We start from the raw sequence: 57,671 nt of genomic DNA on the forward strand, positions 1-57,671 counted from the left end.
ACCGCGCCCCACCGGGGGCGCGGCGGGCGCGCCCTCACCCCCACCTCCTGGGTGGGGGCGGTTCCCCCCCCCCCCCTCGCCTCGTGGGCCTGTGTCACCCCCTCCCCCCCCGCCCCCCCTTCGGCCCCTCGGCGCGAAATGTCCCTTACCTTGGAATGCGGCACGCGCGTCGAGCATCGCCGCGGTATCACCGGTCATCTTTGTCGACGCGCCGGTCAACAGACTGACGTAACCCTGCCGGGCTATGTCGAAGCTGTGCCCGGCTCCACAGCGCAGCACCCGATCCTGCGGCTCGAATCCGAGACCGCATTCGGGACAGGCCAAAAGACCGGCCACATCAGCAAGCGCCGAGCGATTAGCTGGTGACACTCTTCAATTCGTCACCAAGCGCTGCTGCCTCATCCGGCGTGAGCTCAACGACCAAACGCCCGCCACCCTCGAGTGGAACCCGCATGACGATTCCACGCCCTTCCTTGGTTGCCTCGAGGGGACCGTCCCCGGTGCGGGGCTTCATGGCCGCCATCCTCTGCTCCCTCCAGATCTGCGCGATATGCTGCGCACTTTCTTGGAACTCCAGTTGTCACCAACCAGTGAGCTCGCCGGCATTTGGCGAGCTACACCCGTCCTATTCTTCCCTATCGCCGTTGTGGACGGATACCTGAGTTCGAAATGTGACCGCTCGGCCTGTGTTGGACAGGTCACCATCGACCCAGCAATCGGCCAGGTGATCGTCGACCATTCCGGTCGCCTGCATCAGTGCGTAGGCGGTTGTCGGGCCGACGAAACGGAACCCGCGCCGCTTCAATTCTTTTGCCAGAGCTACGGATTCGGTGGTGATCGCGGGCACATCGGCGATCTGCCTCGGGCGCGGCCGCGGCGGCGGTGCGAACGACCAGATCAGCTCGTCGAGACCGATATCGAGGTCGAGGGCCACGCGCGCGTTAGCGATGGCGGCGACGATCTTGGACCGGTTGCGCACGATGCCGGGGTCGGCGAGCAATCGCGCCACATCGTCGTCGCCGAACTTCGCCACCTCGGCGATCTCGAACCCGGCGAACGCGGTGCGGAAGGCGGGGCGCTTACGCAGGATGGTGATCCACGACAGCCCCGATTGGAACGCCTCGAGGCAGACGCGTTCGAACATGGCGTCCGCACCGTGCAGCGGCCTGCCCCATTCGTGATCGTGGTAGTCACGATAGAGCTGGGAGGCCTCCGACCACGGGCAGCGGATCCGGCCGTCGCCCGCGGTGTCGCCGTCGGCGCTCACTTCGGTTCCCGCGTGAGCGGAGTCTGGCGCTGGGCGCCGCGCGCCTCGGCAAGTTGCAGCTGCAGTTCGTCGATCCTCGCGGCGAGCCGCGTCAGCGCCCAGTCGACCTCGCCCGCTTTGTAACCGCGCACCACTTGCTGAAAGCGCAGCGCACGCACATCCGCGCCGGAGATGCCCTCGACGGGCAGCACGGTCGCTGTCGTGCCCTCCGGTATCGGTCCGAGCTCCTCCGACCGGCCGAACACGGCACTGGCGACGAGAAACAACACCGCGGCGACCAAGCCGACGATCAGCACATACAACAGCAGCGTGAGCATGGCACCGAGCTTATTGGCACCTCCCGACACCGAGCACACCTCATCCCGCGGAAATCAGCCCTCGCGCTCGAGGACCGCGCCGGAAGCGAACACCGCGGCTTCGCGAGCGAGGGTAGTGAGATGGTGGCCGGAGGTGGGGTTGGGAACCACCATTGGACTACGCTCGGCGCCGGTTATCGGTGGCAGAAGGAGACCAGGGGCCTGGGCCGATCGGTGGTCGGGGGCGTGGGAGGACCTACAGGTGCCGGGTGGTATCGATACCGAGCGACATGCCGGCGAGGCCTCGTCGGCGGACGGCGAGTTTGTCGGCGATCTCCAGCAGGGCCTTGGCGGCGGGGCTGTCCTGCTGGCTCAGCACGATGGGTGTGCCTTCGTCGCCGGCCTCGCGCACCGCCTGTTCGATCGGAATCTGACCGAGCAGTGGGACATCGGCCCCGACGGCGCGGGTGAGCCGTTCGGAGACGACCTGGCCGCCGCCGGAGCCGTAGAGCTCCATTCGGCTGCCGTCGGGCAGGTCGAGCCAGGACATGTTCTCGATGACGCCCGCGATCCGCTGCCGGGTCTGCAGTGCGATGGCGCCCGCGCGCTCGGCGACCTCCGCGGCGGCGATCTGCGGGGTGGTGACGACCAGGATCTCGGCGCCGGGAATGAGTTGAGCGATGGAGATGGCGATATCGCCGGTGCCTGGCGGCAGGTCGAGCAGCAGCACGTCCAGGTCGCCCCAGAACACATCGGCGAGGAACTGCTGCAACGCGCGGTGCAGCATCGGGCCGCGCCACACCACAGGCGTGTTGCCCTGGGTGAATTGTGCGATCGAGATCATCTTCACACCGTGCGCCTGTGGCGGCATGATCATGCGCTCGACCTGGGTCGGGCGGGCGTCGGTGCCGAGCATGCGCGGGATGGAGTGGCCGTAGATGTCCGCGTCCAGCACGCCGACCGAGAGGCCGCGCGCCGCCATGGCGGCAGCGAGATTGACCGTGACGCTGGACTTTCCGACGCCGCCCTTGCCGGAGGCGACCGCGTACACACGGGTGAGCGAGCCGGGCTGGGCGAACGGGATCACCGGATCGGCCGAGTCGCCGCGCAGCTGCTTGCGCAGGCTGGTGCGCTGCTCGTCGCTCATCACATCGAGCTCGACCGTGATGGCGCCGACGCCGGCGACATCGGCCACCGCCTTGGTGACCCGCTGCGTGATCTCGGTGCGCAGCGGGCAACCCGCGGTCGTCAAGAAGATCTCGATGTGGACATTGCTGTCCGCGCCGATCGCAATGCTCTTCACCATGCCGAGTTCGGTGATCGGCTTGCGGATCTCCGGGTCGTCGACCTTTGCGAGGGCTCCCCGCACATCCGCTTCCGTTACCACTGACATGGCAGTAATTTTACGTTGCGTCAGATCCTCGGCAGCTGTCCGGGCTGTGGTGCGACGCCGCTGCTGTAGGAAGTCGCCCAGGCCATGACATTGGCGACGTAGGCCATCGAGTTGTTATAGCGCAGGATCGCCCGGGACTGCTGGGCGAGATCGTGCATGTTCAATCCGCCGTCGCAGAGGTATTTTCCCGCGGTCAGCGCCGCGTCGAAGAGGTTCTGCGGGTCGGCGACGCCGTCACCGTTGCCGTCGGCGCCGTAATGCTTCCACGTCTCGGGCAGAAATTGCATCGGCCCGATGGCGCGGTCGTAACCGGCCAGACCGTCCAGGGCGCCGCCGTCGGAATCGTGGATGACGTTGTTGCCCGACAGACTGCCGTCGAGCACCGGTCCGTAGACGGGTGTCAGCGGATTGCCGTCCGCATCGGCCTTGCCGCCGAAGGCATGGGTGGATTCGACGCGGCCGATTCCGGCGAGCAGATACCAGGGCATCCCGCAGACGGGGTTCTCGGCGGTGAGGGTGCGTTCGGCGGATTGATAGGCGGCGATCGCGACACCGGGGATACCCAGCGGGCCAGGCGGCATGGCGGCGGGCTGTCTACCATCCGGCAGCGCAACGGTTTTCACGATAGGAGGCGTGGCATGCGCCTGCTTGGCCAAGGCGTGAGCGACGAAGTCGGCCGTCGCTGGTGGTTCGGCGACGGCCGCGGATCTGGGAACGTGGTCGTCTTGTTCGTTCCCCGGCAGGTGTTGCAGGACCGATGCTGCGGCCTGCTCGGCGGTGCTCACTTCGGTCGTGGCACTCACTGCCACGAGCCCAGCGGGAACCAATCCGGTCAATGCGATAACGGAGCTGCGTCTTACGTTGACAGCCGGTGGTTTTCGGTGACGCCCCACTGTGCGGTGACCCTCCCATTGACTCGATGACGAGCCCTTCGTGATGGACGAAGTTGAGGGTACCGCATTCGAGATCTTTTTGTTACTACTTCGTGACCTGCTCTGGTGTTTGGTTTCAGCCCTGTGGCGGCAGCGGGATCACGACGCCGAACGGCAACGTGATGCCCGGCTGCGGAGTCGGCGTCGGGGCGGCGGCCGGGGCGGGTTCGGCGGGGCCCGGCTCCGGTGTCGTGGCGGCCTCCGGCTCCTCGGCCGACTGGATCGGCTGTGTTTCGCCAGGCGGTTGCGCGGGCGCTGGATTTTCCGGAGCGGCGCTCGGCATCGCGCACCAGGCGGGCAGCTGCGGCTGCCGTGGGTGCTCGGGGTCGACCGGTTTGCTCGCGGCGTCCGGTTCGCCTGTCGCGTTCGGTTCGCCTGCCGCGCCGTAGGTCTGCCTCGGCGCGACCGGCGCGGGCGTCGGCAGGCCAGGGATCAGCACCAGCATCGGCGCCCCGACCACCGGCGGGTCACACGGATTCGCAGGGTTGGGCGGCGTCGGGCAGAAGATGCCGCACGGGATCGGTGGCAGGCCGGGGATGTTGATCATCACCTGCGCAGGCACCGGCGGGTAGACGGTGGTCGTCGCGGCGGGCGGCGGCTCGGCGGCCGTGCTCGGCGCGACCGAGTTGGCGGCCAGCATGTCCGGGCTCGCCTGTTTGGGCGCGGTGCCCGGCGGAATCAGATCGGGGGAGATGGTCACCTGGCGCGGTGTGCCGCCGGTGCGGTAGGCCCCCGACCAGCTCAGCACATTGGCCGCGTAGGCCATCGAGTTGTTGTAGCGCAGCACCGAGCGCAGTTCCTGTGCGGGGTCGCGCAGGTTCACGCCGCCGGAGCAGAGGTACTTGCCCGCGGCGAGCGAGGCGTCGAAAACGTTGTGCGGGTCGGCGACCCCGTCACCGTTACCGTCGGCGGCGTACGCGCTCCAGGTGCTCGGCAGGAACTGCATCGGGCCGATGGCGCGCACCGCGGTGCCGTCGGTGGCCCGGATCACCTCGTTGCCGGGCAGGGTGCCGTCGAGCGCGGGCCCGAAGATGGGAGTGACGGTGGTGCCCGCGGCGTCGGTGCGCCCACCGCCCGCATGCCCGGATTCGATCCGGCCGATGCCTGCGAGCAGGTTCCAGGACACTCCACAGCCCGGCATCGAGGATTCCAGGGCCAGTTCGGCATTGCGATAGGCCGCGAGCACCATCTCCGGAATTCCGAGTGCGCCGCCGGTCACGGGCAGCACAATGTCGTGCAGTGGCACCGAGCCCGCGAACATCGGCAGCCCGTTCGCGGGCGGAGTCAATGCCCGAAGTTTGCGGGGCGCGTCCGGGGTGACCGGAAGGAGGCCAACTGACCGGGACAATGGCGCGTCCGCGGCGCGGCTCGACGAACCGCTGCCCGCCGCGAGCAAAGCCTCCGGCGCCGTGGGTGGTGTGGTCGATTGGGTTGTGTGTGTTGCCGATCCAGCAGAGACAAGACCTACGACGACGAGGGCCGACACGGTTATCGGAGCAGATATTCGCATTCGGCCACACCAATCCTCTACATCGTGAGAGCATGCTTGTCCGGTGGGGCGCGGCCGGGCGAAGGCCCGAATCGCGCATCCCGTGCCCGTCCGCTCGGGACAATCCGCTCCAGGTTACCCACCAGTCAGGTCAGTTGTTGAGCATTTCCGGTCAATCATGAGCTAGTGGCGGCCATTCCGGGCCCTGCGTCGGCTTTCGGCCGGAGCTCTTCTTGCGATTCGCCTTTGTGGATTTTTCAGCCTGCGTGACTCCGTCCGAAGACCCCGCGGCGGATTCGATGCGATCGAGCACTTCACGCATTTCATCCAACTCCCGGCGCAGATAATCGCGGGTGGCCACTTCGCCGATCGCGATGCGCAATGCCGCGAGTTCGCGGGCGAGGAATTCGGTGTCCGCTTTGGTCTGTGCGGCGCGAGTTCGGTCCTCCTCCAACGACACTCGGTCGCGGTTGTCCTGCCGGTTCTGGGCAAGCAGGATCAGCGGGGCCGCGTAGGCGGCCTGGGTGGAGAACGCCAGATTGAGCAGGATGAACGGATACGGATCCCAGCGCAGCGCGACCACGAACACGTTCAACGCGATCCAGAAGATCACAAGGATGGTCTGCATCGCCAGATATCGCCCGGTGCCAAGGAATCGGGCGACCCGCTCGCTGCTGCGCGCCAATGCCTCGGCGTCCCAATCGATGCGGAATCGGGAGTCGAGCGGCGTTTCGAGGCGTTGGCGCGCCGAACTCGGCCCGGCCCTGCCGCTCGTGGATTTGTCACTCATGTCCGGGTACTCCCACGTGCGATTCTTCTTGGTCTCGCCAATCTTCCGGCAGCAGGTGGTCGAGGACATCGTCGACGCTCACCGCGCCGAGCAAATGGTTCTGCGCGTCCACTACCGGCCCGCAGACCAGGTTGTAGGTGGCGAAGTAGCGGGTCACCGCGCCGAGCGGGACATCGGGCCGCAGTGGGGCCAGGTCGGTGTCCAGGATGCCGCCGACCAGATGCGCGGGCGGTTCGCGCAGCAGCTGCTGGATGTGCACACAACCCAGGTAGCGGCCGGTCGGGGTGGCGGTCGGCGGGCGGACCACGAACACCATCGAGGCGAGCGCGGGCGTCAGGTCCGGATTGCGGACCCGGGCAAGCGCTTCGGCGACCGTGGTCGCCGGAGTCAGGACGATCGGCTTCGGCGTCATCAGACCGCCCGCGGTGTCGGGGGAATGCTCCAGCAGCCTGCGCACTGGCTCGGACTCCTCCGGATCCATCAGCGCGAGCAGTGATTCGCGCTCCCCGGTGGACAACTCGCCAAGCAGGTCGGCGGCGTCGTCGGGATCCATGGCCTCCAGCACGTCGGCGGCTCTGCGCACCTCCAGGTGTCCGAGCAGTTCGACCTGGTCGTCGTCGGGCATTTCCTGCACGACATCGGCGAGCCGCTCGTCGTCGAGTGCCTCGGCGACCTCGATGCGCCGCTTCTCCGGCAGTTCCCGAAGCAGGTGCGCGACGTCGGCGGGTCGCATGCCCTCGAACTGGGTGAGCAATTGGGTGACGTCCTGGCCCGGCCTGCCGACCTCGTAGGGGGTCAGGCCGCTGACCTGCGTCCAATCCACCACGTGCACGGTGCGGCGGCGACCGATGCGCCGGTGCCCACGCACCGCGACCCTGGTCACCACCCAGTCCCGTGTCCTGGTCTGCTCGATCCCGAGATCGGCGACGAAGACGTCGACCTCGGCGAGGTCGGGCAGACCAGGATCGTGCACGCGCACCGCGGAATCCACGATCTGGGCGATCGCGAGCAGTTCGCCGGGTCGCTGCGCGAATCGGCGCAGGCTGACCGTGCCCGTATTGAGCGTCACCACACCCGGCTCGATCGCGGTCACCCGCAGCATCGGCACGAAAATCCGCCGCCGGGTCGGCAATTCGACGACGAGGCCATGGATGCGCGGCTGTTGGCCGTCGTACCGGATGGCCACGACGACGTCGCGGATGCGGCCGATAGACTCGCCGTCCGGGCCGAGCACCACCAGGCCGGCCAGCCTGGCGATGTACACCCTGGTTGCTGCCATGGTTGCCAGGCTAGATGTTCGCGGGCGGGTGCACCCGCCACGCCACGATCGACGGGAGTGATCATGAAGCCGCGCCGTTCGGTGCTCGCCTGCCCGGGCAGCAGCCCGAAAATGATCGAGAAGGCCAAGGGGCTGCCCGTGGACGAGGTGTTTCTCGATCTCGAGGACGCGGTCGCGCCGGTGGCCAAGGCCGCCGCCCGCGCGAACATCGTGGCGGCGCTGAACGAACCGGGCTGGGGCACGCAGCTGCGGGTGGTGCGGGTCAACGACTGGACCACCGAATGGACCTACGCCGACGTCATCACCGTCGTCGAGGGCGCGGGCGCGGCGCTGGATGCGATCCTGCTGCCGAAGGTCACCGACGCCGGTCAGGTCAGGGCCCTCGATCTGCTGCTCACCCAGCTGGAGAAGGCCTGCGGACTCGACGTCGGCCGCATCGGCATCGAACCGCAGCTCGAAAACGCGCTGGGGCTACGCAATATCGACGAGATCGCCACCGCGAGCCCGCGGGTACAGGCGCTGGTCTTCGGCCCCGCCGATTTCATGGCGAGCATCAACATGCGCACCCTCGTGGTCGGCGAACAGCCGGAGGGTTACGACACCGGTGACGCCTACCACCACATCCTGATGACCATCCTGCTCGCGGCCCGCGCGCACGGCCTGCAGGCGATCGATGGCCCGTACCTGCAGATCCGCGACGTCGATGGCTTCCGGAGGGCGGCGGCACGCACCGCGGCGCTCGGCTTCGACGGCAAGTGGGTGCTGCATCCCGGCCAAATCGACGCCGCCAACGAGATTTTCAGCCCGCGTCAGACCGATTACGACCGCGCCGAGCAGATTTTGGATGCCTACGCCTTCCATACCTCCGCGGCGGGTGGCGCACGCGGGGCGGTCATGCTCGGTGACGAGATGATCGATGAGGCGAGCGCGAAAATGGCGCAGGTGATCGCCGACAAGGGCCGGGCCGCCGGAATGCAGCGTTCGTCTCAATGACGGGCAGCGGGGCGTTTCACACCACCGAACGATCAGTCGGAATAGCACAATAGAGGCATGACGAATCCCATGGGGAACGCGAATCGCGCCAGGCAGGGTCTGCCGACGCCGCCGACCGGCTGGCCGGTGGGCTCGTACCCGACCTATGCCGAGGCGCAGAAGGCGGTCGATTTTCTGGCCGACGGGCAGTTCCCGGTACAGGACGTGACCATCGTCGGCGTCGATCTCATGCAGGTCGAGCGAGTTCTCTATCGATTGACCTGGGGCAAGGTCATCGGTGGCGGCGTCGTGTCCGGCGCGTGGCTCGGCCTGTTCCTCGGTCTGCTACTGAGCCTGTTCACCACAAGCGGCGCGCTCGGCCCGCTGATCGTCGGTCTGGTCGGCGGCATCATCTTCGGTGTCATCTCGACCTCGATCCCGTACGCGGCGACCAGAGGCCAGCGCGATTTCGCCTCCACCATGCAGTTGGTGGCCGGCCGCTACGACGTGCTGTGCGACCCCAAGTCGGCCGAGCAGGCGCGCGACATGCTGGCGCGGCTGGCGATCTGATCGCATGGAGGTAGTGGATAGGGTCCGCACCGAGGTGCTGGACCATTTCGGTGTGGACACCGCGGGTGTGGATTCGGCGTCGGTGACGTTCCTCGGCTTGGAGCCCATCGAAATACTGCGGATTCCCGGTGATGATCTGGTGCATTACGTGACGTTGGGCGGATCGCGCCATCCGATGGGTGATCCGTCCGACCTGCTCGCGGATCCGGTGCGCGGGCCGCGGGCCGAGCTGGTGCTCGCCTTGCGGGCCGGGTCGGGGACGAGTGCGGGCCTGGCCAAGACGCTCGGTGTGCTCGCCGCGACGCCCGTCGTGGAAGGTGTTGTGCTGCAGGCGGATGCGCTGCTCGACCTGGGTGAGCCGATGTGGCGGGATGCGCCGTTCACCGCGGTTCTGTTGGGCGAGAGCGACATTCCCGCGGTGGTGTTGCCCGAGCCCGCCGAGCCGGTCAGGTATCTGACGGTCGTTCCGGTGACCGCGACCGAGGCGGCGTGGGTGCGGGTGCGTGGTGCGCAGGCGTTGCGCGACGCGTGGGCCGAAGCCGGAATCGATGTGCACGATCCCGCGAGAGGCGCTGCCTCGCTGTAGCTCTGGTCAGAGCCAGTTGTTGCGGTGGAAGGTGACGTACAGACCGGCGCAGATGCCGAGGGTTATCACGAGCACCACCCAGAAGCCCCAGGTCGCCTCCAGCGCGGGCATATGGGTGAAGTTCATGCCATAGATGCCTGCGACCATCGTCGGCACCGCCGCGATGGCGACCCAGGCCGAAATCTTGCGCATATCCGTGTTCTGCTGCACGCCGATCTTGGCGAGGGCGGCGCTGACCAGTTCGCTCAAGGACTCGTCGAAGTCGGTGATGCGTTCGGAGACGGTGGTGTGGTGGTCGGCCACGTCGCGCAGATAGCGCCGAATCTCTTTGGGCAGTGGCAGGTCCGGCTTGTGGCCGAGTAACTGGAGCGGGATCTGCAGCGGATTGACCGCGCGCCGCAGTTCGACGACCTCGCGCTTGAGCTGGTAGATCGATTCGATGGTGATGGCATTGCGCGGAGTGAAGACTGCCTCCTCCATCTCCTCGATATCGTTCTCGACCGACAGGGCCACCTCGATGTAGGAATCCACCACATGGTCGGCGACCGCGTGCAGCACCGAACTCGGACCGAACATGAGCTGCTCGGGGTGGCTCTCCAGCTCCTTTCGGACACCGGCGAGTCCGGTGTGCTCGCCGTGCCGCACGGTCACCGCGAAATTGGGTCCGATGAAGACCATGATGTCGCCGGTCTCGACGATTTCACTGACGCTGTGCATTTCGTGCTCGACGTAGCTGACGGTGCGCAGGACGAGGAACAGGGTGTCGTCGTAGCGTTCCAATTTCGGTCGCTGATGCGCTTTGACCGCGTCTTCGACAGCCAACGGGTGCAGATCGAAGGTCTTGGCGATATCGGCCATCTGATACTCGTCCGGTTCGTGCAGCCCGACCCACACGAACCCCTTGCCGCGATTGCGGACCTCGGCCATCGCATCGGCGTGGCTGAACCGGCCGGGCAGCCGCCTGCCGTCGAGGTAGATCGCGCAGTCGACCACCGCGCGTGCGGTGGGAACGGGGATACGGGGCAGCGGTGTATGCGCCCGACCCTGGCCGCGGAAGGAGGGCAGCGGCGGAATGGATGGCACCGGTCGATGCTACGTCGCGTGCGGAGCCGCGACGAGCGCACTGTAAGACTGGAAGGCGTGCGCATCGACCTGCATACCCATTCGACCGCGTCCGACGGTACCGACAGCCCTGCCGAACTTGTTCGCAACGCCGCTGCCGCAGGCCTGGACGTCGTCGCGATCACCGACCACGACACCACCGCGGGGTGGTCCGAAGCGGTCGACGCGCTGCCGAAGGGCATGACGCTGGTGCGGGGCATGGAGATGTCGTGCATCGGTCTGGGCGAGGACGGCTGGCCCGTTCCTGTGCATCTGCTCGCGTACCTCTTCGACCCGGCCGATCGGTGTTTCGCCGACGAGCGGGAGCGGTTGCGTGCCGAACGCGTCGAGCGGCTGCGCGCGATGGCCGAGCGCATGCGGGCCGACGGCCTGCCCATCGATCCTGACGCGGTGCTGGCCTCTGCCGGTCCGTCGGCCGGACGGCCGCATCTGGCGCGGGCGCTGGTCGAGGCGGGTGTGGTGCCGAGCGTCGACGCGGCCTTCACCGAATTGCTGGCGCCGCACGGGCCGTATTACGCGGAAAAGGCCGACACGCCGTTGCGTCGCGCTGTCGAAATGATCGCCACCGCCGGTGGCGTGAGCGTGCTCGCGCATACGAGGGCGCGCAAGCGCGGACGGCTGTTGGCGCTGGACGATATCCGGGAACTCGCCACGCTCGGTCTCGGCGGGCTCGAGATCGACCATCCCGACCATTCCGCGGCCGACCGCGCGCTGCTCGGGGGGCTGGCGGCCGAACTCGGTCTGCTCACCACCGGCTCGTCGGACTACCACGGTGCGAACAAGACCATCCGGCTCGGTGAATTCACTACCGACCCAGCACAATTCGAGAAACTTGCGGGCAAAGCCACGGGAGTGCCGGTGATCGCCTCGTGAGACTGGTGCGCGGGCTGAGCGGTGTGGTGGCCGCCGGGACGTTTATCCTCACGCTCGTTGTCGTCGGCACTGCGATCATTGCTGCCAGACGGGAGTTTCCCGGTCCGGGCGGTGTATCGGTGACCTGGCATCTGGCCGCGTCCGTGACTGCCGTTGCGGCACAGATTTTTTCGGATAGGCATCGGGGTTTTACGGCTTTTTCCGGATCAATGGTTGTTTTTCTGGCTGCCGGATTATTGCTGTGGACACAATGGTGGAGCTGAATATCCGGGAATGGTTGCGGCCGGGTGAATTGTGGTCGAACATTTCTCTTTGTGGGTGAAATCGAGACGGACGTACTGGTTCTGGGTGGTGGCCCCGCCGGCGCCTGGGCCGCCGTCTCGGCCGCCGCCACGGGCGCCCGCGTCGTGCTCGTCGACAAGGGGCGCTGCGGCACCAGCGGTCCCACCGCCTTCGGATCGACCTCGCTGTGGAATATCCCGCCGGGACCGGCCAGGGACGAGGCGGTGCGGCACGCCTACGTGCATGGTGGTTGCCTCGGCGACCCGGACTTGATGCATCGGGTGCTCGAGGAGACCCATCTGCGCGTCGAGCAGCTGGTGCGCTGGGGGTATCGGTTTCCCGGCGAGGGGCGCCATGCCGGTGACCGTGCACTGAGACCCGGCGAGCCGCGTGGCAGCTCGCCGGCGGAAAGGCGAACCTCGCTGCGGGTGTGCCTGGACGGCGCGAGCTACCTGCGCCGGATGCGCCGCAGCTTGCTCGACACCGGGGTCCGCGTTCTCGATCACCATCCCGCGCTGCAACTGCTCGTCGATCGCGACGGAGTGGTGTCCGGAGCCACCGGCGTCCAGCAGCACAATAGGTTTCGCGGCTGGACGGTCCGTGCGGGCGCGGTGGTGGTGGCCACCGGCGGCTGCGCCTTCCTGTCCGGCGGCGCGGGCACCGACGTCGACACCGGCGACGGACTGCTGTTGGCCGCCGAGGTGGGCGCGCACCTGTCCGGCATGGAGTTCTCCAGCGCCTACGGGCTGGAGCCGGTGCTGAACTCGGCGTTCACCTCCGGCTTCGCGCTGCACTTCGCCACCCTCTACGACGAATCCGGCGCGGCCATCACCGGTCATCGCGCCGCGGCCTTCGCGGCGATCGCCGACGGCCGCCGCGTGTACGCCGCACTCGAAGACGTGCCCTACGCCGTGCGGTGCAGGCTGTCGCAGCAAGGCCTGGTGGACCACACCAAGCGGGTCCCGGTGCGCGCGGTGCTCGAGGGCACTGTGCGGGGGACCGGCGGCCTTCGCATCGCAGGCGCCGACTGCGCGACCACGGTGGCCGGACTGTACGGCGCCGGTGACGTGACAACGCGGGAGCCGATCACCGGAGCGGTGAGCGGATTCGGCGGTCAGGGCGGCGCATGGGCCATCGCCTCAGGTGTCTGGGCTGGCGCGGGTGCTGCCCGCTTCGCGCGCGCCAGAGGCAGGGTGGGCCAGGCGCGAGCGGTGGTAGGGGCCGGGCTCAACCCGGAAGCGCGGATCGACCCGCGCGCGGTCGTCGGACTGGTGCAGGAGCACACGCTGCCGCTGCGGCGCAGCTACTGGCGCAGCGCGGGCAGCCTGCGCGACAGCATCGGCGAACTCGACGGGATGTGGCCCGGCGCGGAATTCGGCCTCGGCGGCGCCGGTGCGGATCGACTGCGGGCCAGGCAGGCGGCAGCATTGCTCGCGGTGGCGCGGTGGACCAAGTACAGCGCGCTGGCGCGCACCGAGAGTCGGGGCATGCATCGGCGTACCGACCACCCGGACGTCGCCGCCGATTGGCGCGTGCGGTTGACCTCGGGCGGCCTCGACACGGTATGGGTGCGCGCGGACGCCCGTCGATCGGCGGGCGGCGAATCGACGCCGACCGTGCCTGCGACGCCGGCGCGGCGGGAGCAGGCCGTCACACCGGACGAAGCGCTGATCGTCAGGGAGGTGACCGCAGGCGTGCGCGCGGCGGTACCTGTCACGCGGGAGGCGGCTCCGGTCGTGCCACCGTCGGTGGCGGGTGACTCCGACCTCACCGCGGGTGACCCGCTGCCCTTGTGACAGCTCACCGCCGCGCCGCGACGACATGCGAGTTTCCCCTTACGCCGGGGTAATTCCGCCGACCTATCCTGGCTATATGGCGCTCAACCGGATTCCGACACACCGGTTTGGCAAGTCGTCGACCCGACTGGCAGAATGTGTCGGATTCCCCGCCTATGCCACCGCCGGGTTCGGGAATAATGGGGATCTCCGCCTCGCAACGCACCGTCGCGACCCGAAGATCTCTCCGCATGTTCTGTCCGGACGCACCCGTCCGGCTCCCGCTCTGCGGATCAGTGCCGCGCCACGTGATCGAGATATCGGCATCCCTTGCCTGTGTGCAAGCCGCCACGATACGGACCGGTCAGCGCACTCGATGAGCGGTATGAGTCACCTATTACCTAAATACCCGGCGGTAACCGTTTCCCGGTTGTGCCCGACCCGAGCAGGAGTGAAATCGTGTCACCTGTGACTGACGCACCGAATGCCACTGCCAGCCTTTCTGAGATCACTCACGAAGAGATCTTCGCGGGTCACCTCGGCGGTAAGCTCTCGGTCGAACTCGCCGCGCCGCTGGAGACTCAGCGCGACCTTTCGATCGCCTACACCCCCGGCGTGGCTCAGGTCAGCCGCGCCATCGCAAACGATGAGGCGCTGGCCAAGCGCTACACCTGGACCGACCGGCTAGTTGTCGTGGTCAGCGACGGCACCGCGGTGCTCGGTCTCGGTGATATCGGCCCGCGCGCCTCCCTTCCGGTGATGGAGGGCAAGGCGGCGCTGTTCAAGAAGTTCGCCGGGCTCGACTCGATCCCGATCGTGCTGGACACCAAGGATTCCGACGAGATCGTCGAGACGATCATCCGGCTGCGCCCGAGCTTCGGCGCGGTGAACCTGGAAGACATCTCCGCACCGCGCTGCTTCGAGATCGAGAAGCGGCTCATCGAGGCGCTCGACTGCCCGGTCATGCACGACGACCAGCACGGCACCGCCATCGTGGTGCTCGCCGCCCTCAACGGCGCGGCCAAGGTGCAGGGTCGCGGCATCGCGGGCCTCAAGGTCGTGGTGTCGGGCGCAGGCGCCGCGGGTGTCGCGTGCACGAACATCCTGCTCGCCGCGGGTGTGCAGGACGTGACCGTGCTCGACTCCAAGGGCATTGTGAGCCGGGACCGCAGCGACCTCAACGACGTGAAGGCCGAACTGGCCCAGCGCACCAACCCGCGCGGGCTGACCGGTGGCGCCGCTGAGGCGCTGGCAGGCGCCGACGTGTTCCTCGGCCTGTCAGCCGGTTTGATCGCCGAGGAGCTCATCGCCTCGATGGCGCCGGAGTCGATCGTGTTCGCCATGTCCAACCCGGACCCGGAGATCCACCCCGAGGTGGCTCGCAAGTACGCCTCGATCGTGGCCACCGGCCGCAGCGATTTCCCGAACCAGATCAATAACGTGCTCGCCTTCCCCGGTGTGTTCAAGGGTGCCCTCGACGCGGGTGCGCGCCGCATCACCGAGGGCATGAAGATCGCCGCCGCCGACGCCATCCTCAGCGTGGTCGCCGACGAACTCGGCCCGGAGAAGATCGTCCCGAGCCCGCTCGACCCGCGTGTCGCACCGGCAGTGGCCGAAGCGGTCGCCGCCGCCGCGCAGACCGGTGAGCAGGATCGGCAGCGCGTTGGGGACTTCCACGCGGAACAGGATCTGGGTTTCGGTCATCCCCATGGCGCGGGAGGCGTCGACCACATCCGCGGGCACATTGGCGATTCCGGCGTAGGCGCCTGCGAGCAGCGGCGGGATGCCGACCGTGACGAGGGCCAGCAGCGGGGGGACAAGGCCGAGGCCCATCAGCAGCACCAGGAAGGTGAGCAGGCCGAGGGTCGGCAGGGCGCGCATCGCGTTGGCGAACCCGACCAGCACGGCCGCACCGCGTTTGGTGTGGCCGATGATCAGACCGAGTGGCACCGCGACGACGGCCGACGCGGCGACCGCGAGAAAGCTGTACCACAGGTGTTCGGCGATGCGGTGCTGGATGCCGGTCGGCCCGCTCCAGTTCGCGCCGTCGGTGAGGTAGTGCCAGGCGTCGAGGAAAAGGTTCATGCGGTAGCGCCTTTCGCTTTCGAAGCCCTGGCGTCGGCGCGTGCCCACGGCGTCGACCAGCGGCCGAGCGCGTACACCAGCCGGTCGAAGATCAAGGCCAGCGCGAGGGTCACGATGATGCCCGCGATGATCTCGTCCGGATAGTCGCGCTGGTAGCCCTGGGTGAACAGCTTGCCGAGGCCGCCGACACCGATGAGGGCGCCCACCGAAACCATGGCGATATTGGAGACGACCACCACCCGGAGGCTGGACACGAAAACCGGTACGGCAAGCGGCATATCGACGGTCAAGGTCCGTCGCAACGGGCCGAATCCGACGGCATCGGCGGCATCGATCACGTTGGCGGGCACTGAATCCAGCGCCGTCGGCACCGCGATCACCAGCAGCGCAGTCGAATACACGGTGAGCGCGATGATCACATTCATCGGATCGATGGTGGAGATCCCGGCCAGTGGCGGGATGATCACGAACAATGCCAGCGACGGCACCGTGTAGGCCAGGCTCGACACCGTCACAGTGACACGCCGCAGCCAGGACACCTGGCGAACCAACGCCCCCACCGGAATCGCGATCACCAAACCCAGCGCCAGCGGCACCAGCGCCAAGTACAGGTGAGTCTTGGTGAACCCCATGATCTCCGAGAAGTTGTCGATCAAATACTTCATGAGACCGTCTCCCGCCGGAGGCGGGGCGAGACCGACGCGACGTTCGGTGCGGCACTCATTGCGCGGCTTCTTGTTCGAAGTAGTGCCGGTTGCGTTCGGCGTCTTCGGCGGCCCGCTGGCCCGCCAACTGCTCGAGGACCTCGGTAGCGAGCACCCCGCCGCGTACCGCCCCCGAATCATCCACGGCGACACCGACTCCGGCCGGTGAGGAGATGGCCGCGTCGAGCGCTTGGCGCAGGTCACCCGACGGGGTGAACAGCGAGCCGCCCGCCGACATGCTGTTGTGCGGTTCCCGTCCGGCGCGCACCGCCTCGACCCCGGTCACATCGATCCAGCCGACCGGCCGCTTGTCGGTGTCGATCACCAGCACCCAGTCGCCGCGTTCCAGCCGCAGTTTCGCCACTTCGTCGGCGGTCGCGGTCCGGATCTCGTGCAGCGGAACATTGTTCGCGGTGCGAAAGGACAGGCCGCGATAGCCGCGATCACGGCCGACGAAGTCGGCGACGAAGTCGGTGGCGGGCTGGGCGAGGACGTGTTGCGGCGGATCGTATTGCTGCAGCACGCCGCCGCGACCGAATACCGCGACCCGATCACCGAGGGTGATCGCCTCGTCGATGTCGTGGGTGACGAACACGATGGTCTTGTGCAATTCTGCCTGCAGCCTTTGCATTTCGACCTGGAGTTCGGCACGCACCACCGGGTCGACGGCGCTGAACGGCTCGTCCATCAGCAGTACCGGCGGGTCGGCGGCCAGAGCCCGCGCCACCCCCACGCGCTGCTGCTGGCCGCCGGAGAGCTGGGCCGGATACCGCCCGGCCAGCGAGCGGTCCAGTCCCACCCGGTCCAGCACGTCCAGCGCCGCCGCACGCGCGGCGCGGCGCGAATCGCCACGCAGCACCGGCACCGTCGCGACATTGTCGACAACGGTCCGGTGCGGCAGCAGCCCGCCGCTCTGGATGACGTACCCGATACCGAGCCGGAGCTCGACCGGGTCGATTGTCGAAATATCCTGTCCGGCAATGGTGATCGTGCCGCCTGTCGGGCGGATCATCCGGTTGATCATCCGCATCGACGTCGTCTTACCGCAGCCGGACGGACCGACGAACACGGTGAAAGATCCCGATTCGATGCGTAGGTCGAGGTCGGTGACGGCATGGGTGCCGTCCGGATAGGTCTTGCTGATACCGCTGAATTCGATATCGGACACGCGCGCTCCTGTATTCGGCGCGGCGGGGCCTGCCCCGCACACGGACGAGCACAGGCGCGGCCACCGCTTATCCGGTCGGCTTATTCAGTCCCTTGGCGGCGACCCACGCCGCGGCGGCGGCCTTGGGCTCGGTCTTGCTGCTACCGGAGACCGCTTCGTTGAGTTTGATCAATTCGTCGGTGGTCAACTTCGCGGAAACGGCATTGAGCGCGGCGAGCGACTTATCCGATTTCTTGGCCGCGTTGAACAGCGGGACCACGTTCTGGGCCGGGAAATTGTGCTTCGGATCCTCCAGCACCACAAGGTTGTTCTGCGCGATCGCGGGCGAGGTGGTGAAGATATTGGCCGCGGTCACCTGGCCGTCGACCAGCGCGCGCACCGTGGCGGGCCCGCCGCCGTCGGCGATCGGCACGAAGTTGTTCGCGGCGATGTCGAGGTTGTAGTTCTTCTTCAGTCCGGGCAGACCGCCTGCCCGTTCCTGGAACTCGGCGGGCGCACCGAACTTCACCTCGGCCGAATGCGCGGCCAGATCGGCGATGGTGCGCAGGTTCCAACGCTCGGCGGTCGCCTTGGTGACGACGACGGCGTCGGAATCCTGGCCGGGCGCCGGGGTGCCGATGGCCAGATCGGAGCCGAGCGCTGTGGTGAGTGCGGTGTCGATGTCGGCGGCGCTGGTCGCGGTCGCGCCCTTGTCCAGGTATTGCAGCAGGTTGCCGTTGTACTCCGGGATCACCGAGATGGCGCACTGGCGCAGCGCCGGGATGTAGGCCTCGCGGCTGCCGATATTGAGCCGGGTGTCCACCTTGAATCCGTTGGCCCGCAGCACTTCCGCATAGACATTGGCGACAGTCTCGGACTCGGGGAAGTTCGCGGAGCCGACGGTCAGCCCGTCACCCTCGCAGCTGCCCGTCGCCGCGAGCGGGTCGGAATTGCCACAGGCGGACAGGATCATGGCGGCGGCCAGCGCTGCGGCGGCGACGAGGAACCGGGTCGCGCGCAGCGTCATGCGCAGCGCCGACCGCCCGTGCCGCGCGGCATCGGGGGAGATCGTGGTTTTCACTGGGGTCCTTCCGGCAAGGGCGAGCGGTGCGACGGGCCGTGCCTCAACGGCCACCGGTACATTCTGTTAGTTCATACTGCCCGGTTCGTGGTGTTCCTGTTGGCTACGGAGAGTTGGTGTCGCCGGATGTTGCTGGCCGTGTCGAGGCGAGTGCTGGCTCGGGGTTTGGTCGTCGCGGCCGTCACGCTGGCCGTTTCCTGTGGAAACGATGACCAGGGCCCCACAATAGTGGTCGGCGCGGGCGATTCGATGGAATCAAATCTGCTTGCGCAAATCTATTCCGGAGCGCTCTCCCGTACCGGTGTGTCCACCTCCGTCGCACCGCATCTCGGCAATCGCGCCGACTATTTCGCCGCATTGGACGCGGGCGAGGTCGCGGTGGTCGGTGAACACACCGGCGAGTTGCTCGCTTTCCTCGATGCCGATTCGAAGGCGCGCAAGCCGGTGGGCGCCACCGAGGTGGTGACCGACGGGGCGAATCGGCCGGCGCCCGAACCGTCGGTGCCCGAGGCGGTGAACGGGTCGCTGCCCGAGGGGCTCGCGGTGTCGGATCCCGCGGACGGCACCGACATGCGACCGCGAATGCTGCTGACCGAGGCGGCGGCGACCCGCGATCGAGTCCGGTCGATCGGCGATCTCGCGGGCCGCTGCGGCGATCTAGCGGTCGGAGTGGCTCCGGCGCCGGAGGTGTTGCGCGCGCCTACTGATGCGCTGCGGGTTTCGGGCTGCGCCTTGGCCAGGACCACGCTGTTCCCCGATGCCGCAGCCCTGCGAAAAGCCTTGCTGGACGGCGAGGTCCAGGCCGGAATCCTGGGCGGGCCGCCCGCACTCGTTGCTGGAGCGACCGACGGACTGACTGTCCTTTCCGACGACGACTACGCATTCCGCGCGGAGAACGTGCTGGCCGTCTACCGCAAGGGCGAGCTCGGCGACCGGCAGATCCGGAAACTGAACTACGTCGCGGGCGAGCTGACCACCGAGGAGCTCGTTGCCCTGATCGGCCGGATCCGCGATGGTGCGGCCCCCGCCGATGTGGCGCGTGATTGGCTGGACACCCACGCGCTGTAACTTTCCCCCGGTGTAGCTGCCGTATCCCGATCGGTGGATTGCCGCCGCTCGATTGTTGTGGCCCGCTCAGGCCGGACACTCACATCGGACCGCCTGGTTCTGCTCGGTCCCGGTCATCGCGTTCGGTGACCGCTGTCGCCGTATTCGCTATGCCGCCGATCACATTTCCGATCGACCGAAGCGTCTTGCGATCCGACTGTTCCGCGCCGTATATTCCACGTGGAATATTGCGGCAGAGAGTATGTCGGTGGCCACGACTACCGTGCGTGGTCTCGAGAATCAGTAGGAGGTAACCGGATGGGTCAGCAGGCGCGCTCCTCGGTGACGCCCCTGGCGATCGCCGTGCTCGCACTGCTCGAAGAGCGGCCCATGCATCCCTACGAGATGTACCAAGTGCTGATCGCCCGCCGCGAAGACCGGCTGGTGAAGGTGCGGCCGGGTTCGCTCTATCACACGGTCGCGCGGCTGGCCGATCAGGAACTTGTGTCGGCCGAAGGCGTCGACCGCGAGGGAAATCGACCCGAGCGAACCACCTATCGAATAAGCGATAGCGGGCGAACGGCGTTGCGCGCCAGGATCACCGAGATTCTGCGCAATCCCACACCGGAATACCCGATGTTCCCCGTCGCGCTCGCGGAGGCGCACAACCTGCCGAAGGCGGACGTGCTCGCACTGCTGCGGGAGCGCCTGGCGCACCTGGAACATGATCTGGCCGACATCGAGATGATCGGCCGATGGGCAGGAATGAACGCGGTGCCGCGCCGCTATTGGATCGTGCTCCCGTACCTGCGCGCCACCCTCGCCGCCGAGATCGCCTGGGTCAACGACCTCACCGCCGAGCTCGACAGCGGTGAGATGGAGTGGGAGGAATTCGATCCGGCGACCGGTGCGCGGATCTCCGACCATCAGCACGCCTGGTCCGAAGGCGCTGGAACAGCCGAAGCCGTCCTGCCGCCGGTGCCGCGTCCCGCAGCGCGGACGAGCCCGTCGCCGTGAACCAGTCATTCATCGAACTTCGTCATCCGGATACCTCCGAGATAGGAACGACATCCATGTCCACCCAACGTAATCCGTGGCTGGCGCTCTTCGCGCTCGTCGTCGGCTTCTTCATGATCCTGTTGGACATGACGATCGTCGCGGTCGCCAACCCGGCCATCATGGTCGACCTCGGCGCCGATATCTCCCAGGTCATCTGGGTCACCAGCGCCTACCTGCTCACCTACGCGGTGCCGCTGCTGGTCACCGGCCGTCTCGGTGATCGATACGGTCCCAAGAACATGTACCTCATCGGACTCGCGGTCTTCACCGCCGCGTCGCTGTGGTGCGGTCTGTCCGGAACCATCACCATGCTGATCGCCGCGCGCGCCGTGCAGGGCCTCGGCGCCGCGCTGATGACGCCGCAGACCATGGCCGTGATCACCAGGACCTTCCCGCCGGACAAGCGCGGCGCGGCCATGGGCCTGTGGGGCGGCGTCGCCGGACTCGCCACTCTGGTCGGCCCGATCCTCGGTGGCGTGCTGGTCGACGGCCTCGGCTGGGCGTGGATCTTCATCGTCAACGTTCCGGTCGGCATCGTCGCCTTCGCGCTGGCGGTCTGGCTGGTGCCCGCGCTGCCGACGAACGAGCACAAGTTCGACATTCCCGGCGTGCTGCTCAGTGGAGTCGGTCTGTTCCTGCTGGTGTTCGGCATCCAGGAGGGCAATACCTACGACTGGTCGCCGCGCATCTGGCTGATGATCGGCGCCGGCGTGCTGGTGCTGGTGGCCTTCGTGGTGAACCAGGCGCGCAATACCGGTGAACCGCTGCTGCCGTTGCGCCTGTTCCGTGATCGCAACTTCGGGCTTTCCAACCTGGCCATCGCCTCGATGGGCGCCGCGGTCACCTCGATGATGGTGCCGTCGTACTTCTATCTGCAGGCGGTGCGCGAGATGTCACCGACCAGGTCCGCCTTGGTGTTCGCGCCGATGGCCATCGTCACCGGCGTCTGCGCGCCGCTGATCGGCAAGTACTCCGACAGGTTCCATCCGCGCATCGTGCCGACCATCGGCTTCATCGGTTTCGCGGCCTCGGTCTTCTGGTTCGCGGCCGTCATGACACCGCACTCGTCGATTGTGTGGTTCCTGCTGTCGGCCGCACTCGCAGGCGTCGCCAATGCTTGCATTTGGGCGCCCCTGGCCTCGACCGCGACCCACAACCTGCCGGTGCAGTTGGCGGGTGCGGGCGCGGGCGTCTACAACACCACCCGCCAGGTGGGCTCGGTGCTCGGCAGCGCCGCGATCAGCGCTCTGATCGCAGCGCGAATGACCGCCAACGGTCTGCACGGCGGCAAGGTCACCGAGGGCGCAGGCGGTCCCGTCCCCGAGGTGGTCAAGGATGCCTTCAGCACCGCCCTCGGCCAATCCATCCTGCTCCCCGCGGGCATCCTGCTGATCGGTGTCATCGCCTCGGCGCTGTTCATCCGTCACGGCGACGGCGCCACCGCGGGCCCCGAGTCCGCACCCGCCGAAGCCGACGCCGTCGCGGCCTGAGCCTGTGCACTCCGTGCCCCGTGAACATCGTGTTCGCGGGGCACGGGTCGTTCAGCGCACGAGTCCCGCCAGCCGAGCCCAGTCGAATCCTGGCGCGCACAGCCCGCTGATCAGCGCGGCTCGTCGTCGTGGTGTTCTCGACGCCACGACAGCCGCGGCTGTCGTGATCAGCTCACCTGGACGGTGACGGTGGGGTAGCCGGTGGCGCCGTCGGGGACTACGTCGCGGCGGTCGGCAGTTTGGGTTTCACCGGTGCCGTCGGTGGCGCGGGCGCGGAGGGTGTGGGTGCCGGGGGTGGCGTTCCAGTCGTAGACCCATTGGCGCCAGGTGTCGATGGACTGTTCGGTGGACAGGCGGGCGGGTTGCCAGTCGCCGTTGTCGATTTGGATCTCCACGGCTCTGACTCCGCGGTGCTGGGCCCAGGCGACGCCGGCGATCGGGGTGGGGCCCGCCTTGATGCGGGCTCGGGATCGGGGGGTGTCGATGCGAGACTCGGTTTTGATCGGGCCGTGGGCCGACCAGCCGCGGCGGGTCCAGTAGGCGGTGGCGCGGTCGAATCGGGTGACCTCGAGTTCGGTCACCCATTTGGTGGCGGAGACGTAGCCGTAGAGGCCGGGCACCACGAGCCTGGCCGGATAGCCGTGCGCGACGGGCAGTGGTTCGCCGTTCATGCCGACCGCGAGCAGGGCGTCGCGGCCGTCGGTGAGGACGGCAAGCGGGCTGCCTGCGGTGAAGCCGTCGATGCTGTGCGAGAGCACCATGTCGGCATCGGGGTGCGGGCCCGCCTCGGCGAGCAGCGCGTCGAGGCGGTAACCGCGCCAGCGGGCGTTGCCGATCAGATCGCCACCGACCGGATTAGAGACGCAGGCCAAGGTCACCAGGGTTTCGACGGGCGTCCGATTCGCGAGATCGGCCCAGGTGATGCGGATTTCTCGATCCACCATGCCGTGGATGCGCAGCGACCAATCATCGATGGACACCTGCGGAACGATCAGTGCGGTGTCGATTCGGTAGAAGTCGGCATTCGACGTCATATACGGCGTCAGCCCCGGCAAACGCAGATCCACACCCGGCGCGAGCGGCGCCTGCGGCTCGATCGGCTCCGGCAACTGCACCGCGGCCCGCTCACCCGAAACGTCGTGCCGCTGCGCGCCGAGCAGCCGCCCACCCACTCCGGCGAGCACCGCCAAACCGCCGGTCATGGCAAGCCCGCGCAATACCTGCCGCCGCTCCGTCGTCTCTGCACGCAGCGCCGCCCCCGCACTCGGCCCCGTGCGTCCTAGATCGTCCGTGCGCGCATTGACCGACCGCACCGTGGATTCGGACGGAGTGGCTTCGGCGGAGGTATCTGTGGGTTGCGGTGCGGCATGAGCATTTTGCCCGGGTGAAGCGGGATCTGCCGAACTGGTGAGGCTACCGGCGCTCGGGGGGTGGCCGGAGGTGCCGATGGCGGCGGAGGAAGATTCGGGGGCCATCGATTCGGCGACTTCGTCGATGCGCCGGGTCAGCGCTCGCAGTGCGTAAATGCCTGCGGCGACGCCGATTACGGTGGGGACAGCGCCCGCGAGGCCGGTGCGATCGGCGGCGATGGCGGCGGCGAGGAGACCGAAGAGGGCAAGCAGGATGGAGCCTGCGGCCCGGGTGGTGCGCTCGATCGCGCCCGCGCCCGCGGCGACCATGATCGCGACCACTGCGATGCAGAGGTACAGCACCATCTTGTCATTGGTCGCGAAGGTGGAGATCGCCCATTCGCGCAGGCCGTCGGGGGTGTGGTCGACGACGGTGTTGCCCAGGGCGGCCAGCGGTGCGCGTTCGGGACCCATGAAGGCGGCGAGCAGTTCGGCGACGCCGAGTGCCAGCCCGGCCGAGACGATCCCCGCCATTACACGATGTACCCGCAGGTCGGCCATAAAGCGAGCCTACTGCCGGAATTGCCGACACAGGATGACCACTCGGTGACCTACATCCGGGCCCGCCATGCTGCTGTGCGCCGGTGTTCCGCGACGTCCGAGTGGATTCAGTTCGCCGAGCCCTCGGGCTTGTGCCGCTGGTAATAGCGGGCGACGCGCACCCGATTGCCGCATCGCTGTGCCGAACACCAGCGCCGACGGGGGTGGGTGGGCAGGAACAGCAGCACGCAGTCGTCGGCTTCGCAGCGCTTGAGTTTGTCGATCGATGGGTCGGTGAGCAGGTCGATGGCGGACTCGGCCAGCACTGCCGCGGCGGCGGCGCCGAGTGGGCCGTCGCGGCGAGCGGCCGCGACCACGGCGTCGCCGTTCCAGCTCAGCTCCCGGATGAGCGGCGCCGCGGCCTGGGCTTTCTCCAATCCGCGCAGGGCGGTGATCGGCGGCTGCTGCCCCGCCAATATGGCCTCGAGCGCGGCGGCGGTGTCTTCGCGGACTGCGCGGACGGCAATCAGATCGGTTGCGGTCGGCTGCCCGATCCTGACGCCGTGCAACCGATCCGCTTGCCGCGCAAGCCATTGCGCCAGTTGCTCCGCCGTGCCGAGCAGGTCCGGCCCATCCGGTGCGGTGTTGACCAAGTCCAGTGCCAGCGGCTCGCCGATCAGCGGGGTGGAATCGCTCATGATTCTAATGCTACTCCAACGGGTTGACACATTAGGTTGCTTGAGTTAGAAATAATGCAACATCTCATAAAGAAAGCATGTGAACAGATGAACGCCTTGCCTCGAGTCGAGTACCGCAGCACCGACGTCGCCGGAGTCCAGGTCTTCTACCGGGAGTCGATCCCGGACAACGCCGACGCGCCGGTGTTGTTGCTACTGCACGGCTTTCCCTCCGCCTCGCACCAGTTCCGCAGGCTGATCGACGCGCTCGGCAGCCGATACCGGCTGATCGCCCCCGACTACCCCGGCTTCGGCAACACCGTCGCCCCCGCCGATTTCGAGTACACCTTCGATCGGCTCGCCGACGTGGTGGAGGGCTTCGTCGAACACCTCGGCCTGCGCCGCTTCGCGATGTATGTCTTCGACTTCGGCGCGCCCGTCGGCTTCCGCATCGCCACCCGCCATCCGGAGTGGATCGCGGGCCTCGTGGTGCAGAACGGCAATGCCTACGAGGCAGGGTTGTCCGAGGGCGCAAAGGAATTCACCGCATTGGCACCGGAACAGGCGGGCGCCGAGGACACCATTCGCGGCTTGCTCACGCTCGAGGGCACCCGCGGCCAGTACGAGCACGGCGTCGCCGACCCCACCGTGATCTCGCCGGAGTCCTGGACTCTCGATCAGCACTTTCTCGACCTGCCGGGCCGCAAGGAAGCGCAGGTAGCGCTGGCCTTCGATTACAAGTCCAATGTCGCCGCCTATCCGGAATGGCAGGCCTGGCTGCGCAAGTACACCCCACCGGCCCTGATTGCCTGGGGCGCGAACGACCCGTTCTTTCCCGCTCCCGGGGCGCACGCCTACCTCGCCGATCTCCCGGACGCCGAGTTGTACCTCTTCGACACCGGTCACTTCGCGTTGGAGACGCACCTGGGTGACATCGCGCCGCTGATCGCGGACTTCCTCGACAAGCTCCCCGGCTGAGCGAAAGGCGCTGCCGCCAGCCCGACGCATCCGGCAGCGCCACGTCGGGCACTTCGCGAGCAGCCCGCGCACCTGGCCTCTCTCGCCGTCGCGATCGGTATCTCGGCGCGGTTGTCTCGCCGCTCGACAAGGCCGCCGAGGCGTCGACCCCAGCTGGCCGCCACCGCGACACAAGCGTGGCCCGCGACAGTTACCGGTCGCGGGCCACGCCTCGTCTGGAACTACCTCAGCTGTAGATCTTCTCGACCTCGGTGGCGTACTGCTTCATGACCACCGCGCGCTTGAGCGACATCTTCGGGGTCAGCTCGCCGGTCTCCTGGGTCCAGTCGACGGACAGGATGCGGATCTTCTTGATCGCCTCGGCGTGCGACACCTTCTTGTTGGTGTCGGCGACCGCGGCATCCACCTCCGCGACCAGCTCGGAGTTCTCGATCAGCTTCTCGATCGGGGTGTCCGCGGGCAGGTTGTGGCGTTCCTTCCAGCCCGGGAGTGCCTCCGGATCGAGGGTGATCAGCGCACCGATGAACGGCTGGCCGTCACCGACGACCATCACCTGGCTGATCAGCGGATGCGCCCGCAGCGAATCCTCCATCAGCCCGGGGGAGACGTTCTTGCCGCCCGCGGTGACGATGATTTCCTTCTTGCGGCCGGTGATGGTGACGTACCCGTCGGCATCGATGGCGCCGAGGTCACCGGTCTTGAACCAGCCGTCGGCGAACGCTTCCTCGGTGGCCGTGGGGTTGCCCCAGTAGCCGTTGAACACCACCGAACCGCGCAGCAGCAACTCGCCGTCCTCGGCGATCTTGACGGCGTGGCCCTGGATCGGCTTGCCGACGGTGCCGACCCGCAGGTTCTCCGGGGTGTTCACGGTGATGGCCGCGGTGGTCTCGGTGAGCCCGTAGCCCTCGTAGATGGTGACGCCGACGCCACGGAAGAAGTGGCCGAGACGTGCGCCCAGCGGTCCACCGCCGGATACCGCGGCCTCGCACTGTCCGCCGAGCGCGACGCGCAGCTTGCTGTAGACGAGCTTGTCGAACAGCGTGTGCTTGAGCTTCAGCACCAGGCCGGGGCCGCCGCTGTCGAGCGACTCGCTCCAGGCGATGGCGGTCTCGGCGGCCGCGTCGAAGATCTTGCCCTTGCCGCCGTCGTGCGCCTTCTGCTTCGCGCTGTTGAACACCTTCTCGAACACACGCGGCACCGCGAGGATGAAGTGCGGGCGGTAGCTGCCGAACTGGTCGACCAGGGTGGACCAGTCGGAGGTGAAGGCGATGATGACCTTGGCGTCGAAGGCGGCCAGCGTGACGCCGCGCGCGAAGACGTGCGCGAGCGGCAGGAACATCAGCGTCTTCTTGCCTGCGCTGACGTACTTGCTGAGCGCGATGCGGTCGGACTGCGACTCGGCGTAGAGATTCGAGTGCGAGAGCATGACGCCCTTGGGACGACCGGTGGTGCCGGAGGTGTAGATCAGCGTTGCGGGCGAGGCCGCGTTGACCTGCGCGCGGCGCGCGTGCACGGCCTCGTCGTCGAGGTCGGCGCCACGGGTGGTGAACTCCTCGATCGCGCCCTTGTCGATCTGCAGGGTTTCCTTCAGATCGACAAGCGCACCCGCGTCGATCTCGTCGATGACCGCGCGGTGCTTGTCGCTGTCGACCACGAGCAGCTTGGTGGCGGAGTCCTGCAGGATCCACTTGGCCTGCTCGGGCGCGGAGCTGTCGTAGATGGCGACGGTGCAGCCACCGGCAGCCCAGATGGCGAAGTCGAGCACGGCCCACTCGTAGCGAGTCGGGGCCATGATGGCGACGCGGTCGCCGAGTTCGATGTCCGAGGCGATGAGGCCCTTCGCGACGTCGGTGACGGTCTTCGCGAATTCCGCGGCGGTCACATCGGCGAAACCGCCGTTGCCGTTCGGAATGTTGAAGAGCACCGCGCCCGGCGACTGCTCGGCGTGCCGGAAGACGTTATCGGAATTGTTCGCGTCTTCCGGAATGGTGTAGGAAGCCGGGACTTCGAACTCTCGCATCAGTGCCCTTCCACGTGGTTTTACTCGCCAGTAATCTACGACACCTGAGACCGGGCCATTCCCTCGACCACCGAAAAGTGATCTGGTTCGAAAATAGCGGCCGATCGAGGCCTTAATCGTACGCAGCCGGACCCGGCCCGTCCTCGGCTTTGCGTGGGCCGGGGACGACGAGGCGGCTGCTTATCCTAGGTCGCGAACGGACGCCGGTTGGATCGCTTCGCGCAGAAATTCGGCCAATTCGGTCAGTGCCGCCGCGGCGGGCGCGACGAGCGCGGCCTGCAACTGCGCGACGTGCCACAGTCCCTGCGTCTCGGTGAACCGCACCCGCACGCCCGCGGCCCGCAGTGCGGCGACCAACTCGGTGCACTGGCTGTGCAGCAGCTCGCTCGTGTCGACCTGCACGTACGTCGGCGGCAGGCCGCGCAGCTCGCCGGTCAGCGGGGCGTAACCGGGGTCTGTCGAATCGCCGCCGCCGAGATAGGCGGCAGCGCATGCCCTCGACCACGGTGTGTTGATCACCAGGTCGCGGTGGCGCTCGGGGATCTGGTTCGGATCGGCCCATGGCGCGATCAGTCCGAGCGCCGCGGGCCTGTGCCCGTGCTGGGCGATCAGCCGCTGCGCCGTGGCAAGCGACAAGCCGCCGCCTGCCGAGTCGCCGGCGAGGGCGATGCTGCCGGGGCGGTAGCCCACGCTCTCGACCAGCTCGAGGAACGCCAACTCGGCGTCGTCGAGCCCGGCGGGGAACGGGTGCTCCGGGGCCAGCCGGTAATCGAGAACGTAGACGGTGCAGCCGGTTTCGTGCGCAAGCCGGGCGGCGAGCGAACGGTGTGTCGCCAGCGAACCGACCGCGTAGCCGCCGCCGTGCAGGTAGAGGATCGCGCCGCGCGCCGTCGCGCCGCGCGGAGATTGCGAACCCGCCGAGATCTGCTCGGCGGGCCTGCCGCCGAGGCGCAGCTTGCGCACGGCAGTTCCCGCGGGCAGCAACTGCGCGCGGGAACCGACATCGAGCAACAGGCGTTGCCACCGCCACGGCATCCGCTCGTTCAGCGTCACTCGGAAGATCGGACGCAGCAACGCCCGTGCGACGGGTAGCGGAAGGTTGATGTCGCGCATGGTGTTTCCTCGGCTGTGCCTTCTCGTGATCAGGGCAGGAACGGGCGATTCACCACGGCGGCGATGCGCTGGTAACCGGAGGCGGTGACCCGGACGAACAGGTCGAGCGCCTTCGCCTCCCAGCCGATCAGCACCCGGCCGTGCCCCTTGCGCACGCCCTCGGTGATGGTCTGCGCGGCCATCTCCGGGGTGTGCATCGCCAGCTTCCTGTCGAACATCGATGCGGCGTTCTCGCCGTCGATGCCCTCGGCGTAGGTGGCGTTGCGGGCCACCGCGGTCTTGATGCCGCCGGGATGCACGCAGGTCACCTGTACCGGGTGCCTGCCGACCAGCATCTCCTGGCGCAGTGACTCGGTGAACCCGCGCACCGCGAATTTGGCTGCGTTGTAAGCACTCTGGCCGGGCACCGCGATCAGGCCGAACAGACTGGACACATTGACGACATGGCCCGCGCCGGACTCGATCAGCATCGGCAGGAACGCCTTGGTGCTGTTGACGACACCCCAGAAGTCGACGTCCATGATGCGTTCGATGTCTTTGAACTCCGAACGGATCACCTCGCCGTGGTAGGCGATGCCCGCGTTGTTGTAGACCTGGTTGACCGTGCCGAAGTGTGCCTTCACGGCGTCGGCGTAGAGCAGTACGGCCTCGCGCTCGGCCACATTGATCCGGTCCGACTTCACCTCGGCGCCGAGCGCTTCGCAGCGACGCACCGTTTCGGCGAGGCCCTCGGTGTCGATGTCCGACAGCGCGAGCTTGGCGCCGCGCTCGGCGAGGTTCTCCGCGAGCGCGCGGCCGATGCCGGAGCCTGCGCCGGTGATCACGCACACCTTGCCCTTGAAGTAAGCGTCCTTGCGCCCACTCGTCTCCCGGCCGCCACCCCTCAAATCGCGCGATGCTGTATTCACTGTGAAGCCACCACTTTCAGATCGTTTCGGGAATCATTGCTTGTCGTCTCGTAGGCGGAGACATCGAATGTTCTTGTCAGCCTGCGAAATTCGAAAGTGAAGTCGGGCCACAGCGTGGTGTTGTTGCCATGCTTGTCCAGATACCAGCTCGAGCAGCCGCCGGTATTCCACACGCTGCCTTCCAGCTTGTTCTTCAGTTCCGCGTTGTATGCGTCCTGCGCGTCGCGGCGCACCTCGACGGTCTGCAGACCCAGCCGGTCCACGGTGGCCAGCGCGTCGGCGATGTAGTTGATCTGCGATTCGATCATGAACACCATCGAGGTGTGGCCGAGGCCGACGTTCGGTCCGAGCAGGAAGAACATGTTCGGGAAGTTGGCGATGGACGAGCCCTTGTAGCCCTGCTGGCCGATCTCGTCGAACACTTCCGAAAGGGTGCGCCCGTCCTTGCCCGCGATGGTGTTGTAGGCGGGGGAATCGGTGACGTGGAAGCCGGTCGCCACGATGAGGGCGTCGATCTCGCGCTCGGTGCCGTCCTTGGTGACGATCGAATTCTCGCGCACCTCGGCGATGCCGTCGGTGATCACGTCCACGTTGTCGCGGCCGAGCGCGGGGTAGTACTCGTTGGAGATCAGCATGCGCTTGCAGCCGATCCGGAAGTTCGGTGTCACCTTGGCGCGCAACTCGGGATCGCGGATCTCGAGCCTCAGCTTGGCCCTCGCGATCAGCTCGAACGCCTGCATCAACGCGGGGACCTTGGCCAGGCCGACGACCTGGGTCTCGCGGGCCGCGTAGATGGCCGCGCGCGAGAGGCGCTGGAAGCCGGGGAGGTGCTTGAAGGCCAGCCGCTCCGGCAGCGTGTACGGCCGGTCCATGCGGGGCAGCAGCCACGGCGCGGTGCGCTGGTAGACGTCGAGGTGAGCGACCTGGGACGCGATGGACGGCACGATCTGGATCGATGAGGCGCCGGTGCCGATGATCGCGACGCGCTTGCCGGTCAGGTCTGCGTCGTGGTTCCAGCGGGCGGAGTGGAAGATCTCGCCCTTGAAGTTGTTGATGCCCTTGATATCCGGCAGCGCGGGCTCGCACAGCGCGCCGACCGCGGAGACCACGGTGTCCGCGGTGAAGCTGCCCTTGGCGGTCTCGACCTCCCACCGGTTGGCGCCGGTGTTCCAGCGCGCGGAGGTCACGTCGCAGTCGAAGAGGTGCTTGTCGAGCACGTTGTACTTCTTGGCGACGCCCTGGATGTACTGCTGGATCTCGCCCTGCTTGGAGAACGAGCGCGACCAGTTCGGGTTGAGCGCGAAGGAGTACGAGTACAGGTGTGAAGGCACATCGCAGGCGGCGCCCGGGTAGGTGTTGTCGCGCCAAGTGCCGCCGACATCGCTGCCGCGTTCCAGCACCAGGTAGTCGGTGCGGCCCTGCTGGCTCAAGCGGATGGCCAGGCCGAGGCCGGCGAACCCGCTGCCGATGATGATCGTCTTGACGTGCCGGGCGGGGCGGTTGGCGACAGCTTTGTCTGTAACCTTGCGACTCATATAGGCGAGAGTACGACCTTATTGAGCATGAGTCAACAGTATTGACTGTCGTTCAGTAAGATGGCCGTGTGAGTACCAAAGGCACCGGAGAGACCGTGAAGCGCACCCGGCTCAGCCCGGACGAGCGCCGCACGCAGTTGATTACCTTGGGCGCCAAGATGCTCGGCGAACGAGCTATCGAAGACATCTCCATCACCGAGATCGCCGAACAGGCAGGCATCTCCCGCGGCCTGCTGTTCCACTACTTCCCGACCAAGCAGGACTTCCAGCTGGCGATCGTGCACCACGCGAATGTCGAACTGCTCGAACACGTCGCCCCCGACCGCTCGCTAGGCACCTTCGACATGCTGCGCGACTCGATCGACCGCTATATCGCCTACGTCAGCGAAAACCGCACGTCCTACCTCGCGCTGCTGCGCGGTCCCGCCAGCACCAGCCCACTGTTGCTCACCCTGGTAGAGGAAACACGCAACGCCATCGTCGGCAGCATCCTCACCGAGGCCCCCGTCCCCGTCGAACGCGCCGACCGCCCCCGCCTGCTCCTGGCCCTCCGGGGCTGGATCGCCTTCGTCGAGGAGACCACCCTCAGCTGGCTGCGCGATGAACCCATCTCCCGCGACCAACTGGTGGACCTGTTGGTCGAATCCCTTGTGGCCCTCGCGCTTTCGCTCAGCCCCGCTCTTGCCGCCGCGTTCAACGGGTGACGGATATACCCTGACGTATGGGTCTGTCTCGCCGGGAACTATTGAGATACGGCACCGCCGGATCGGTTGCGGTGCTGGTCGGCGCGTCGGCTGCCGGTAGCGGCCGGTTTCGGGCGCCGCGGTGGCCGGGGGACCCCTTCAGCCTGGGGGTGGCGTCGGGAGATCCCACCTCCGATGGTGTGGTGTTGTGGACCCGGTTGGCTCCCGACCCGTTTGCTCCGGACGGGCTCGGCGGGATGCCGCTCGCTCCGGTGACCGTCGAATACGAAGTCGCTCATGACGAGCACTTCCAGCAGGTGGCGGCCAGGGGTAGCGCGGTCGCGACACGCGCGCTCGCGCACACCGTGCATCCCGAGGTCTATGGATTGGCCCCGGATCGCTGGTACTTCTACCGCTTTCGCGCGGGATCGGCGATCTCGCCGATCGGCCGGACCCGCACCGCACCGGCGCCCGGCAGGCCCACCGCACGCATGCGTTTCGCCTTCGCCTCCTGCCAATCGTGGACCTCCGGCTTCTACACCGCCTACGAGCACATGAGCGCCGAAGACCTCGATCTGGTCGTGCATCTCGGTGACTACATCTACGAGCGTGGCTGGAACCGCGGCCGCGAGGGCATGACCGTCGAGCCCCAGTTCCGTGCCGAAGCGGTCGACCTGGCCGGCTATCGGCTGCGCTACGCACAGGCGAAAGCCGAGCAGCCGCTACGTGCCGCGCACGCCGCATTCCCCTGGCTGGTCACCATGGACGACCACGAGGTCGACAACAACTGGGCCGCCGACGCGCCGGGGCTCGGGCTCGACATCTATCGCATTCCCGCGCTGTTCCGCCGCCGCCGCGCCGCCGCCTTCCAGGCGATGTACGAGCACCAGCCGTTGCGGATCGAACAGCTGCCTGCCGGGCCGAACATGCGTTTGCATCGGCGCTACGGTTTCGGCGATCTCGCCGAGATCACCATGCTCGACACCCGGCAGTACCGCAGCAGGCAGGCATGTGACGGTATGAACGTCGCCGACTGCGCCGACCGGCTCGCCACCGACCGCACGATACTCGGTGAGCGGCAACGCGATTGGCTGCTCGACGGATTCTCCGGGTCCACGGCCCGTTGGCAGATCATCGGCAATCAGGTGGCGATGAGCCGATCCGACTACGATCCCGGCCCAGGTACCGACCTCGGCGCCGACGCCTGGGACGGGTACGTCGCCGACCGCAACACCGTGCTCGGCGCCGCCGCCGACCGCGGCGTGCGCAACCTCGTCGTGATCACCGGCGACCGGCACCACAACTACGCCGCCGATCTGCGCCGCGACTTCGCTGATCCCGAATCACCCATCGTCGCATCGGAATTCACCGGAACATCGATCACAAGCGGCGGCGACGGCGCCGACATCAACGCCACCGGGCGCAACCTGCTCGCCGCCAATCCCGACATGAAATTCTTCAACGCACAACGCGGCTATGTCCGCGTCGAACTCGATCAGGGATCGTGGCGCAATGACTTCCGCGTCGTCCCTTATATACGACGCCCCGGCGCGCCCATCCATACTCGCGCCAGTTTCGTTGTGCAAGATCGGATGCCCGGCGTCACGGAGGCATCGCGCCCCGATATCTCCGCCGGCCACGCTCCTGAACCGGACACCGCAAGCCTCCCACCGCAACCACGGTGATGCGGCGGGAGGCGGGCGGCGACTGCTCGGCACCCCTACACTCGGCGACATGTCTCTCCGACGGCTGATCGCCCTCTGTGTTTTCGCGCTGCTCGCCTCGTTCGGCGTGGCCGCCTGCACCGTCGAAGGGCCAGGCACCAAGTCCGACTGCAACGTCAGCGGCTGCACCGTCACCTTCACCCGTGGCGTGAACGCCAAGGCCAGCGTCCTCGGCGTCGACGCCGAACTCGTTGCCGTGAACGGCAACCTGATCACCCTGAAGGTGGCCGGTCAGGAGGTCACAATCCCGGCCGGGCAAACCCAGCCGGCCGACGGCCTCAACATCACAGTGCAGGAAATCACCAACGAGAAGGTCGTCGTCAAATTCGCCACCGGCATCACTACCGGCAATTAGCGCCGCCGGCAACGGACCGTCCTCGGCGTGCCGGCAGGATCGGTCCGTTACCGCTCGATCGTTGATGTCATCCGAGTCGTCGGAGTGCGAGAGGTGTCGCCGATCGCGGTGGGCGATCTCTTGCCCATCTGCAGAATTCGGGCATGCCGGGGTGGCGGCAGGTCACGGTGGCGGCATACGACTCACGTGGTACCCCCGACTGTCGGTGGACGGGGATCGGTCGGGTTTGGTGTCGCAGGCGGGCACGCAGCTGGTGCGTACCGCGGAGAAGATCGGCCTGGTCAAAGGTTTGTCCGAAGCGTTGGCGGCGTGGCGAAAACCCCTCGCGACCCACAATCCGGGCACGATCGTGCTGGATCTCGCGGTCGCGGCCGCGGCCGGCGGTGACTGTGCCTGAGCGCTCGTAGAACCCGTGTGCGCCCAGCCGCGAAGAATTCTTTCGGGGCCGTGTCGATCTGTCGCGTTCGCTGTTCGACCTTGGAGTGAGAGGGTCGGCAGGCGACCCGGACATAGGAGGATGACCGTGAAGTACATGCTGATCTGGCGGGCCACCGATGAGGGCAATGCGGCCATGGAGGGCGTCGACTTCGAGAAGATGCTCGAGACCGTCGGGCGCTACAACGACGAGATGATCCAGGCCGGGGTGCTGGTCGCGGCTGAAGGGCTAGCCGGGCCGGACGAGGGCGTGGTGGTGGACTATTCGTCGGAGCCGCCGGTCGTCACGGACGGGCCGTATGGGGAGACCAAGGAGCTTTTCGGTGGGTTCTACATTCTGAATGTGGCCTCCAAGGAGGAGGCCATCGAATGGGCCAGGCGGGCCCCGTCGTTCGGGCCGGGATTCAAGACCGAAATTCGCCGGGTCACCACGATCGACGAATTCCCGCAGGACAACGAATGGATTCAGAAGGAACGAGTATGGCGCGAAGCCACCGGGCAGTTGTGAGTCGCTGAGCGAATGGCCGATTCCACGGGTCGTGAGGCCGTTGCCGCCGTGTGGCGGATCGAGTCCGCGCGGATTGTCGGGGCGCTCGCGCGCTACACCGGAGACTTCGCGCTGGCCGAGGACCTTGCGCAGGAGGCATTGGCCGAGGCGCTGGTGAACTGGCCGCGGGATGCCGTGCCGCGCAATCCCGCCGGGTGGCTGCTCACCGTCGGGCGGCGGCGGGCTATCGACGCGTTTCGCCGACGTGCCGCGCTCGATGACCGGTACTCCGCCCTCGCCCGCGATCTGGGCGAGGGCGGGGTCGCCGCCGGTGGCCCGCCCGCGGAATCCGCGAATGCGCAGACACCGTGGGATCCCGATCAGGTCGACGATGACGTGCTCGCGCTCATCTTCATCGCGTGCCATCCCGTGCTTTCGCGTGAGGCCCGGATCGCGCTCACGCTGCGGGTGGTCGGCGGCCTGTCCAGCGACGAGATCGCCAAGGCCTTTCTGGCACCCACGGCCACCGTGCAGGCCCGGATCACGCGGGCGAAGAAAACCCTTGCAGCGGCTCGCGTTCCCTTCGCCGTGCCGTCCGCGGAGGAGCGCAGTGAACGCCTCGGGTCGGTGCTCAGCGTCATCTACGTGATCTTTACCGAAGGATCGTCCGCCACCTCGGGTGAGGATCTGATCCGATTCGATCTGGCCGGTGAGGCGCAGCGGTTGGCCCGGGTGCTGGCCCGGTTGATGCCGGCCGAACCCGAGGTGCACGGGCTGCTGGCGCTGCTCGAGCTCACCGCTGCACGCTTCCCGGCCCGCGCGGACTCCGACGGGCAGCCGATTCTGCTGGTGCACCAGAACCGCCGCCGCTGGGACCGCGCGGCGATTCGCCGTGGTCGCGCCGCCCTGACCCGGGCCACCCGGGTCGGCCGCGGCCTCGGCGCTTACGGCCTGCAGGCCGCGATCGCCGAATGCCACGCCGTCGCCGCATCCGTCGACACCACCGACTGGGACCGCATCGTGCTCCTATACGAGGCCCTGGGCCGCCTTGCCCCCTCCCCGATCGTCGACCTCAATCGCGCGGTCGCGGTGTCTATGGCACAGGGCCCTTCGGCCGCCCTCAGCATTGTCGACGAGCTCAAAAACTCCGCAGCCCTGTCGAATTCGCACCTGTTGCCGAGCGTTCGCGGCGAGCTGCTCACGCGATTGGGCCGCAGCGGCGAGGCGCGTGCCGAACTCGAACTCGCCATCCGACTCTGCGGAAACGAACGTGAACGCGCCTGGCTCGCGAAGACGGTCGCTGAACTGGGACAAACCCACTGACTGACCGGTTGTGAAGCACCATATTTCGGGAGGGTTCTTACCTGCGTTCGGTGCGGGCTGTCCTTTGCGACTGAATTCGTCCTCGCCGCTGCGCCATCGATACTGAACTTGTCCTCGCGCCACAGGCTGTGCGAACCACGCAGCTGGTCGGCCCGGTCCTGAGAGTGGCGCTCGGCGCACCTGCTCGAACAGCAACGCCGGGTCGAATCGCTCTGCGGGAGAGACGGATTCGACCCGGCGTCAGGTCATGGACGAGCCGGCGAACTAGCTGGTGGGCTCGAAGGCCTCGTCGATGATTTCCTGCTGTTCCACCGCGTGCACCTTGCTCGAACCCGAGGACGGGGCCGACATGGCGCGGCGCGAGATGCGGCGGAGCTTGGTGAAGCGCTCGGGGAGGAGCTCGGGCAGGTTGAGGCCGAAGAAGGGCCACGCGCCCTGGTTGGCCGGTTCCTCCTGGACCCACGCGATGTCGGTCGCGTTCGGGTAGGTCGCGAGCGCCTCGTTGAGGCGGAACTTGGGCAGCGGGTAGAGCTGCTCGATCCGCACAATGGCGATGTCCTCGCGGTTGCCCTTGGTCTTCGCCGCGACCAGCTCGTAGTAGAGCTTGCCGCTGGTCATCAAGACCCGCTTGACCTTGTTGCCGTCGCCGATGCCCTGCTCGTAGGTGGGCTCGTTGAACACCGAGTGGAACTTCGACTCGGTGAAGTCCTTCAGATCCGAGACCACAGCCTTGTTGCGCAGCATCGACTTCGGGGTGAAGACGATCAGCGGGCGGCGGATGCCGTCGAGCGCGTGGCGGCGCAGCAGGTGGAAGTAGTTCGCCGGGGTGGACGGCACGGCGACCGTCATCGAGCCCTCGGCGCACAGCAGCAGGAAGCGCTCGATCCGACCGGAGGTGTGGTCGGGACCCTGGCCCTCGTGGCCGTGCGGCAGCAGCAGCACGACGTCCGACAGCTGACCCCACTTGGCCTCACCGGAGGAGATGAACTCGTCGATGATGGACTGCGCGCCGTTGACGAAGTCACCGAACTGCGCCTCCCACAACACCAGTGCGTTGGAGTTGCCCAGCGAGTAGCCGTACTCGAAGCCGACCGCCGCGTACTCGCTCAGCGCCGAATCGTGCACCGCGAACCAACCGGGGTTGGTGCTGCCGATGTTGTGCAGCGGGGTGTACTCGTCGGCCGTCTTGCGGTCGATGATCACCGAGTGCCGCTGGGTGAACGTGCCACGACGCGAGTCCTGGCCGGTCAACCGCACCGCTTTGCCTTCGTCGATCAGCGTGCCGAAGGCCATCAGCTCGGCGAAGGCCCAGTCGACCTTGCCTTCGTATGCCATCTCGCGACGCTTCTCCAGCACCGGCTTGACGCGCGGGTGCACGTTGAAGCCGTCCGGCACATTGAGGAAGGCGTCGCCGATGCGCTGCAGCACCGTCTTGTCCACCGCCGTCACGACGGTGGTCGGCACCTGCTGGTCGTCCTCGACCGATTCGCTCGGCTCCGGGACGTACTTCTCCAGCTCGCGAACCTCGTTGAAGACTCGCTCCAGCTGACCCTGGTAGTCGCGCAGGGCGTCCTCGGCCTCTTTGAGGGAGATGTCGCCACGGCCGATCAGGCTCTCGGTGTAGGCCTTGCGAACCGAGCGCTTGGTGTCGATGACGTCGTACATGTACGGCTGGGTCATCGACGGGTCGTCGCCCTCGTTGTGGCCGCGACGCCGGTAGCAGATCATGTCGATCACGACGTCTTTGCGGAACTTCTGCTTGAAGTCCACCGCGAGACGCGCCACCCAGTCGCAGGCCTCCGGGTCGTCGCCGTTCACGTGGAAGATCGGCGCGCCGATGAACTTCGCGATGTCCGTGGAGTATTCGGTCGAGCGGCTGTTCTCCGGCGCCGTGGTGAAACCGATCTGGTTGTTCACCACGATGTGGATGGTGCCGCCGACGCGGTAGCCACGCAGACCCGACAGGTTCAGCGTCTCGGCGACCACGCCCTGACCGGCGAACGCGGCGTCACCGTGCAGCATCAGCGGGACAACGGAGTAGCCCTCCGGGCCGTCGCCCTTGTCGAGGAGGTCCTGCTTGGCGCGGACGAGACCCTCGAGCACCGGGTCGACCGCTTCCAGGTGCGACGGGTTGGCGGTCAGCGAGACCTCGATCTCGTTGTCGCCGAACATCTGCAGGTAGGTGCCGTGCGCGCCGAGGTGGTACTTCACGTCGCCGGAGCCGTGCGCCCCGGCCGGGTTCATGTTGCCCTCGAACTCGGTGAAGATCTTCGAGTACGGCTTGCCGACGATGTTGGCGAGCACGTTGAGGCGACCGCGGTGCGGCATGCCGATGATGACCTCGTCGAGCGAGTGCTCGGCGCACTGGTCGATGACCGCGTCCATCATCGGGATGACGGTCTCGGCGCCTTCCAGCGAGAAGCGCTTCTGACCGACGTACTTGGTCTGCAGGAAGGTCTCGAAGGCCTCCGCCGCATTCAGTCGGTTCAGGATGTACTTCTGCTGGGCGACAGTCGGCTTCGCGTGCTTCTGCTCGACCCGCTCCTGGATCCACTGCAGCTGCTCGGTGTCGAGGATGTGGGTGTACTCCACGCCGACGTGGCGGCAGTAGGCGTCGCGCAGTACCGAGAGCACCTCGCGCAGCTTCATCTGCTCCTGGCCGTGGAAGCCGCCCACATTGAAGGTGCGGTCCAGGTCCCACAGCGTCAGCCCGTGCTGGGTGACGTCGAGGTCGGGGTGGCTGCGGAACTTGTCCTTGACCAGGCGCAGCGGATCGGTGTCCGCCATCAGGTGGCCGCGGTTGCGGTAGGCCGCAATCATTTCCAGCACGCGCGAGCTCTTGTCGACGCCGCGCTCGCGGATGTCCTTGCGCCAGCGCACCGGCTCGTAGGGCACGCCGAGGCCGTGGAAGATCTCGTCGTAGAACTCGTCGCTGATCAGCAACTGGTGGATGGTGCGCAGGAAATCACCGGACTCCGCGCCCTGGATGATGCGGTGGTCGTAGGTGGAGGTGAGCGTCATGAGCTTGCCGATGCCGATATCGGCGATGCGCTCGTCGCTCATGCCCTGGAACTCGGCCGGGTACTCCATGGCGCCCGCGCCGACGATCGCACCCTGGCCCGGCATCAGCCGCGGCACCGAGTGCACGGTGCCGATGGTGCCGGGGTTGGTCAGCGAGATGGTGACACCGGTGAAGTCCTCGGTGGTCAGCTTGCCGTCACGGGCCCGGCGGACGATGTCCTCGTAGGCGGTGTGGAACTGACCGAAGGTCATTTCCTCGCAGCCCTTGATGGCGGCCACGACGAGGGTGCGACTGCCGTCCTTGCCGGGCAGGTCGATGGCGAGACCCAGGTTGGTGTGCGCCGGGGTGATCGCGTTCGGCTTGCCGTCGACCTCGGCGAAATGCCGGTTCAGATTCGGGAAGGCCTTGACGCCCTGCACGATCGCGTATCCGAGCAGGTGGGTGAACGAGATCTTGCCACCGCGCGTGCGGGCCAGGTGGTTGTTGATGACCAGACGGTTGTCGATCATCAGCTTGGCCGGAATGGCACGCACGCTCGTCGCCGTGGGGATGGTCAGCGAGGCGGACATGTTCTTGACGACCGCGGCGGCCGCGCCGCGCAGCACCTTCGATTCGTCGGCGGCCGCGGCGGGCTTGGGCCCGCCGGAGGTCGGCGTCGCGTTCGAGGTGGGCGCCGGAGTGGTCTGCGGAGTGCGCGCGGTGGCCTTGGCCGGCGCCGCGGGCTTCGCCGGTGCCGGGGCGGGCGCGGCGGGCGCCGGAGCGGCCGGCGCAGGTGCAGCTGCGGCGGGCGCGGGTGTGGCGGAAGTCATAGCCGCCTGCGCGGCCGGCGCGGCCTGCGCGGGTGCGGCGGGAGCCGCGGTCTGGCTGTTACCGGAATCTCCAGTGGCTTCGGGGGTGTAATCAGCGAGGAACTCGTGCCAACTCTCGTCTACCGAAGATGGATCCTGTTTGTACTTCTGATACATCTCATCGACTAGCCACTGGTTCTGTCCGAACTGGGAAGTTGAGCTGCTCACAGCAGGTGTTCGCCTCATTTCGTTCTTCGCGCTGCGACGTTTGTGACGTGCCCGGCACGGGGATCAGCGGATGCGCGCCGATGCGCCCTATCTGAGGATAGGCCCAGCAGCAAACCGGCGGATCTACTGACCACCCGACAGTCCCGATCCCATATGTGACGACTCGTCTGTGACCGAGAATATTCCCCCCGTTGCCCGAGCAGCAGCCCATAGCCGGGAATACGGCCCCGCGGCCGTGACCAGCGCCTCATGTGTGCCGATTTCCGCGATCTTCCCGTGATCGACGACCGCGATCCGATCGGCGCGCGCTGCTGTGCCGAGCCGGTGCGCGACGACGACGGTGGTGCGACCGCGAGTCAGCGAACGATTGGCAAACATCACCGCTGCCTCGGTGTCCGGGTCGAGCGTCGCGGTGGCCTCGTCCAGCAGCAGGAGATCCGGGCCGACCAGCTCGGCTCTGGCGAGTGCGACGAGTTGCCGCTGCCCCGCCGAGAGTCCGCGGCCGCGCTCGCCGACCGGCTGGCGCATGCCGAGCGGTAGTGAGGCGATCATGTCCAGCGCGCCGACCGCCGCGGCGGCCGCCGCGATCTCGGCTTCGGTCGCGGAGGGGTTTCCGAACGCGATGTTGCTCGCCACATCGCCGGTGAAGAGGTGCGCTTCCTGCGGGACGATGCCGAGGCGGGATCGGTAGTCGGTGAGGCGGTAGTGGCGAATGTCGACACCGTCGACGCGGATCGCGCCGGTAACCGGACTGCCGGTCGAGTCGCCGGTGGCGTCGTCGAGATTCCGGACACGGTGTTCGGGATCCTGGTTCGCGTCGAGGTCGTCGGGCAGATCGTAGAGGCGAGCCAGCAGCTTGACGATCGTGGATTTGCCCGCGCCCGTCGGGCCGACCAGCGCGAGGGTCGAGCCCGCCGGGATATGCAGCGATACGCCGTCGAGGGCGGGTGCGTCGGTGCCCGGGTAATGGAAATGAACATCGTCGACGGTGACCTCGCCGCGCAGACCGTCCGTGATCGCGACCGCCCGCGCAGAATCCGCGGCGATCGAGGACGGAGTGCGCAACAGCTCCCCGATCCGCCGCAGGCCGACCCTGGCCTGCTGATACCCGTCGAATACCTGGGAGAGCTGCAGAATCGGCCCGAACAGCAGCTCCAGATACAGCACGAATGCGATCAGCGTCCCCGGACTCGTCGCGCCGTCCGCGACCGCACGGGCGCCGACGAACACCACCGCGGCCAGCGCCAGATCCGCCCACGCGATCACGAACGCGAAGTACATCGAAATCGCGCGCTGCGCCCGCATCCGGCTGTTGCGATAGCGCGCGGAGTATTCGGCGAACCGGTGCGCCGCGAACGGTTCGTGACGGCTGGCCTGTACCGCGCGCAGACCGCTGACGTTCTCCTGGAAATCGGCGTTCACCGCCGAGACGTGTTCGCGCGACACCGTGTACGCGGTCGAGGAGACACGACGGAACAGCCAGGTCGCGACCGCGAGCGGCGGCAAGGCGACCAGCACCGCCGCGGCCAGTGACGCATCGATGACCAGCAGCGCGGCCGCGATGCCGACCAGGGTCAGACCGCCGATCAGCGTGGTCGCCAGGCCGGTCTGCAGGAAGGTCGACAAGGCGTCGATATCGGTGGTCATCCTGGTCATGATTCGACCGGACAGTTCTCGTTCGTAGAAGTCGAGGCCGAGCCGCTGCAGGTGGGCGTAACTGCGTACGCGCAGGCCGTAGAGCACCCGTTCGCCGGTGCGTGCGGTGAGCACGGTCGCCGCCGCGGCGACCGCCAAGCCCGCCAGCACCAGCAGGACACCGAGTGCCGCCGCGGTGGCGAGGGCACCGGAATCCGCATGGCCGACGCCGGAATCCATCGCATAGCGGACGATCGGCGGGAAGGTGACGCCGATGAGTGCGTCCAGCGCCAGCAAACCGATCACGACCAGCACCAGCCAGCGGACCGGTCGCAGCAGCCGAGTCAGCCGGAAGCCGGGATCGGGTTCTCGCAGTCGCCGCTCGTCCAGGCCGGGCGCTTCGGTGGCCGGTGGCAGCCGTTCGATATCGCGGCGCAACTCGGGGGTTTCGCTGAGATCGGCCGCCGCACCCGATGCGGGCCCGCCGATCGCGGCGGACCCGCGCCCGATGCGGATCGGCACGGCAGGGGCGTCCAGATGCTCGAGGTGATGCGTCGAGGTGGGGGCGGGCAGGCGGATCACCCGGTCGGCGTGGGCGAGGGTGGACTCGCGATGCGCCAGGATCACCGTCGTGCGCCCGCCCTGGTCCGGCAGTGTGTCGAAGATCGCGGCCTCGGTCACGGCATCGACCGCGGAGGTGGCGTCGTCGAGCACCAGGACGCGCGGCCGCGCCAGCAGCGCCCGCGCCAGCGCGATCCGCTGGCGCTGACCACCGGACAGCGTCAACCCGCGCTCGCCGACCACGGTGTCATAGCCGTCGGGCAATTCGGTGATGAAATCGTCGGCCGCGGCCAGCTGGGCGGCTCGACGGATCTCGGCGTCGGTGGCGTCCGGATTGCCGAGGGCGATATTGGCGGCGATGCTGTCGGAGAACAGGAACGGGTCGTCGAAGACAACACCGATCGCACTGCGCAGGTCCGCGGCTCGGACGTCCGCGATGTCGATAGCAGCCGGATGTGTGCGGCCTGCCGTTGGTCGGCTGGTTGCCGACCCGCTCGAAGACCGGTTCGGCGGGTCCAGTCGCGGTTCGCCGCTGCGCGCCGCGGCGGCCCGGTCGAGTTCCTGGCTCGACGACGCTGATCGGGCAGCGGTGGTGTCGGTTTCGGTGCCGAACAGGCGGATCGTGCCGGAGTCGGGTGTGTAGAAGCGGGGCAACAACAGCGACAGTGTGGTTTTGCCGGAACCCGCGGGACCGATGATCGCCACCGTCTCGCCGGGTCGGACGGTCAGGTCGAGGTCGCGCAGCACGGGGCGGTCGCTGTCGAATCCGAAGGTCACGGAGTCTATTTCGATGCCGAGCGGGCCTTCGGGCAGCGCGATCGGGTGGGCGGGGTCGGCGATCGTCGGCGCGGTGTCGATCACCTGGTAGACCCGTTCGGCCGCCGCGCGGGTCAGCTGGGCCATGATCACCACCGAGGTCATGGTGCGGGTGGTCGTGGTCATGGTGGCCACGTACGCGGCGAAGGCGAGGAAGGTGCCGATGCCGATGGCGTCGTGCAGTGCGAGCCACCCGCCGAAGGCGATCACCGCGACCAGACCGGCCTGCGGAACCGCCGATACGGTCGGCGCGAACCGCGCGTTGATCTTCGCCGCGCGCATGCGCTCGGCATACAGCGTCCTGCCGTGCCGCTCGAGCACCTCGACCATGCGGGCTTCCTGCCCGAACCCCTTCACTACGCGAACGCCGGTGACCGTCTCCTCGACGTGCTGGGCGACCTCGGCGGCGCGCTGCTGCGCGGACCAGGTCGCGGCATACAGCCGTGGCCGCATCCGATAGACGACCAGCGCGATCACCGGAACCACCAGCAAGGCGGCGGCCGCGAGCGGCGGCGAGAGCCACACCATCACCGCGGCCGCTAGCAGGAACTCCAGCAGTGCAAGCCCCGACAGCGGCGCCATGGCCAAGAGCCCCTGCACCAATTGCAGATCGGTGATCGATCGGGACACCACCTGGCCGGTGCGCATCGCGTCCTGCCCGGTCCCGTCCAGTCGCTGTAGCGAACCGAGCAGTTGCAGCCGCAGGCTGTGCTGCACATCCAACGACAGTCGTCCTGCCAGCATTCTGCGCCCGAACGCGGCCGCGAACCGTCCTGCCGCGAGCACCGCGAGTAGCGCTGCGACCACGCCGATGACGTCGGTATCGCCCACCCCCGCCGCATCCAGCGCCCGCTTGGTGAGCAGCGGCGCGGTGATCTCCACCACCGCGCCGACCGCCAACGCGGCCGCGATCCCCGCGAGCAGCCCGCCCTGCGACCGGCTCTCGGCCCACAGTCTGCGCATCCAACCGCGCGGACCCACGCCCATCAGCTGCTCGCTCACATCAGGTGCTCGCCCATCTCGATCGTCTCAGTTCATACGCAAGTCGACGTTAACGACGCGAACCGACACGCCATTGTTCCCAGCGGCAGCTATCCGATCGGGATCACAACTCGCGTTGGCGCACCGACCACCAGCCCGCGCCCGCGACGCCGATGGTCCACAGCAGCAGGACGACGACGGCCGCGGGAGCGGGGGCGAGGAAGTCACTGTCGGGGAAGGAACCCACGGCCACGGTGCTGACGGTGGCGGCGCCGGGGAACATGGTGGCGAAGCCCGCGATGCCGAGGCCTTTGGCGACGAGCCAGCTCAGCGGTTCCACGATGACGAGCCAACCGAGCAGCAAGGCGACCGCGCCGGTCGAGGTGCGCAAGAGCAGTCCGAGGCCCGCGCCGATCAGTGACCAGCATGCCGCGGCGAGCAGGCCGCCGCCGAGCACGGTGAACAGCCGCAGGCCGACGTCGAACTTGCCGTGGCCGAACCCGATCAGACAGGCCATGGCGATCAGCTCGACGAGGAACGTGACCGCCAGTGCGAATCCCGCGGTGACAAGGAGTTTCGCGGTGACGAGCCGATCGCGGTCCGAGGTGAACAATTGGGTCACCGACATGGTGGCGTATCGGTATTCGGCACCCGCGCCCGCCGCGCCGAACGCGCCGGACACCAGGATCGCCGCCGCGAGGCCCAGATACAGACCGATTGTCGCGGCGCCGGTCGCGGGATCGCCCTTCGGGTCGGCGGGCCCGGCGAGGATGGTGGTGACCGCACTCGCGACGAGCGCGACGGCAGGCACTCCGATGCCGAGGATTCGGCTCACGCGCAGCGTGATGACCTTGCGGACCTCGGAGTTGACCGCCGGGAGGAGGTCCGCGGGCAGGATGTCGATCATCGTGGAATCCCGTAGGGCGTCGGCGTCGGAAGATGGGCGGCCACTCCGGGATACGGAGTCGGCTGCGGACGAACTTTGGTCAGCGTGGCCAGCACCCGATCGGGATGGATCGGGTCGGGGGTGATGCTGTCCAGGCGCACGCCGGCGACTCGCGCCGCCTCACGAATCTGTCCCTCGGTGGCCTCGGCCACGGCCAGCCTGCCGTCGGGGCGGATCACCGCGTCGGTGAAGCCCTGTGCGGCAAGGGTTGTCGCCAGCGCGATCGGTGTGGACGATGCGACAACGAGACGATCGGGGTGGCCTCGGCGCAGTTTGGTGGGACTGCCCTCATACACCACCGAGCCCGTACTCAGCACAATGATGTTGTCCACCACCGGGATCACCGCGGCGAGACTCTCGCTGGACAACAGCACCGTGCCGCCGCGCCGGGTATGCCTGCGCAGAAACTCTTGCAGCCATACGCGTTCCGTGCTGTCGAGGCCGGCGGCGGGCTCGTCGAGGACCAGCAGCGGTGGATCGCCGAGCAGCGCGGTCGCCAAGGCCACCCTCGTCTGCTGTCCTGCGGTCAACGCACCCGCTCTGGTGTCCGCCGACGCGTCGAGGCCGACGAGTTCGATCACCTCGTCCACCCGGTCGTCCGCGACGCCGACCGCGGCGGCATACACCAGCAGGTGGTCGCGCGCCGTGCGTGCGGGATGCAATCCGCGCGGTTCGAGCATGCCGCCCACCGCTCGCGCGGTGCCGGGTAACCCTTGCCCGCCGATGGCGATCGAGCCCGTGGTCGGTTCGAGCAGGCCGAGCAGCATCCGCAGGATCGTCGTCTTGCCCGCTCCCGCGGGCCCGACCAGTGCGGCCACGGTGCCCGCGGTGACGGTGAAGCTCACCTTCTCGACGGCCGCCACCAGGTTGTACCGCTTGCCGATGCCGCGGACGGCGAACGCAGGTCCTCTGCTCGCACTCATCGTGGGGTGGCCGGGGGTTGCGGCTTCGCCGGGTCGATAGAGGTGAGCGGATCGGCTTCGACGATGAGGTGCCGATCGGCGGGCCACACCGTCGGTGCGGGCCCGAAGGCCTTGCGCGCGTTGTTGATCGTGGTCTTGCCGAGGGCCCGGTTGCCGACGCCGCCGATCACCGCGCCGATGCCCGCCGGGACGATCTTGCCCGCCATCAGCGCCGCCCGCTTGGTGATGAAGCGGATGATGAACCGCTTGAGCAGCGAGTCGTTCATGCCCGACAGCCCAGGAATGCGGTTGGCGAAGACGGTGCCCCAGTTCTTCGCGGAGTGGCCGACCGTCTTCTCGACGATCTCCATCCCGCTGTCACCGAGCACGACCGCGAGGACCAGCGCCCTGCGCTGTTCTTTGTCACCGGGGGAGACGCCGTGCACGGCCGCCACCGCAAGGGTGAACACCGCGGAGGCCTCCATGAAGAAGGTGGTTTCGGCGCTGACGGCGGCGATGGCCGCGACGGTGCCGACACCGGGCACCGCGGCCGTCGCGCCGACCGCGCCGCCGCTGCCGGTCACGGCGAGCAGGTACTGCTTCTCCAGCCGCTCGATGATCTGCGCGGGGCTCTCGGCCGGGTGGGAGCGCCGGAGTCGGTCCACGTACTTGGCGACGGCGGGCGCCTGCAGACGCGACCCGGAATCGAGCAGCTCGACGACCGTCTTCTCGAACGCGCCTTTGAACACGGCGTCATCCTCCTCTTCCACCTGTGTTGGGTGAACTGTATGGCACCGACTGCCCTCAGCTCGTCATGACAACGAACGACCCAGCCGGATCGGTTCCGATCAGGATCGGTCCGGCCGGGTGCTCGATCATGCCGGTTGGTTCAGCGCGGGCGTCCGTTCGGCGAGGACCGGAGGCGGCGGCGGGGTACCGTCGCCGAAGGGTCTGCCGCCCAGCGCTTCCCGGCCGTGCGGGGTCAGCCAGTTGGTCAGGTCGGGGCCCTTCGGGACGATCCCGGTCGCGTTGATGTCTATGTGCACCGCGTAGTAATGCGACTTGATCTGGTCGAAATCGACGGTGTCACCGAACCCCGGCGTTTGGTAGAGGTCGCGTGCGTACGCCCACAGGACCGGCATCTCGCTCAACTTGCTCCGGTTGCACTTGAAGTGGCCGTGATACACCGGATCGAACCGGACCAGCGTGGTGAACAACCGCACATCGGCCTCGGTGATGGTGTCGCCCACCAGGTATCGCTGGCCGGCCAGCCGCTCCGACAGCCAGTCGAGGCGGGCGAAGAGTCGATCGTAGGCCGCGTCGTACGCGTCCTGGGCGCCGGCGAACCCGCAGCGGTACACCCCGTTGTTGACGTCGCGGAAGACCGCGAGATTCACCTCGTCGATCTCGGCGCGCAGTGATTCCGGATAGAGCAGGGGAGCGCCCGGGCGGTGGAACTCGGTCCACTCGGTGGAGAAATCGAGGGTCAGCTGCGCGTAGTCGTTGGTCACCACCTGTCCGGTGGGCACATCGACGATCGCGGGCACGGTGATGCCACGCGGATAGTCGGGGAAGCGCGCCAGATACGCGTCGCGCAGCCGCGGAATACCCAGCACTGGATCGACCCCGCCGGGATCGAGATCGAAGGTCCAGCTGAGTTTGTCGTGTGTCGGCCCGCACAGCCCGAGCGAGAGCGCGTCCTCCAGCCCGAGCAGCCTGCGCACGATCAGCGTGCGATTGGCCCACGGACAGGCCCGCGCCGCAACCAGCCGATAGCGGCCCGCTTCGACCGGGAAGCCATCGCGGCCGTCCGCGGTGATGCGGGTCTGGATGTAGTTGGTGTCCCGCTTGAATTCGCCAGGCTCTACGTAGGAACCATTTTCGGATACCGACTCGCTCACTTGGACAGTCTCGCAGACGAGGGTGACAGGACCGTGCCTTCCAGATCGACGGACTGCGTCCGGCAACGTCTCCTGGGCGGCTGCCTCGCCCTCGCTCGGCCGGGCACGGGTTGTGGACGGACTCCGTCCGACTGCGCCTCTAGGCTGGCCGAATGAGTGAAACGAAGGCAACCCGTCTGGAACGCAACACCACCGACGGCGGTGCGGAAGTGGCCACCCTCACGCTGGCCAATCCGCCGCTGAACCTCTTCGACCAGGCAATGCTCGATGCCCTGGTCGCCGATCTCGCCGAGTTGTCGGCCCGCCCGCCGCGGGCGCTGCTGCTGCGCGCCGAAGGCAAGCTGGTGTCCGGCGGTGTCGATGTGCACGTCTTCGACGGCCTTTCCACCGAGCAGGGCGCCGAACTGTGGCGCGCCTTGTTCGCCCAGATCATCCATCCGCTGGAGGCGCTGCCGTGCCCGGTGGTTTTCGCCGCGCACGGGCTCACCCTGACCGCGGCCTTCGAGATGGCGCTTGCCTGTGATCTGATCCTGGCCGCGCCGAAGGCCAAATTCGGACTCGTCGAGACGGTCGTCGGCCTGACGCCCTCGATGGGAGGCCCGCAGCGGCTCGCCGAGCGCGCCGGATCCGGCCGGGCCCGTGAATTCGTGATGACCGGTGATCTCTACAGCGCGGCGACCATGGCCGAATGGGGCGTGGTCAACGCCGTGCACGACGACGTCGACACCGCGGCGCGCGAACTGGCGCACCGCCTGGCGCAGGGACCGACGAAGGCGCACGCCGCGACCAAACAGATCATCGAGGCCTGGCGCTCCGGCGGTGTGGCGCATGCCGATTCGGTGACTCCGGAGGTGTCCGGCGCCCTGTTCGGCACCGCTGACCTGCGCGGTGCGGTGCGCAGCTTCCTCGAGGTCGGACCGGGCAAGGCGACTTACACCGGCGCGTGAGGACGACGAATATCGACAAGCGGGGCATGTTCACCACCTAATCGCAGAAAATATGTGACTGGCGTCATATAGTTCGCCTAAGCCTGCCGGCTCTAGGCGTGCGGAGGACCCATGTCACAGCTCCTGGTCGAATACCCACTGACGCGTCCCCATGCCTGCGACAACCCGCTGGCGCGCGGTGCTGACGGAGTGCTGCGCTACGGGAACCTGACGCCCGCGCTCACCGAACTGCTGGATCTGCAGGTGCATGCCTTCGCGAGCCGGGAGGCCGTCGTGGAGATCGGTGGTCCCCGGCTCACCTACCGTGAGCTGTGGCATTCCGCCTCCCGGATCGCGGGCGGCCTACAGGAGCACGGCATCGGCTACGGCGACCGGGTCGCCGTCCACATGCCCGCGGGCGCCAGGTGGGTGCAGGCGTTTCTCGGCGCGCTGCTCAGCGGCGCGGTGCCGGTGCTGGTGCACGACGGCCTGCCCGCCGAGGTGGCCGAGCGGGTGATCGCCGACAGCAGCACCGATTTCATACTCGGCGCCGGCAGTGCGAGCGGATCGGACGCGCCGCTGCCCGATGGGGCCGCGTTCATCGATGATGGTGCGGCACTGGGTGATCTGGCGTTGCTGTGCTACACCAGCGGCACCGCCGCCCCGATGGGCGTCGAGCTGACCAACGAAAACTTGTTGTCGGCAATCCGTTCGGTGGTCTCGGCGCTGGACCTGCCGACCGACGGCCTGCGCAACCTGATGCTGCTTCCGCTCGCCCATGCCAGCGGATGCGTGGATCAACTGTTGCCGACCTTCGCGGTCGGCGGCACGGTCGTGCTCGCGCCGGACACCCGCAGGCTCACCGAAACCCTGGTGGCCGAACGGATCGATATGGTGTCGGCGACACCGCGCATTTTCACCCGGCTACTACCGGAACTGGCAAGGCTGCGCACCGATGGCCTCGACACCGAGGGCATCACTCGCGTCAGCAATGCCGGACATCGCGCCGAACGGGCCGCCGCCGCAGCGGAACCCGCGAATCTGGCGGCCGAACTACGGGACATGTTCCCCGCGGCGCGGCGATGGTCGGTGTGGGGCGCGACCGAAACCAGCGGCATCGGTCTGGCCGTCGACGACGACACCGACGCCCCATCCGGCGCCGACGCGGTGCTCGGGTTCCCCTTCGGTGGTACGGAATTGGCGCTGTGGGGCCCGCAGGCCCAGGTCGGTCACGGCGAATTGCTCTGTCGCGGACCGAATGTCAGCCGCCGCTACTGGAACGACCCGAAGTCGACCGCGGACCGCTTCACCGGAAGCTGGTTCCACACCGGCGATCAGGTGACCATCGATGCCGACGGATTGGTCCGCAGCGGGCTGTCCGCGTAGCGTTCGCTCATTCCAGCAGTCGGTCACGCAACTCGAGGCGCAGCTCCTGAGTGAAGCCGATGGCTTCGAGGTACACCTCGAACTCGCCGTGCCGCTCGCGCACCGACTCCAGCGCGACCGTGAGGTACTCCGCGCGGACGCCGAGCAGGTCGTCGGAAAGATTTTCGCTCGCAGCCAGTTTCGTCGCCATCATGGCGCGCAGCGACGGCACCGCCGCATTGCTGAGCAGGAAGTCGGCGAGCACGTCTTCCTCGGTGACCGCGACCGCGCGCAGCAGTGTGGCGATCGCCCAGCCGGTGCGGTCCTTGCCCGCGGCGCAGTGCACCAGCACCGCGCCGTCACCGCGCACAATCGATTCCGCGATGGCGACGATCGCGACGTGCGCCTCGGGCAGCGCGGGAAACATCCGATACACCTCGAGCATGTGTGCGAACGCGGAATGGGTCTGCGCGTCGTGCGGCGGCGCCTCGCCCATCCGTGAATCGAAAGGTGTGATGTTCAGCCGTACGCCTTCGGGCAGGTTGTCGTGCCCGATGTGGTCGATCTCGCGCAGGCCGCGCAGGTCGTGCACCTCGGTGACGCCGAGTTCACGCAGGATGGCGTGACCGGGTGCGTCCAGGCCGCTGAGTTGGGCCGAGCGCAGCAGCACGCCGGGGCGAACCTTCGCGCCGTCGAGGGTGCGCAGGCCGCCGACATCGCGGAAGTTGAAGGTGCCGGCGAGAAAGAACTGGTCGGCGGGGGGCGAGAGAGTCACCGATCCAGGCTATCGCCCTGTCGGTGACGCTACGGTGTCGTTCGCGGATCGAACACCGAACGGCCAGGTGGCTGATTTGCGAGGTATTCGTGTGTGATCGGTCACACGATGGCGGGTACCTGTGGGGCTGTCCGTACCGTAGAGGATCGTGTGCCTGGGGGCTGGAGCGGTCGAGAATCACGCCCGGGGAGGCGATTCCGGCGGACACCAAGCGGTCGCGGACCTATTCCGTTTGGGTAACAAAACATTCTTCCAGTCTGGTAATGCCCGCCGAACCTATTCTTAAACCCCGATAAGCCTCTACCATTGCTGAATGTTGGACCGGGCAGCCAGGGGATTTCCTAGTAGGGGATTCTCGGGAGCGGCCCGCCATGTTCAGCGAGTCGCGCCGACGTTGGTGCGCGAGTTCTTTCGCCGAGGGAGTCGTCGTTGAGCGTTCGTGGAGAAATAGCGGAGGGCCGGTTGCGACCGGCTATCTGCGAGGCCGTCGAGAAGGCGGCCGCCTCGCTCGATATCACCGGAGTGCGGGCGTTGCGGGTGCTGCTGCATGCCGGTGTGAGTGCGTACTGGCCGGTAGTCAAGGCCACCCCGACCAGGCAGATCCGTGCCTATGAAGTAACCGTGCAGACGCTGCGGCAGCGCTGGGACGAGCAGACCGAATGCATTCCGGATCCGACCGCGTCGGCGGTGTATCGGGAGATGGACACCGAGGTCGCGGTCTTCCTCGGCCTGTGCGCCGAGAAGTCCGGCGCGCAGTGGCTGGAGCCGGTGGAGGCCATCGCCGCCTACGCGGTGTCGGTGCTGCAGGGAACGGTGTTGCGCTGGCTCGCCGATTGCAACGACGAGACCACGCTGGTGGTGCTCGACGACCTGGTCAGCAGCTTGGCCACCCGCGCAGTCGAAGTGTGAGGGCTGTCGGCGACCGCGTAAGGGGTCGCTTGATGTGGCGACGACTGGCCACCGGCTAATACTGGACGTGTGACCAGTTTGATGGTTGAGTTGTACCGGTGACCCCGACGTCGCCGATTGTCGCGCTGGATACCGCCACGGCCGAGCTCGACCCGCCGCTGGCCGCCCTCGACCTGGCCGCGTTGCGGGCCAATGCCGCCGACCTGGTGCGCCGTGCGCACGGTGTGCCGGTGCGCGTGGCCAGCAAGTCGGTGCGGTGCCGAGCCGTGCTGGAGCAGGTGCTCGGGCAAGGGCTCACCGCCGACGGCGGGTTCGCGGGCATCATGTCGTATTCGCTGGCCGAAGCCATCTGGCTGGTTCGCCGCGGGGCCCGCGACGTGCTGCTCGGCTATCCGGCCGTCGACCGCGCCGCGCTTGCCGAACTCGCCGCCGACGACACTCTCCGGCAATCCATCACCCTGATGATCGATGGCATCGCGCAACTGGAGTTGATCCGTGCGGCGGTCGGCAGCGAGCGTGTTCGCCCACGGATCTGTCTCGACGTGGACGCCTCGTTGCGGATCGGGCCGCTGCACCTCGGTGTGCGCCGCTCGCCCGTTCGCACTCCTGACCAGGCGGCGGAGCTCGCCCGGGTGGCGATGCGGCGTGGCTTCGACGTGGTCGGCGTGATGACCTACGAGGCGCAGATCGCCGGGCTGCCCGACGCCAATGTCGCTGTACGGCTGGTGAAGAAGGCCTCCGCGGCCGAAATAACCAAGCGCCGCAAGCGGGTTCTCGACGCGGTCCGTTCGGTGGTCGGCAAGTTGGAGATCGTCAACAGCGGCGGTTCCGGATCGATCGAGGTCAGCATTGCCGACCCCGACGTCACCGAGGTGACGGCGGGCTCCGGTCTGTACGTGCCGACGTTGTTCGACCACTACCGCTCGTTCACCCCGCGGCCCGCGCTGTACTTCGCCACATCGGTGCTGCGCAAGCCGACGCCGTCCATCGCCACCGTCTTCGCGGGCGGCTACATCGCCTCCGGTCCGGCGGGTCGGACACGGGTGCCGAAGCCGGTGTGGCCCAGTGGGTTGCGGCTGATCGGCACCGAAGGCGCGGGCGAGGTGCAGACGCCACTGTCCGGCGCCGCTGAACTGCGGATCGGTGACCGGGTCTGGTTCCGCCACGCCAAAGCGGGCGAGCTGTGCGAGCGCTTCGATCGCATCCATCTGGTCGACAGTGACGGCACCAGGACGACGGTGCCGACCTACCGCGGTGAGGGCAACTGCTTCGGCTGAGACCGACGCGGTTGCTGCCGGGGATCGCCGATAGGAGTGTCGGCTTTCGGTAATTTCTAGGCCCTGAATTTCGCATTGAATACCAACCGGTCTGGCTGTAAATTCCTGTCGGATACCGGCCGGTGTTTATGGAATTGATTTCATCCGATGAATTCACGCGGCAATACCCATACTCCGAATAGGTATTCGAGCCGACGGCCGATGCGAAGTGTGCGGACCGCCACGGGATTACGACAAGACCCGCACCGCGCAGCGCGCACATCGAGGGCCGCGCTCATGCGCCATGACCTCGCGTACCGCGATTCAGCTCAGGTGCAGGAAGCTCGCCAGATCCGACAGATCATCCGCGGCGGCGGGCAGATACTCGGTGAGCAGTGGCGAGCGGATGATGGTCGCCTTCCACATGGCACGGCAGAGGGAAGCCTGGATCAGGCTGCGTGACAACAGAAACCCCATGCCGTAGGGCGCGTCCGCCGGGCTCGACGTGGTCATCGACAGCAGGACGACAGCGGCCTCCCTGCCACGGAAGCGGTCGGCCGTGCCGACCAGCACGTCCTCGATCTTGGCGCGCGCGAGCAGGGTCCGGATCAGACCTACCTGGGCGCTGTAGGGCGCCACGACGAAGATGTCGTGCGGATGCAGCCGCCTGGTCATCGCGCCGGTCGTCCACGGCAGCCCGAGTAGGGCGCGCACCCGGCGGACCACCTCGCGCGCCTCGGCCACCGACTCGATGGAATTGCCGGTGTGTTCGACGAGCACGGTGTCGACGCCGGGCGGCACGCCGTCGAGCTGTCGTGCGAGGGTGACGGTTTCGTTGGAGCGCAGCCTGCTGTCGTAGTACAGCCGGGAAATCGGTTCGCAGACCCGCGGATGCATCCGCCAGGTCCGGTCCAGGAAGTAGCCGCGTTCGGCGGGCAGTGTGTGGCGTCCCTCGGTGAGCCAGCCGAGCACTGATTCGCCGACCGGCTCCGGGTGGGCGCTGTGTGTAGCCGGGGGCGCCGGGTCGCCGAGCAGCAACAGGTTGCGCGCGCTGACCGCGACCGCGATGGTGTCGGCCAGCGGAAAACTGCCCGCGTCGGCGATCACCAGCAGATCGAGACGTTCGTGGGACACCAGCTCGTCGTCGGCGAAATCCGCCGGGCTGCCGCCGAGTACGCACCCGTTGACGGCGTTGTCCAGGAATCGCGGGTACCGGGCGCGGTCGATGACGGCCCACTCCGGGGCCACCGACTGCACGTCCTTCTTCGCGACAAGTTCGGGCAGCACCCCGATCTCGACGATCAGGTCGAGCATGTTCTCGACGGTCGAATGCGAGGGGGCGACAATGCCGATCCGCCAGCGGTGCCGGGTGACCAGGCGTTCGATCGCGCGGGCGACGGTGGAGATCTTGCCGGTGCCCGACGGGCCCTGCACAGCGAGATAGGAGTTGTCGAGGTCGCGCACGGCGGTGGTGATCGCCGCGGCATGGTCGCCGTGCACATCGGGCAGGCCGCCCGCGCGATGCGAGCGGGGCGGGCGGCGGGCCAGGATGTCGAATATCGCGCAGGACGGGACCTCGGGCAACGCCATGAGCAGCTCTTGGGCGACGAATTCGACAGCGGTCTCGGCGGTTTCGTCCCAGACGGGTAGTCCGGGCGCGATGGCTGTCGGTAGCTCGTCGTAGGGTTCACACCCCTCCGACAGCAGCTCCTCCAACCGCACAGTGTCGTCGAAATCGGCGTCGACCGAACAGCCGAGGACCGTGGCGACAGCGGTCGCCCGTCGCCCGATGGCGGTGACCATGCCGGCGGCGACCGGCCGATCGTAGAAGGTGTACACCATGGTTCCCGGTGCCAGCACGGTGTGCGCCGCCACCGCGCCCGCCGTATGCGGTCCCGGCCCGGAAGTGCCCGCCGCACCGCTGCCCGCCGCGCTCGAACCCGACGCCGCGCCCCAGCCGATGCCGATGCGCCCGGTCAGCGTGAGGTAGCGGCGCATGGTCGCCCGGTGCGGGCTGCGATGCCATTTGGTGTCCACCGTGCCCCAATCGGCGACGAGAACGCCTGGGGCATCGGCCCATTCGTCGACGGGGTGGCTGAGCCGATCGGCGTGCGCCCACCACAGCGGCTGGCGTTCGCGCCGGTGATAGCCGAGCGCCGCGGCCAGCAGTGCGGCCGGATGATGCGGTTGCTGATGTGTCGCAGCGAATTCCGCGAGCGCCGCCTCGATCGAGGATGGGCGCGAGGGCGGCGCGAGGTCCGCCTCGTCGGGTTCGGTCACCAGGCACCACGAACGCGCGCGCTCGAGCGTCACCGCCTGCGGGTCGATCCGCTGTTCGGCGGCCCGGTCCACCAGCCAGTCCCGCAGCCGCAGTACGGTCAGGCAATCGCGTTCGGTGATCGAGGAATGCGCCTCGCCGGGTAGCAGTCGCCGGAGCCTGCTCAGCCGGTAGGACCGTTCGCCGATGAGCAACGCGTTGCGCACGATCGGATACAGATCCACCAGCACACCCGCGCGCAGCAGGTCGTCGACGACCTCCTCGCCGCTGCCGTGCGCACCGGTCCAGCGCAGCAGCGCGGACCTGACCCCGGACGAGTAGTGGTAGATGTGCATGTCCGGGTACATCCGCCTGCGCTGCGCCAGATAGCCGAGCACCTCCTCCAGCGCACGACGCTGGTCGGCGACATCGTCGGCGGCTGCCATCCGGAAGGCCAGATGGACCGTGCCGGGGCCGCCTACCTCGACGCCGATCGGCTGTCCGCCAGGACCTTCGTCGATGGTCAGCGAGAGGTCCCCCGGCGAGGGCGGGGGCAGCGCGCCGAGCGCGATCGCGTCGACGAGGTGATGCGTCGGCTTCCCGGAATCCTCGCGGAGCAGCTGGATTTCGGCTTGTTTGCGCAGCCCGCCGAAGGTCCGTGGCGGCACGCCCGGCACCGTGGTCTCGGTGACGGCAAGCCTATCGATGGTGCTCACGCCCGCCTCGCGCAATCGCGCACGCGCGGTGCGCGGCATCCCGGCGACCAGGAGCAGATCGCGCGCAGCCGCGAGCGCTGTGGTGCAGGTCGGGCAGTGCCCACAGGCCAGGTAACGGGGATCGCCCCACTGCACAGGAAGCAGCTCGCTGAGCTTGTCGTCCAGGATGCGTTCGACCCGGCGGCGGCGCGCGAGATACACCGGCACCAGATCGGAGAGTGTGTGGGTGGTGCTGTGTTCGCCGACGTACAGCCGGACCAGCGGTGCCGTCAGTGCGCCGCTGCCGTCCAAAGCTTCGGCGCACGCGGCTAGTTCGAGCGCGGCACCCACATGATCCGGCGGCCCCGCGGCGGTGCCGTGCACGGTATAGCGGACCCGGTGACCGGCCCGCACCAGAAAATCGCAGGAGCAGGCGAACCGGCCGTCGAAAAAGGTCGCACCGTGGATCACGTGCACACCGGCCCGCAGCGCGGCGACTGTCCCGGCATGCGTTTCTCGCAATGCGTCGATGCGAGCCGGCGATCCGTCGAGCTCGCGCCGCCCGCCTTCGGACTTGCGCGCACCGCATTCGATTTCGACCATCGAGCTGCCGAACCGGTCTCGGAAGTCCGCGAGCCTGCGTTCCCTGGAATCGTCGAACCCGCCGCGCGGCTGCGCGACCGGCTCGGGTGCGGTGTCCGCGACGGGCACGAGATTGCCCAGTTCGGCATCGAGGGCGCGCAACAGCGCAAACTCACACTGCGCCGCGCGCACGAGATCGACGGCGGAGCAAACGACACGATCACCGAACACGAACAATCGCGGCCCTCCTGTGTCTTTGCGGGACACCGCCCCCGGGTCTTCGCGGGACTCCCGCTACCGACTAGCGCTGCAACACACGCTGGACGGCAACACTGTAGCTAGCGCGCCTGACCTCGATGAACCCTCCCCGGTTCAGGAGCGTGGCTGACGCCGCTCCGGGCGCTTGCCTGCCGCGCCCTCGCGCCGCGGCGCGCGGTTGAACGGGCGCTGTCCGGGCGGACCGTAGTCCGGCGTCAGCTGGATGAGCTGACCGCTGATCCTGGTGCGCCGCAAGGCTTCCAGCGTTTCCGCGGGTAGGTTCGCAGGCAATTCGACCAAGCTGTGGTCGGGCCGGATGCTGATGTGCCCGAAGTCGCTGCGCCGCAGTCCGCCCTCGTTGGCGATCGCGCCGACGATCGCACCGGGCACCACGCGATGCCGCTTGCCGACACTGATCCGGTAGGTCACCAACTCGGCACCGGTCGCCCGCTGATGCGACGGCCCGCTACCGCGCGGTCCTTCGTCCTCGAAATGACGCGGT

The 57,671-nt window shown here is 67.7% G+C and carries 46 protein-coding genes and 4 pseudogenes (1 of these 50 cut by a window edge); 21 read left to right on the forward strand and 29 right to left on the reverse strand.

What is annotated here, in order from left to right; genetic code table 11:
- Nucleotides 1–129 precede the first annotated feature (129 nt).
- From ACFU4Z_RS20080 to ACFU4Z_RS20120, 9 genes and pseudogenes are all read right to left on the reverse strand, one after another.
- Nucleotides 130–336, reverse strand: a pseudogene (locus tag ACFU4Z_RS20080) (putative RNA methyltransferase); the annotation flags it as partial.
- A gap of 19 nt (nucleotides 337–355) precedes the next feature.
- Nucleotides 356–523: a DUF3117 domain-containing protein gene (locus tag ACFU4Z_RS20085; protein WP_011211259.1), complete on the reverse strand. Its 168-nt coding sequence runs from the start codon at nucleotides 521–523 to the stop codon at nucleotides 356–358.
- Nucleotides 524–625: 102 nt separating this feature from the next.
- The gene (locus ACFU4Z_RS20090) at nucleotides 626–1,267 is read right to left on the reverse strand and encodes a DNA-3-methyladenine glycosylase I (RefSeq protein ID WP_379065059.1); all 642 of its coding nucleotides are present in this window, start codon (nucleotides 1,265–1,267) and stop codon (nucleotides 626–628) included.
- The gene (locus tag ACFU4Z_RS20095; RefSeq protein ID WP_379065401.1) at nucleotides 1,264–1,584 is read right to left on the reverse strand and encodes a DivIVA domain-containing protein; all 321 of its coding nucleotides are present in this window, start codon (nucleotides 1,582–1,584) and stop codon (nucleotides 1,264–1,266) included. Before ACFU4Z_RS20095 ends, ACFU4Z_RS20090 begins: the two co-directional genes overlap by 4 nt.
- 235 nt (nucleotides 1,585–1,819) lie before the next feature.
- The gene (locus ACFU4Z_RS20100) at nucleotides 1,820–2,956 is read right to left on the reverse strand and encodes an Mrp/NBP35 family ATP-binding protein (protein ID WP_379065061.1); all 1,137 of its coding nucleotides are present in this window, start codon (nucleotides 2,954–2,956) and stop codon (nucleotides 1,820–1,822) included.
- 20 nt (nucleotides 2,957–2,976) lie between these two features.
- Entirely contained in the window at nucleotides 2,977–3,849 is an 873-nt protein-coding gene (locus ACFU4Z_RS20105) for a lytic transglycosylase domain-containing protein (protein ID WP_379065063.1), read from the reverse strand.
- Between the two features lie 115 nt (nucleotides 3,850–3,964).
- Entirely contained in the window at nucleotides 3,965–5,176 is a 1,212-nt protein-coding gene (locus ACFU4Z_RS20110) for a lytic murein transglycosylase (RefSeq protein WP_379065065.1), read from the reverse strand.
- A 373-nt stretch (nucleotides 5,177–5,549) separates the two neighbouring features.
- On the reverse strand, nucleotides 5,550–6,167 hold the full coding sequence (locus ACFU4Z_RS20115; protein ID WP_379065067.1) for a DUF1003 domain-containing protein: 618 nt from the start codon (nucleotides 6,165–6,167) through the stop codon (nucleotides 5,550–5,552).
- Nucleotides 6,160–7,446, reverse strand: a complete 1,287-nt coding sequence (locus ACFU4Z_RS20120; protein WP_379065069.1) for a magnesium transporter MgtE N-terminal domain-containing protein — start codon at nucleotides 7,444–7,446, stop codon at nucleotides 6,160–6,162. Before ACFU4Z_RS20120 ends, ACFU4Z_RS20115 begins: the two co-directional genes overlap by 8 nt.
- Nucleotides 7,447–7,509: 63 nt before the next feature.
- Between ACFU4Z_RS20120 and ACFU4Z_RS20125 the strand changes: the two genes are divergently transcribed.
- Genes ACFU4Z_RS20125 through ACFU4Z_RS20135 form a run of 3 tightly spaced genes read left to right on the forward strand, consistent with a single transcriptional unit; the run spans nucleotide 7,510 to nucleotide 9,574 of the window.
- Entirely contained in the window at nucleotides 7,510–8,439 is a 930-nt protein-coding gene (locus ACFU4Z_RS20125; protein WP_379065071.1) for an HpcH/HpaI aldolase/citrate lyase family protein, read from the forward strand.
- Nucleotides 8,440–8,496: 57 nt separating this feature from the next.
- Nucleotides 8,497–8,988, forward strand: coding sequence for a general stress protein (locus ACFU4Z_RS20130; protein WP_328405643.1), 492 nt, complete (start codon nucleotides 8,497–8,499; stop codon nucleotides 8,986–8,988).
- 4 nt (nucleotides 8,989–8,992) lie between these two features.
- Nucleotides 8,993–9,574, forward strand: a complete 582-nt coding sequence (locus ACFU4Z_RS20135; RefSeq protein ID WP_379065073.1) for a suppressor of fused domain protein — start codon at nucleotides 8,993–8,995, stop codon at nucleotides 9,572–9,574.
- Nucleotides 9,575–9,580: 6 nt separating this feature from the next.
- Here the strand turns inward: ACFU4Z_RS20135 and ACFU4Z_RS20140 are convergent, their stop codons facing one another.
- A complete protein-coding gene (locus tag ACFU4Z_RS20140; protein WP_379065075.1) occupies nucleotides 9,581–10,657 on the reverse strand; it encodes a magnesium and cobalt transport protein CorA in 1,077 nt (358 codons plus the stop codon).
- A gap of 57 nt (nucleotides 10,658–10,714) precedes the next feature.
- Here ACFU4Z_RS20140 and ACFU4Z_RS20145 point away from each other — a divergent pair, with 57 nt between their 5' ends.
- The 4 genes and pseudogenes from ACFU4Z_RS20145 to ACFU4Z_RS20160 all read left to right on the forward strand — a co-directional run.
- Nucleotides 10,715–11,569 (forward strand): PHP domain-containing protein, encoded by an 855-nt coding sequence (locus tag ACFU4Z_RS20145; RefSeq protein ID WP_379065077.1) that lies wholly within the window; start codon nucleotides 10,715–10,717, stop codon nucleotides 11,567–11,569.
- On the forward strand, nucleotides 11,566–11,832 hold the full coding sequence (locus tag ACFU4Z_RS20150; protein WP_379065079.1) for a hypothetical protein: 267 nt from the start codon (nucleotides 11,566–11,568) through the stop codon (nucleotides 11,830–11,832). The genes ACFU4Z_RS20145 and ACFU4Z_RS20150 overlap by 4 nt, the downstream gene beginning before the upstream one ends.
- Nucleotides 11,833–11,883: 51 nt before the next feature.
- Nucleotides 11,884–13,647 carry an FAD-dependent oxidoreductase gene (locus tag ACFU4Z_RS20155; protein ID WP_379065081.1) on the forward strand — a complete coding sequence of 588 codons (1,764 nt, stop codon included), beginning with the start codon at nucleotides 11,884–11,886 and terminating at the stop codon, nucleotides 13,645–13,647.
- A gap of 438 nt (nucleotides 13,648–14,085) precedes the next feature.
- Nucleotides 14,086–15,264, forward strand: a pseudogene (locus tag ACFU4Z_RS20160) (NADP-dependent malic enzyme); the annotation flags it as partial.
- Here the strand turns inward: ACFU4Z_RS20160 and ACFU4Z_RS20165 are convergent.
- The 4 genes and pseudogenes from ACFU4Z_RS20165 to ACFU4Z_RS20180 form a co-directional block, all read right to left on the reverse strand.
- Nucleotides 15,259–15,711, reverse strand: a pseudogene (locus tag ACFU4Z_RS20165) (ABC transporter permease); the annotation flags it as partial. The pseudogenes ACFU4Z_RS20160 and ACFU4Z_RS20165 sit on opposite strands and share 6 nt — an antisense overlap.
- Nucleotides 15,708–16,376 (reverse strand): ABC transporter permease, encoded by a 669-nt coding sequence (locus tag ACFU4Z_RS20170; RefSeq protein ID WP_379065083.1) that lies wholly within the window; start codon nucleotides 16,374–16,376, stop codon nucleotides 15,708–15,710. The pseudogene ACFU4Z_RS20165 and the gene ACFU4Z_RS20170, both read right to left, overlap by 4 nt.
- A 55-nt stretch (nucleotides 16,377–16,431) precedes the next feature.
- The gene (locus tag ACFU4Z_RS20175) at nucleotides 16,432–17,583 is read right to left on the reverse strand and encodes an ABC transporter ATP-binding protein (protein WP_379065085.1); all 1,152 of its coding nucleotides are present in this window, start codon (nucleotides 17,581–17,583) and stop codon (nucleotides 16,432–16,434) included.
- Between the two features lie 67 nt (nucleotides 17,584–17,650).
- Nucleotides 17,651–18,589, reverse strand: a complete 939-nt coding sequence (locus tag ACFU4Z_RS20180) for an ABC transporter substrate-binding protein (RefSeq protein ID WP_379065403.1) — start codon at nucleotides 18,587–18,589, stop codon at nucleotides 17,651–17,653.
- Nucleotides 18,590–18,781: 192 nt separating this feature from the next.
- Here ACFU4Z_RS20180 and ACFU4Z_RS20185 point away from each other — a divergent pair, with 192 nt between their 5' ends.
- From ACFU4Z_RS20185 to ACFU4Z_RS20195, 3 genes are all read left to right on the forward strand, one after another.
- Nucleotides 18,782–19,711, forward strand: coding sequence for a glycine betaine ABC transporter substrate-binding protein (locus tag ACFU4Z_RS20185; RefSeq protein WP_379065087.1), 930 nt, complete (start codon nucleotides 18,782–18,784; stop codon nucleotides 19,709–19,711).
- Nucleotides 19,712–20,008: 297 nt separating this feature from the next.
- Nucleotides 20,009–20,707 (forward strand): PadR family transcriptional regulator, encoded by a 699-nt coding sequence (locus ACFU4Z_RS20190; protein WP_379065090.1) that lies wholly within the window; start codon nucleotides 20,009–20,011, stop codon nucleotides 20,705–20,707.
- A 56-nt stretch (nucleotides 20,708–20,763) separates the two neighbouring features.
- Nucleotides 20,764–22,239 (forward strand): DHA2 family efflux MFS transporter permease subunit, encoded by a 1,476-nt coding sequence (locus tag ACFU4Z_RS20195; RefSeq protein WP_379065092.1) that lies wholly within the window; start codon nucleotides 20,764–20,766, stop codon nucleotides 22,237–22,239.
- A gap of 167 nt (nucleotides 22,240–22,406) precedes the next feature.
- Here the strand turns inward: ACFU4Z_RS20195 and ACFU4Z_RS20200 are convergent, their stop codons facing one another.
- Nucleotides 22,407–24,149, reverse strand: a complete 1,743-nt coding sequence (locus ACFU4Z_RS20200) for a molybdopterin-dependent oxidoreductase (protein ID WP_379065094.1) — start codon at nucleotides 24,147–24,149, stop codon at nucleotides 22,407–22,409.
- A 107-nt stretch (nucleotides 24,150–24,256) separates the two neighbouring features.
- Nucleotides 24,257–24,826: a CGNR zinc finger domain-containing protein gene (locus tag ACFU4Z_RS20205; RefSeq protein WP_379065096.1), complete on the reverse strand. Its 570-nt coding sequence runs from the start codon at nucleotides 24,824–24,826 to the stop codon at nucleotides 24,257–24,259.
- An 87-nt stretch (nucleotides 24,827–24,913) separates the two neighbouring features.
- Between ACFU4Z_RS20205 and ACFU4Z_RS20210 the strand changes: the two genes are divergently transcribed.
- Nucleotides 24,914–25,783, forward strand: coding sequence for an alpha/beta fold hydrolase (locus ACFU4Z_RS20210; protein WP_379065098.1), 870 nt, complete (start codon nucleotides 24,914–24,916; stop codon nucleotides 25,781–25,783).
- A gap of 226 nt (nucleotides 25,784–26,009) precedes the next feature.
- On the opposite strand, the gene ACFU4Z_RS20215 is transcribed toward ACFU4Z_RS20210, so the two are convergent.
- The 4 genes from ACFU4Z_RS20215 to ACFU4Z_RS20230 form a co-directional block, all read right to left on the reverse strand.
- Entirely contained in the window at nucleotides 26,010–27,803 is a 1,794-nt protein-coding gene (locus tag ACFU4Z_RS20215; RefSeq protein WP_379065100.1) for an AMP-dependent synthetase/ligase, read from the reverse strand.
- 180 nt (nucleotides 27,804–27,983) lie between these two features.
- Complete coding sequence (locus tag ACFU4Z_RS20220; protein ID WP_379065102.1) at nucleotides 27,984–28,916, reverse strand: alpha/beta hydrolase; 933 nt, start codon at nucleotides 28,914–28,916, stop codon at nucleotides 27,984–27,986.
- Between the two features lie 29 nt (nucleotides 28,917–28,945).
- Complete coding sequence (locus tag ACFU4Z_RS20225) at nucleotides 28,946–29,803, reverse strand: SDR family NAD(P)-dependent oxidoreductase (RefSeq protein ID WP_379065405.1); 858 nt, start codon at nucleotides 29,801–29,803, stop codon at nucleotides 28,946–28,948.
- Nucleotides 29,804–29,820: 17 nt separating this feature from the next.
- Entirely contained in the window at nucleotides 29,821–31,359 is a 1,539-nt protein-coding gene (locus ACFU4Z_RS20230; RefSeq protein WP_379065104.1) for a flavin-containing monooxygenase, read from the reverse strand.
- A 68-nt stretch (nucleotides 31,360–31,427) separates the two neighbouring features.
- Between ACFU4Z_RS20230 and ACFU4Z_RS20235 the strand changes: the two genes are divergently transcribed.
- The 6 genes and pseudogenes from ACFU4Z_RS20235 to ACFU4Z_RS20260 all read left to right on the forward strand — a co-directional run bounded on the left by ACFU4Z_RS20235 (nucleotide 31,428) and on the right by ACFU4Z_RS20260 (nucleotide 36,366).
- A complete protein-coding gene (locus tag ACFU4Z_RS20235; protein ID WP_379065106.1) occupies nucleotides 31,428–32,063 on the forward strand; it encodes a TetR/AcrR family transcriptional regulator in 636 nt (211 codons plus the stop codon).
- A gap of 17 nt (nucleotides 32,064–32,080) precedes the next feature.
- Nucleotides 32,081–33,727: an alkaline phosphatase D family protein gene (locus tag ACFU4Z_RS20240; protein WP_379065108.1), complete on the forward strand. Its 1,647-nt coding sequence runs from the start codon at nucleotides 32,081–32,083 to the stop codon at nucleotides 33,725–33,727.
- A gap of 49 nt (nucleotides 33,728–33,776) precedes the next feature.
- Nucleotides 33,777–34,121 carry a hypothetical protein gene (locus ACFU4Z_RS20245; protein ID WP_379065110.1) on the forward strand — a complete coding sequence of 115 codons (345 nt, stop codon included), beginning with the start codon at nucleotides 33,777–33,779 and terminating at the stop codon, nucleotides 34,119–34,121.
- Nucleotides 34,122–34,296: 175 nt separating this feature from the next.
- Nucleotides 34,297–34,512 (forward strand): annotated as a pseudogene (locus tag ACFU4Z_RS20250) (IS1380 family transposase); the annotation flags it as partial.
- A 132-nt stretch (nucleotides 34,513–34,644) separates the two neighbouring features.
- Nucleotides 34,645–35,064 (forward strand): YciI family protein, encoded by a 420-nt coding sequence (locus ACFU4Z_RS20255; protein ID WP_379065112.1) that lies wholly within the window; start codon nucleotides 34,645–34,647, stop codon nucleotides 35,062–35,064.
- A 12-nt stretch (nucleotides 35,065–35,076) separates the two neighbouring features.
- Complete coding sequence (locus ACFU4Z_RS20260; RefSeq protein WP_379065114.1) at nucleotides 35,077–36,366, forward strand: RNA polymerase sigma factor; 1,290 nt, start codon at nucleotides 35,077–35,079, stop codon at nucleotides 36,364–36,366.
- Between the two features lie 264 nt (nucleotides 36,367–36,630).
- Here the strand turns inward: ACFU4Z_RS20260 and ACFU4Z_RS20265 are convergent, their stop codons facing one another.
- From ACFU4Z_RS20265 to ACFU4Z_RS20290, 6 genes are all read right to left on the reverse strand, one after another.
- The gene (locus tag ACFU4Z_RS20265) at nucleotides 36,631–40,422 is read right to left on the reverse strand and encodes a multifunctional oxoglutarate decarboxylase/oxoglutarate dehydrogenase thiamine pyrophosphate-binding subunit/dihydrolipoyllysine-residue succinyltransferase subunit (RefSeq protein WP_379065116.1); all 3,792 of its coding nucleotides are present in this window, start codon (nucleotides 40,420–40,422) and stop codon (nucleotides 36,631–36,633) included.
- Nucleotides 40,423–40,527: 105 nt separating this feature from the next.
- Nucleotides 40,528–44,403, reverse strand: a complete 3,876-nt coding sequence (locus ACFU4Z_RS20270) for an ABC transporter ATP-binding protein (protein WP_379065407.1) — start codon at nucleotides 44,401–44,403, stop codon at nucleotides 40,528–40,530.
- 118 nt (nucleotides 44,404–44,521) lie between these two features.
- Complete coding sequence (locus ACFU4Z_RS20275; RefSeq protein ID WP_379065117.1) at nucleotides 44,522–45,304, reverse strand: ABC transporter permease; 783 nt, start codon at nucleotides 45,302–45,304, stop codon at nucleotides 44,522–44,524.
- Nucleotides 45,301–46,266: an ABC transporter ATP-binding protein gene (locus tag ACFU4Z_RS20280; protein ID WP_379065119.1), complete on the reverse strand. Its 966-nt coding sequence runs from the start codon at nucleotides 46,264–46,266 to the stop codon at nucleotides 45,301–45,303. Before ACFU4Z_RS20280 ends, ACFU4Z_RS20275 begins: the two co-directional genes overlap by 4 nt.
- Nucleotides 46,263–46,994 carry a hypothetical protein gene (locus ACFU4Z_RS20285; RefSeq protein WP_379065409.1) on the reverse strand — a complete coding sequence of 244 codons (732 nt, stop codon included), beginning with the start codon at nucleotides 46,992–46,994 and terminating at the stop codon, nucleotides 46,263–46,265. Before ACFU4Z_RS20285 ends, ACFU4Z_RS20280 begins: the two co-directional genes overlap by 4 nt.
- A gap of 126 nt (nucleotides 46,995–47,120) precedes the next feature.
- Nucleotides 47,121–48,146, reverse strand: a complete 1,026-nt coding sequence (locus ACFU4Z_RS20290; RefSeq protein WP_379065121.1) for a glutathione S-transferase family protein — start codon at nucleotides 48,144–48,146, stop codon at nucleotides 47,121–47,123.
- A 152-nt stretch (nucleotides 48,147–48,298) separates the two neighbouring features.
- Between ACFU4Z_RS20290 and ACFU4Z_RS20295 the strand changes: the two genes are divergently transcribed.
- Together ACFU4Z_RS20295 and ACFU4Z_RS20300 are read left to right on the forward strand one after the other, a co-directional pair.
- On the forward strand, nucleotides 48,299–49,093 hold the full coding sequence (locus ACFU4Z_RS20295) for an enoyl-CoA hydratase/isomerase family protein (protein WP_379065123.1): 795 nt from the start codon (nucleotides 48,299–48,301) through the stop codon (nucleotides 49,091–49,093).
- 111 nt (nucleotides 49,094–49,204) lie between these two features.
- Nucleotides 49,205–50,458 (forward strand): class I adenylate-forming enzyme family protein, encoded by a 1,254-nt coding sequence (locus ACFU4Z_RS20300; RefSeq protein ID WP_379065125.1) that lies wholly within the window; start codon nucleotides 49,205–49,207, stop codon nucleotides 50,456–50,458.
- 7 nt (nucleotides 50,459–50,465) lie between these two features.
- Here ACFU4Z_RS20300 and ACFU4Z_RS20305 read toward each other — a convergent pair whose 3' ends face one another.
- The gene (locus ACFU4Z_RS20305; RefSeq protein ID WP_379065127.1) at nucleotides 50,466–51,212 is read right to left on the reverse strand and encodes a tyrosine-protein phosphatase; all 747 of its coding nucleotides are present in this window, start codon (nucleotides 51,210–51,212) and stop codon (nucleotides 50,466–50,468) included.
- A 429-nt stretch (nucleotides 51,213–51,641) separates the two neighbouring features.
- On the opposite strand from ACFU4Z_RS20305, the gene ACFU4Z_RS20310 reads away from it, so the two are divergent.
- Together ACFU4Z_RS20310 and ACFU4Z_RS20315 are read left to right on the forward strand one after the other, a co-directional pair.
- Entirely contained in the window at nucleotides 51,642–52,121 is a 480-nt protein-coding gene (locus tag ACFU4Z_RS20310; RefSeq protein WP_379065129.1) for a TetR family transcriptional regulator, read from the forward strand.
- Nucleotides 52,122–52,219: 98 nt separating this feature from the next.
- On the forward strand, nucleotides 52,220–53,398 hold the full coding sequence (locus ACFU4Z_RS20315) for an alanine racemase (protein WP_379065131.1): 1,179 nt from the start codon (nucleotides 52,220–52,222) through the stop codon (nucleotides 53,396–53,398).
- A 303-nt stretch (nucleotides 53,399–53,701) separates the two neighbouring features.
- Here the strand turns inward: ACFU4Z_RS20315 and ACFU4Z_RS20320 are convergent, their stop codons facing one another.
- Together ACFU4Z_RS20320 and ACFU4Z_RS20325 are read right to left on the reverse strand one after the other, a co-directional pair.
- Complete coding sequence (locus ACFU4Z_RS20320; protein ID WP_379065133.1) at nucleotides 53,702–57,142, reverse strand: AAA domain-containing protein; 3,441 nt, start codon at nucleotides 57,140–57,142, stop codon at nucleotides 53,702–53,704.
- Between the two features lie 141 nt (nucleotides 57,143–57,283).
- A protein-coding gene (locus ACFU4Z_RS20325; protein WP_379065135.1) for a DEAD/DEAH box helicase crosses the window boundary here: on the reverse strand, nucleotides 57,284–57,671 show its 3' end. It continues 1,406 nt past the right edge of the window; 388 of the gene's 1,794 nt are visible here — the last part of the coding sequence; its start codon lies beyond the right edge, outside the window; it ends in the stop codon at nucleotides 57,284–57,286.

It is taken from the genome of Nocardia sp. NPDC057440 (assembly GCF_042802915.1).
In the GTDB taxonomy this organism is placed as follows: Bacteria; Actinomycetota; Actinomycetes; order Mycobacteriales; family Mycobacteriaceae; genus Nocardia.

Bases quoted from the DNA above. Each gene is read 5' to 3' on its own strand.
- ACFU4Z_RS20085 (WP_011211259.1), bottom strand. From the start codon at position 523: ATGGCGGCCATGAAGCCCCGCACCGGGGACGGTCCCCTCGAGGCAACC.
- ACFU4Z_RS20095 (WP_379065401.1), bottom strand. From the start codon at position 1,584: ATGCTCACGCTGCTGTTGTATGTGCTGATCGTCGGCTTGGTCGCCGCG.
- ACFU4Z_RS20100 (WP_379065061.1), bottom strand. From the start codon at position 2,956: ATGTCAGTGGTAACGGAAGCGGATGTGCGGGGAGCCCTCGCAAAGGTC.
- ACFU4Z_RS20115 (WP_379065067.1), bottom strand. From the start codon at position 6,167: ATGAGTGACAAATCCACGAGCGGCAGGGCCGGGCCGAGTTCGGCGCGC.
- ACFU4Z_RS20120 (WP_379065069.1), bottom strand. From the start codon at position 7,446: ATGGCAGCAACCAGGGTGTACATCGCCAGGCTGGCCGGCCTGGTGGTG.
- ACFU4Z_RS20125 (WP_379065071.1), top strand. From the start codon at position 7,510: ATGAAGCCGCGCCGTTCGGTGCTCGCCTGCCCGGGCAGCAGCCCGAAA.
- ACFU4Z_RS20130 (WP_328405643.1), top strand. From the start codon at position 8,497: ATGACGAATCCCATGGGGAACGCGAATCGCGCCAGGCAGGGTCTGCCG.
- ACFU4Z_RS20135 (WP_379065073.1), top strand. From the start codon at position 8,993: ATGGAGGTAGTGGATAGGGTCCGCACCGAGGTGCTGGACCATTTCGGT.
- ACFU4Z_RS20170 (WP_379065083.1), bottom strand. From the start codon at position 16,376: ATGAAGTATTTGATCGACAACTTCTCGGAGATCATGGGGTTCACCAAG.
- ACFU4Z_RS20180 (WP_379065403.1), bottom strand. From the start codon at position 18,589: ATGACGCTGCGCGCGACCCGGTTCCTCGTCGCCGCCGCAGCGCTGGCC.
- ACFU4Z_RS20190 (WP_379065090.1), top strand. From the start codon at position 20,009: ATGGGTCAGCAGGCGCGCTCCTCGGTGACGCCCCTGGCGATCGCCGTG.
- ACFU4Z_RS20195 (WP_379065092.1), top strand. From the start codon at position 20,764: ATGTCCACCCAACGTAATCCGTGGCTGGCGCTCTTCGCGCTCGTCGTC.
- ACFU4Z_RS20200 (WP_379065094.1), bottom strand. From the start codon at position 24,149: ATGGCCGACCTGCGGGTACATCGTGTAATGGCGGGGATCGTCTCGGCC.
- ACFU4Z_RS20205 (WP_379065096.1), bottom strand. From the start codon at position 24,826: ATGAGCGATTCCACCCCGCTGATCGGCGAGCCGCTGGCACTGGACTTG.
- ACFU4Z_RS20210 (WP_379065098.1), top strand. From the start codon at position 24,914: ATGAACGCCTTGCCTCGAGTCGAGTACCGCAGCACCGACGTCGCCGGA.
- ACFU4Z_RS20215 (WP_379065100.1), bottom strand. From the start codon at position 27,803: ATGCGAGAGTTCGAAGTCCCGGCTTCCTACACCATTCCGGAAGACGCG.
- ACFU4Z_RS20220 (WP_379065102.1), bottom strand. From the start codon at position 28,916: ATGCGCGACATCAACCTTCCGCTACCCGTCGCACGGGCGTTGCTGCGT.
- ACFU4Z_RS20230 (WP_379065104.1), bottom strand. From the start codon at position 31,359: ATGAGTCGCAAGGTTACAGACAAAGCTGTCGCCAACCGCCCCGCCCGG.
- ACFU4Z_RS20240 (WP_379065108.1), top strand. From the start codon at position 32,081: ATGGGTCTGTCTCGCCGGGAACTATTGAGATACGGCACCGCCGGATCG.
- ACFU4Z_RS20245 (WP_379065110.1), top strand. From the start codon at position 33,777: ATGTCTCTCCGACGGCTGATCGCCCTCTGTGTTTTCGCGCTGCTCGCC.
- ACFU4Z_RS20260 (WP_379065114.1), top strand. From the start codon at position 35,077: ATGGCCGATTCCACGGGTCGTGAGGCCGTTGCCGCCGTGTGGCGGATC.
- ACFU4Z_RS20265 (WP_379065116.1), bottom strand. From the start codon at position 40,422: ATGAGGCGAACACCTGCTGTGAGCAGCTCAACTTCCCAGTTCGGACAG.
- ACFU4Z_RS20270 (WP_379065407.1), bottom strand. From the start codon at position 44,403: ATGGGCGTGGGTCCGCGCGGTTGGATGCGCAGACTGTGGGCCGAGAGC.
- ACFU4Z_RS20275 (WP_379065117.1), bottom strand. From the start codon at position 45,304: ATGATCGACATCCTGCCCGCGGACCTCCTCCCGGCGGTCAACTCCGAG.
- ACFU4Z_RS20280 (WP_379065119.1), bottom strand. From the start codon at position 46,266: ATGAGTGCGAGCAGAGGACCTGCGTTCGCCGTCCGCGGCATCGGCAAG.
- ACFU4Z_RS20295 (WP_379065123.1), top strand. From the start codon at position 48,299: ATGAGTGAAACGAAGGCAACCCGTCTGGAACGCAACACCACCGACGGC.
- ACFU4Z_RS20300 (WP_379065125.1), top strand. From the start codon at position 49,205: ATGTCACAGCTCCTGGTCGAATACCCACTGACGCGTCCCCATGCCTGC.